Below are 56419 nucleotides of genomic sequence, written 5' to 3'. Positions count from 1 at the left end.
GCGCATTGCCGCTGGGCATCCTGCTGGCCCTGGGGCGGCGCTCGAAGATGCCGGCGGTGAAGGTGGTGTGCGTGACCTTCATCGAGTTCTGGCGCGGCGTGCCACTGATCACCGTGCTGTTCATGTCATCGGTGATGCTGCCGTTGTTCCTGCCTGAGGGCATGAGCTTCGACAAGCTGCTGCGGGCGATGATCGGCGTGATCCTGTTCCAGTCGGCATACATCGCCGAGGTGGTGCGTGGTGGCCTGCAGGCCATCCCCAAGGGCCAGTACGAAGCTGCCGCTGCCATGGGCCTGGGCTACTGGCGGGCGATGGGCCTGGTGATTCTGCCGCAGGCGCTCAAGCTGGTGATCCCCGGCATCGTCAACACCTTCATTGCCCTGTTCAAGGACACCAGCCTGGTGATCATCATCGGCCTGTTCGACCTGCTGAACAGCGTCAAGCAAGCCGCCGCCGACCCGGCCTGGCTGGGCATGGCTACCGAGGGCTACGTGTTCGCCGCCCTGGTGTTCTGGATTTTCTGTTTCGGTATGTCCCGCTACTCCATGCACCTGGAGCGCAAGCTGGACACTGGCCACAAGCGTTAGGAGTTTCGAAATGAGTGAAGCGATCAAGCAGCCTGCCGGCCCCGAAGGCATCATCCAGATGCAGGGCGTGAACAAGTGGTACGGCCAGTTCCATGTGCTCAAGGACATCAACCTGAACGTGCGCCAGGGCGAGCGCATCGTGCTGTGCGGGCCGTCCGGCTCGGGCAAGTCCACCACCATCCGTTGCCTCAACCGCCTGGAAGAGCACCAGCAGGGGCGCATCGTGGTCGATGGTGTGGAGCTGACCAACGACCTCAAGCAGATCGAGGCCATCCGCCGCGAAGTGGGCATGGTGTTCCAGCACTTCAACCTGTTCCCGCACCTGAGCATCCTGGAAAACTGCACCCTGGCGCCGATGTGGGTGCGCAAGATGCCGCGGCGCAAGGCCGAGGAAATCGCCATGCACTACCTGGAGCGGGTGCGTATTCCGGAGCAGGCGCACAAGTACCCGGGGCAGTTGTCCGGTGGCCAGCAGCAGCGTGTGGCGATTGCCCGCGCGTTGTGCATGAAGCCGAAGATCATGCTGTTCGACGAACCGACCTCGGCGCTGGACCCGGAAATGGTCAAGGAGGTGCTCGATACCATGGTGGGCCTGGCCGAGGATGGCATGACCATGCTCTGCGTGACCCACGAGATGGGCTTTGCCCGGACCGTGGCGAACCGGGTGATCTTCATGGACAAGGGCGAGATCGTCGAGCAGGCGGCGCCGGATGACTTCTTCGACCGGCCACGCAGTGACCGGACCAAGTTGTTCCTGAGCCAGATCCTGCATTGATGCAAAAGGGGCCGCTTTGCGGCCCATCGCCGGCAAGCCAGCTCCCACAGGTATCACATCAGCCTCAAGCCCTGTGCAATACCTGTGGGAGCTGGCTTGCCGGCGATGGGCTGCAAAGCAGCCCCAGATCGAAGCCTTACTTCTCTTCCTTGGCGACTGCCGGCGCCGGTGGCGGCCGCAGCCCCACCTCGGCGATCAGTTTCAACTGCTGCCCATTGCGCATCACCTCGATGGTGATCTTCTCGTTGGGCTTGATCCGCGCCACCTGGTTCATCGACTTGCGCCCGTCACCGGCCGGCTCGCCGTTGATGCTCAGGATCACGTCACCCAGCTGCAACCCGGCCTTTGCCGCCGGCCCTTCGCGGAAGATACCCGCCACCACGATGCCCGGGCGGTCCTTCATGCCGTACGATTCGGCCAGCTCCTGGCTCAGCGGCTGTACTTCGATACCCAGCCAGCCACGGATCACCTGGCCGTGCTCGATGATCGACTTCATCACCTCCAGTGCCAGTTTCACCGGGATGGCGAAGCCGATGCCCTGCGAACCGCCGGATTTGGAGAAGATCGCCGTGTTGATGCCGATCAGGTTGCCGTTGGCATCCACCAGCGCACCGCCGGAGTTGCCCGGGTTGATCGCGGCGTCGGTCTGGATGAAGTCTTCGTAGTTGTTCAAGCCCAGCTGGTTGCGGCCGGTGGCGCTGATGATGCCCATGGTCACGGTCTGGCCGACCCCGAACGGGTTACCGATGGCCAGCGACACGTCGCCGATGTGAATGTTGTCGGAGCGGCCGATGGTGATCGCCGGCAGGCTCTTCAGGTCGATCTTCAGCACCGCCAGGTCGGTTTCCGGGTCGCTGCCGATGACCCGGGCCAGGGTTTCGCGGCCATCCTTCAGGGCCACGACGATCTGGTCGGCACCGCTGGTGACGTGGTTGTTGGTCAGCAGGTAGCCCTCGGGGCTCATGATCACCGCCGAGCCCAGGCTCGACTCCCAGCGGCGCTGCTTGGGCAGGTTGTCGCCGAAGAAACGGCGGAACTGCGGGTCTTCGAACAACGGATGGGCGCTCTTGTTCACCACCTTGGTGGTGTACAGGTTGACCACCGTCGGGGCGGCCAGGGTCACGGCGTCGGCGTAGGATACCGGGCCCTGCATGATCCGCGAGGTCTGCGGCGCCTGTTGCAGGTTGACGTCCTGACTGGGCAGGCCGACCCATTCCGGGAAGCGCTGGATGATCAGCATGGCGATCAGTACGCCGGTAAGCAGGGGCCAGCCAAAATAACGCAAAGCCTTGAACATGAATGAATCCTGGAAAGAGCCGGGGGACGGTGACCGTGCGGTGGGGCATGAGCGCGCGCGATCATACACCGGTTCCCCCAGTGCCGGCGACGGCCCATAATGGCCGGCATTATACGGGCGTTGCATGGGCGTTGTGCCCGAGAAAAACGCAGATTTCGAGGAGATTTTCATGGCCGTCGCTCTGAACACCCTGGTCGAGGAAGCCGAGCGTTACCTGGGCAGCGCGAAGATCCAGGATTATTGCCCCAACGGCCTGCAGGTCGAAGGCCGGCCGCAGGTCAGCCGCATCGTCAGCGGCGTTACCGCCAGCCAGGCGTTGCTGGATGCTGCAGTCGAGGCCGAGGCCGACCTGGTGCTGGTGCACCATGGCTACTTCTGGAAGGGTGAGAACCCGTGCGTCACCGGTATCCGGCAGCGCCGGCTGAAGACCCTGTTGAACAACGACATCAGCCTGCTGGCGTTCCATCTGCCGCTGGATGTGCATCCGGACGTCGGCAACAACGTGCAACTGGCGCGGCAACTGGACATTACTGTCGAAGGGCCGCTGGACCCGGAGAACCCCAAGGTGGTCGGCATGGTCGGCTCGCTGGCCGAGCCGATGACCGCGCGCGACTTCGCCCGCCGGGTGCGGGAGGTGCTGGGGCGTGAGCCTTTGCTGGTCGAAGGTGAGCAGATGATCCGCCGGGTCGGCTGGTGCACCGGGGGCGGGCAGGGCTACATCGACACGGCGATCGCGGCCGGGGTGGACCTGTACCTGACCGGCGAGGCGTCGGAGCAGACCTACCATAGTGCCCGCGAGAATGGCGTCAGCTTCATTGCCGCCGGGCACCATGCCACCGAGCGGTATGGGGTACAGGCGCTGGGTGATTACCTGGCGCGGCGCTTTGCCGTGGAGCACCTGTTCATCGATTGCCCGAACCCGATCTGATATCGGCGTCGCCTTCTTCGCGGGCGCGCCCGCTCCCACAAGGACTCCGCTGCACCTGTGGGAGCGGGCGTGCCCGCGAAGGGCCGCAGAGCGGCCCCAATTCCAGCCCAAACCCCCAGTCATATCGTTAGACTTTTTCGATCTAGCCAGCCTCCTAAATAGAAGCAGCCGCTGTGATAAAGTGGCTCGCTCGAACACGGCCCGCAGGCCGTCCATAAGATCGTTTTTCGTGAGTAGCCATGGTCGACAAACTGACGCACTTGAAACAGCTGGAGGCGGAGAGCATCCACATCATCCGCGAGGTGGCCGCCGAGTTCGACAACCCGGTGATGCTGTACTCGATCGGCAAGGATTCCGCCGTGATGCTGCACCTGGCGCGCAAGGCCTTCTTCCCGGGCAAGCTGCCGTTCCCGGTGATGCACGTCGACACCCAGTGGAAATTCCAGGAGATGTACAGCTTCCGCGACAAGATGGTCGAGGAAATGGGCCTGGAGCTGATCACCCACGTCAACCCCGAGGGTGTGGCGCAGGGCATCAACCCGTTCACCCATGGCAGCTCCAAGCACACCGACATCATGAAGACCCAGGGCCTGAAACAGGCGCTGGACAAGCATGGTTTCGACGCCGCCTTCGGTGGTGCGCGCCGCGACGAAGAGAAATCGCGGGCCAAGGAGCGCGTGTACTCGTTCCGTGACAGCAAGCACCGCTGGGACCCGAAGAACCAGCGCCCGGAACTGTGGAACGTGTACAACGGCAAGGTCAACAAGGGCGAGTCGATCCGCGTCTTCCCGCTGTCGAACTGGACCGAGCTGGACATCTGGCAGTACATCTACCTCGAAGGCATCCCGATCGTGCCGCTGTACTTCGCTGCCGAGCGCGAAGTCATCGAGAAGAACGGCACCCTGATCATGATCGACGACGAACGCATCCTCGAACATCTCACCGATGAAGAGAAAGCGCGCATCGTCAAGAAGAAGGTGCGTTTCCGTACCCTCGGCTGCTACCCGTTGACGGGTGCTGTCGAGTCGGAAGCCGAGACCCTGACGGACATCATCCAGGAAATGCTCCTGACCCGTACGTCCGAACGCCAGGGCCGTGTCATCGACCACGATGGCGCCGGTTCCATGGAAGACAAGAAACGCCAAGGCTACTTCTAATTTCAGGGTTACTCCATGTCGCACCAATCTGATCTGATCAGCGAGGACATCCTCGCCTACCTGGCCCAGCACGAGCGCAAGGAACTGCTGCGCTTCCTGACCTGCGGCAACGTCGACGACGGCAAGAGCACCCTGATCGGGCGCCTGCTGCACGACTCGAAGATGATCTACGAGGACCACCTCGAGGCCATCACCCGTGATTCGAAGAAAGTCGGCACCACCGGCGAGGAAGTCGACCTGGCACTGCTGGTCGACGGCCTGCAGGCCGAGCGCGAGCAGGGCATCACCATCGATGTCGCCTACCGCTACTTCTCCACCGCCAAGCGCAAGTTCATCATTGCCGACACCCCGGGCCACGAGCAGTACACCCGCAACATGGCTACCGGCGCGTCCACCTGCGACCTGGCGATCATCCTGGTCGACGCCCGCTACGGCGTGCAGACCCAGACCCGCCGCCACAGCTACATTGCCTCGTTGCTGGGCATCAAGCACATCGTCGTCGCGGTCAACAAGATGGACCTCAAGGGCTTCGATCAGGACGTCTTCGAGTCGATCAAGGCCGACTACCTGAAGTTCGCCGAAGCCATCAACCTGACCCCGAGCAGCCTGCACTTCGTGCCGATGTCGGCGCTCAAGGGTGACAACGTGGTCAACCACAGCGAGCGTTCGCCGTGGTACGCCGGCCCGACGCTGATGGAAATCCTCGAAACCGTCGAAGTGTCGGCCGACCGCAACTTCACCGACCTGCGCTTCCCGGTGCAGTACGTCAACCGTCCGAACCTGAACTTCCGTGGCTTCGCCGGTACCATCGCCAGCGGCGTGGTGCACAAGGGCGACGAAATCGTCGTGCTGCCGTCGGGCAAGAGCAGCCGCGTCAAGTCCATCGTCACCTACGAAGGCGAACTGGAAAACGCAGGCCCTGGCCAGGCCGTGACCCTGACCATGGAAGACGAGATCGACATCTCCCGTGGCGACCTGCTGGTGCATGCCGACAACGTCCCGCCGGTCACCGACCAGTTCGACGCCATGCTGGTGTGGATGGCCGAGGAGCCGATGCTCCCGGGCAAGAAATACGACATCAAGCGCGCCACCAGCTACGTGCCGGGCTCGATTGCCAGCATCACCCACAAGGTCGATGTGAACACCCTGGAGCAGGGCGCTGCCAGCGCGCTGCAGCTGAACGAGATCGGCCGCGTCAAGGTGTCCCTGGACGCCTCGATCGCCCTGGACGGTTACGACAGCAACCGCACCACCGGTGCGTTCATCGTCATCGACCGCCTGACCAACGGCACCGTCGGCGCCGGCATGATCATCGCCCCGCCAGTCCTGCCGCACGGCAGCACCGGCCATCATGGCAAGCTGTGCCATGTGGCCACCGAAGAGCGCGCCCTGCGCTTCGGCCAGCAGCCTGCGACCGTGCTGTTCAGCGGCCTGTCCGGCGCAGGCAAGAGCACCCTGGCCTACGCCGTGGAGCGCAAGCTGTTCGACATGGGCCGTGCGGTGTACGTGCTCGACGGCCAGAACCTGCGCCACGACCTGAACAAGGGCCTGCCACAGGACCGCGCCGGCCGTACCGAAAACTGGCGCCGCGCCGCCCATGTGGCGCGCCAGTTCAACGAAGCCGGCCTGCTGACCCTGGCCGCGTTCGTGGCCCCGGATGCCGAAGGCCGCGAACAGGCCAAGGCGTTGATCGGCAAGGAGCGCCTGGTGACCGTTTACGTCCAGGCCTCGCCGCTGGCCTGCCGTGAGCGTGACCCGCAAGGCTTGTACGCTGCTGGTGGCGACAACATCCCGGGCGAAAGCTTCCCGTACGATGTGCCGCTGGACGCCGACCTTGTGATCGACACCCAGGCCACCAGCGTGGACGAGGGTGTGAAACAGGTGCTGGACGTGCTGCGTCAGCGTGGTGCGATCTAAGCGCTAGCCTGCAAGAAAAACCCCGCTTCGGCGGGGTTTTTTGTTTCTATGCCCGCCATACATGCGCGGGTCTCCTGTGGGAGCGGCCTTGTGTCGCGAAAGGGCTGCACAGCAGCCCCCGGGTCTCAGCACTGATGCACAAATTGCTGGGGCTGCTGCGCAGCCCTTTCGCGACACAAGGCCGCTCCCACAAAGGATTGCGTGAGCTTTGAATTTTGAGCAAGGCAGTTGTTCCCGCATGGACTGTGCATGTCGTTCAGATGTGTTTTTCCGATACCGGTATCACCCGCCGCTCCTTAACCGCCTTATAGGAAAAACTCGAGTAGATCTCCTTCACCCCCGGCAACCGCTGCAGCACTTCCCGGGTGAATTCGCCAAACGACTCCAGATCCCGCGCCAGAATCTCCAGCAAGAAGTCGTAACGCCCGGAGATGTTGTGACAGGCGACAATCTCGGGAATTTCCATCAGCCGCTGCTCGAACGCCAGCGCCATGTCCTTGGTGTGCGAGTCCATCATGATGCTGACGAACGCGGTCACGCCAAACCCCAGCGACTTGGGCGAGAGGATGGCCTGGTAGCCGGTGATGTAGCCGTTGTCCTCCAGCAACTTGACCCGTCGCCAGCACGGCGAGGTGGTCAGCGCTACCTGGTCGGCAAGTTCGGCAACGGTGAGGCGGGCGTTGTCCTGCAGGGCCGCGAGCAGGGCGCGGTCGGTGCGGTCGAGGCTTGAAGGCATGTTTTGCCCTCCTGGTCCGGTAATTATTGTTTTTGTTCCAACAAGCACACGGATGCGTGGGCCATTTTGGAAAAAATCGGGCGGCTCGGTGGCATAAGCTTATAGCAAACCACAAGAGGCTGTTGCCATGCGCGACTCCCATAACAACACCGGTTTTTCCACGCGGGCCATTCACCATGGCTACGACCCGCTTTCCCACGGTGGCGCCCTGGTGCCGCCGGTGTACCAGACCGCTACCTATGCCTTCCCCACAGTCGAATACGGCGCTGCGTGCTTTGCCGGGGAGGAGCCGGGGCATTTCTACAGCCGCATCTCCAACCCTACCCTGGCCCTGCTGGAACAGCGCATGGCCTCGCTGGAGGGCGGTGAGGCGGGGTTGGCATTGGCGTCGGGCATGGGGGCCATCACCTCGACGATCTGGACCCTGCTGCGCCCCGGCGATGAGCTGATCGTCGGGCGTACTTTGTACGGCTGCACCTTTGCTTTCCTGCACCATGGCATTGGCGAATTCGGGGTGAAGATCCGCCATGTCGACCTGAACGACGCCAAGGCTCTGAAAGCGGCGATCAACAGCAAAACGCGGATGATCTACTTCGAAACGCCGGCCAACCCCAACATGCAGCTGGTGGATATCGCCGCGGTGGCCGAGGCGGTGCGCGGGCATGATGTGCATGTGGTGGTCGACAACACCTACTGCACGCCCTACCTGCAGCGGCCGCTGGAGCTGGGGGCGGACCTGGTGGTGCATTCGGCGACCAAGTACCTCAGTGGCCACGGTGATATCACTGCCGGGCTGGTGGTGGGGCGCAAGGCGCTCGTCGACCGCATTCGCCTGGAAGGGCTGAAGGACATGACCGGGGCGGTGCTGTCGCCCCACGATGCGGCGCTGCTGATGCGCGGGATCAAGACCCTAGCGCTGCGCATGGACCGCCATTGCGCCAATGCCCTGCAGGTAGCGGAGTTTCTGGCCCGGCAGCCGCAGGTGGAGCTGATTCACTACCCGGGGTTGCCGTCGTTTGCCCAGTACGAGCTGGCGCAGCGGCAGATGCGTTTGCCGGGCGGGATGATCGCCTTCGAGCTCAAGGGGGGTATCGAGGCCGGGCGCAGGTTCATGAATGCCCTGCAACTGTTTGCCCGTGCGGTGAGCCTGGGCGATGCCGAGTCGCTGGCGCAGCATCCGGCGAGCATGACGCACTCAAGCTATACCGCGAAGGAACGGGCGCATCACGGGATATCGGAGGGGCTGGTGCGCCTGTCGGTGGGGCTGGAGGATGTGGAGGACCTGCTGGCGGATGTCGAGCGGGCTCTGAACGCTTGTAGATAAATTGTCGGAGTTCTCTCTTCGTGGCAAAAAAATGTTACAGCATTACAGGATGCCGACATCAAGTTAGTACGGTGAGGCAAGTCGCATGCAGTGGCGTGGGCGCCCGAAGAGAGAACCAAAACGGTATATCGCTATTATTTTATAATATGCGAATCCTGATAATCAGGCCGCCACTGTTGCAGCCGAGATTCTGATGGTCAGGTGTGGTTCCTAGATTTCTTATAAAACAAAGACGCGGCAACAAGTGAGAAGCCAGCGGATAGGAAATAAATAAGAATGGTCATATTCATCGATATTGTGTTGTCGGTGTAAGCGGAAGAAACAAGTACACCTAGCGCTGCTGTTGCGAAAGTTGGGGTGAATTCAAGTAGTAGTCTAAGAGCCATGGGTGGTTTGCCATGGAGTAGCTTGTTTGCTATTGTTCCTGCAATCATTAACAATGCTGAAAGTGCGGTAAGAACTATTAGCAGTACTACGTACATCGATAGTGCGGGTATGCCAGAGGTATCATACGGGTCATTAGGATTTTCGAGCGCAGAATCCGAAGCTCTAAATAATAGTGTTGTCGCAATTACATTCAAGGCTGAGGCCATGGTCGTGCAAATGGTTTTCAAAATTTTCATAATCCACCTTGAGTCAGGCGCTCAAGATAATCTAAAGTGAAAGCCAATTCAATGGTATTGCTCATGCAGTGCTTCAGGTTCGTGTATTTCCGCTAGTTTGCTATGTTTAGTGGGAGTTCGCCTTCAATTAAAATTTCGTAGTCCTGTGCATTTGCAACGCGTCCAACTTCACGAAGCAGCGTCGTGGCCTTTTCGTCAAATCCGCCACGGTGGCTGCTCGCATTTGCATCATATTTATCTGAATAGGCGCGAATTACGCCAGTGAAAATGAGGTTTCCGTCACTATCCTTGTTCAGATCACCAATCACTCTTAGGGTAATGGAGCCTAGGTAGATGCGCGATATATTGCTATCCATGCCAGTGTTATAGGGAAAGGTGACATCAATTCGGCTAGTGCCTACGCTTGCTCCGGCGAACGCTGCCTGTAGTTGAGGGACTTTTTGCAATTCGGGCGCGATGCCGACATTATTTATGTTGACTTTAGCCTGCTGCCCTTTCCCTAAAAGCCAGTGCGCAATTGCTCTGAACGGAGTAAACCAGCCTCCAGAAAACTCAATGGGCTGAGCTAAGGGAGCAGTATTAAGACTCGCTTTGGTGTCCTCAAATGCTTTATTCCAAGCATCTGGAATGCTGATGCTCGAATTGGCCAGCATTATTGCGTCAGCAGCTGATCCAGCTTTAAGTTCACGAATCAGGAAATCGTCAAGCTTAAAGGCGATGGGGCGGGTATGCTGCATTTTTGGAAGATGCAGATTTAGCATTTCTCTCCAGTGGCCTTGTGCATAGCCAGCGCTACGTTCTTCAATGGCACGACCTATCATGGCTGCGGGAAATGGTGCTTGTAAGCCATTCGGGCGGCTTGTGCCGTAATCGTTTGGGTAGATATATAAGGCTGGAAGCTCAATGCTCATACGTCATCTCTAAGGAGTGTTGAAGTTTTCGGTGCAGAAGCGCTGCGAGCGCACTTTGCTGCACTGGCGGGAATATGAGGGTGTTTCAATATTCGTAGGCCATAAGCCATTATGATTATTTGAATAGTTTGCCCGATAACGATTTTTTTGTATGTCAGGAGAGCCGCCAATCAGGGTGTAGGATCATGCCTGGCGATCTGTAAGATCTTGCTGTTTGGGCGCATCAAATCAGGCTGAGCGATATAGTGAGCAACCTGATTCGCTATTCGGGATAGCCGTCGATTGCTCTATACAAACTGGCGCATCCGGCGAGCATGACGCACTCCAGCTATACCGCGAAGGAGCGGGCGCATCACGGGATATCGGAGGGGCTGGTGCGCCTGTCGGCGGGGCTGGAGGATGTGGAGGACCTGCTGGCGGATGTCGAGCGGGCATTGCGGCACCTGTAGGAGCGGCCTTGTGTCGCGAAAGGGGCGCGTAGCGGCCCCAGGATTTCAGCCAGCCTGCAAGATCGCCGGGGCTGCTGCGCAGCCCTTTCGCGACACAAGGCCGCTCCTACAAGGGATCGCGCCCGGGCAGGAAGACATGCCCACAAAAAAGGCCTCTTGCGAGGCCTTTTTCATGTTCGGCAGATCAGCGCTTGAGCCCGTAGCTCTCGTCAAGCATGCCCGGCGAGTTCGGCGCTTTCGGCGCGTAGTCGCGCGGTACTTCGGCAGTGTCCTTCGGCGGGGTCAGGCGGTCACGTGGGCCCTGGCTGCCTTCGGAATGCAGGGCGGCCAGCAGGCGCTGACGGGTCACGTCGTCGAGGGCCAGGGTATTGGCGCCGTCGGCCAGGTGATCCTGGACGTCCTGATAGCTCTGGGTCAGTTTCTTGACCAGCACGGCAGTGCTGTTGAAGTGGGTGACCACTTCGTTCTGGTAGCTGTCGAAACGCTTCTGGATGTCATCCAGCTGACGCTGGGTGCTGCTCGGCGCGGCATTGGGCAGCAGGCGAGCGACGACGAAACCAACCACCACGCCGATGACCAGGGCCAGGGTCGGCAACAACCAAACAAGGAGCGAGAGTTCCACGAGTCCTTCCTCTATAAACGGCTTTGCTTTACGTTAACGGCTCAGACCTGCGCTGTATACCGCGAGCGATCGCAAATCAGAACAGAATTCCTCACCTAGACGAATCGACCCCTCCCGAGGTCACGGAGTAGTGCCTTGCTTGTCCGCGAAACCCCCTTGTTCATCGATGGCCCCAGCGGCCAGCTGGAAGCCTTGTACCTGGACGTGGCCAATGCACGTGGCGCGGTGCTGATCTGCCACCCCAACCCGGTCCAGGGTGGCACCATGCTCAACAAGGTGGTCTCGACCCTGCAACGCACCGCCCGTGATGCCGGCTACGTGACCTTGCGGTTCAACTACCGTGGCGTCGGGCAGAGCGCCGGCACCCATGACATGGGCGCTGGCGAGGTGGCCGATGCCGAGGCCGCTGCGGCCTGGCTGCGCGAGAAGCATCTGGGCCTGCCGCTGGTGCTGATGGGCTTCTCGTTCGGTGGTTTCGTCGCCACCAGCCTGGCCGGCCGCCTGGAGGCCACTGGAGTAGAGCTGCAGCAGCTGTTCATGATCGCCCCGGCGGTCATGCGCCTGACGGCGGATTTCCCGCCGCCACAACGCTGCCCGATCACCGTGGTGCAGCCGGACGCCGACGAAGTCGTCGCGCCGCGGCTGGTTTACGAATGGTCCGACAGCCTGTCGCGCCCCCATGAGCTGCTGAAAGTGGCAGAATGCGGACACTTCTTCCATGGCAAGCTGACCGATCTGAAGGATCTGCTGCTGCCGCGCCTTTCGAACTGAGCCAAGCCTGAATAAGCGAACACCCATGACCACGCGCATTCTTACCGGTATCACCACCACCGGCACTCCGCACCTGGGCAACTACGCCGGCGCCATCCGCCCGGCGATCCGTGCCAGCCAGCAGCCCGGTGTCGACTCGTTCTACTTCCTGGCCGACTACCACGCCCTGATCAAGTGCGACGACCCGCTGCGCATCCAGCGTTCGCGTCTGGAAATCGCCGCCACCTGGCTGGCCGGTGGCCTCGATCCGGACAAGGTGACCTTCTACCGCCAGTCCGATATCCCGGAAATCCCCGAGCTGACCTGGCTGCTGACCTGCGTCAGCGCCAAGGGCCTGCTCAACCGCGCGCACGCCTACAAGGCCTCGGTGGACAAGAACCTGGAAAACGGCGAAGACCCGGATGCCGGCGTGACCATGGGCCTGTACAGCTACCCGGTGCTGATGGCCGCGGACATCCTGATGTTCAACGCCAACAAGGTGCCGGTCGGCCGTGACCAGATCCAGCACGTGGAAATGGCCCGCGACATCGGCCAACGCTTCAACCACCTGTTCGGCCAGGGCAAGGACTTCTTCGCCCTGCCGGAAGCGGTGATCGAGGAGAGCGTGGCGACCTTGCCGGGCCTGGACGGGCGCAAGATGTCCAAGAGCTACGACAACACCATCCCGCTGTTCACCAGCGCCAAGGAGATGAAAGACGCCATCTCGCGCATCGTCACCGACTCGCGTGCGCCTGGCGAAGCGAAAGACCCGGACAACGCTCACCTGTTCACCCTGTTCCAGGCCTTCTCGACGCCGGCGCAGTGCGCCGAGTTCCGTGAAGAGCTGCTGCAGGGCCTGGGCTGGGGCGAGGCCAAGCAGCGCCTGTTCCAGCTGCTGGACGGCCAGTTGGCCGAGAAGCGCGAGTACTACCACCAGCTGATCGCCCGCCCGGCGGACCTGGAAGACATCCTGCTGGCCGGTGCCGCCAAGGCTCGCAAGATCGCCACGCCATTCCTCGAGCAGCTGCGCGAGGCCGTTGGCCTGCGTTCGTTCCGCAGCAGCGTGCAGGCCAGCACCGAAGTGAAGAAGAAGGCCGCCAAGAGCGCGCGTTTCGTCAGCTTCCGCGATGAAGATGGCAGCTTCCGCTTCCGCCTGCTGGCCGCTGACGGCGAACAACTGCTGCTGTCGCGCAGCTTTGCCGACGGCAAGAGCGCCGGCGCCGTGAGCAAGCAGCTGCAGCAAGGTGGCGAGGCGGATGTGCGCGTCGAAGGCCTGGGCTTCGGCCTGTGGCTGAACGGCGAACAGGTTGCCGACGGGCCGCAGTTCGACAGCGCCGAAGCCCGTGATTCGGCCATTGAAAGCCTGCGTGCAGCGCTTGCTCCTCAACCGGACTGAAGATGGTGAAACTGTGGGAGCGGGCGTGCCCGCGAAACAGGCGCCGCGTTGCATGGCACCGGCTTTGCCGGTGTTCGCGGGCACGCCCGCTCCCACAGACTGATTGCCATTAAGCGGGCCTGTCGCTACAGTGACGGCCCGTTTTTTGTTGCCTCGCTAACGAATCATGACGCCCCTAGAACGATATCAAGCAGATCTGAAACGTCCCGACTTCTTCCATGACGCGGCGCAGGAAACTGCGGTGCGTCACCTGCAGCGCCTGTATGACGACCTGGTGCACGCGCAGAACAACAAGCCGGGCGTGTTCGGCAAGCTGTTCGGCAAGAAGGAGCAGACCCCGGTCAAGGGCCTGTACTTCTGGGGTGGGGTAGGGCGCGGCAAGACCTACCTGGTCGATACCTTCTTCGAGGCGCTGCCGTTCAAGCAGAAGATGCGCACGCACTTCCACCGCTTCATGAAGCGTGTGCACGAGGAAATGAAAACCCTCAAGGGCGAGAAGAACCCGCTGACCATCATTGCCAAGCGCTTCAGCGAAGAAGCCAAGGTCATCTGTTTCGACGAGTTCTTCGTATCGGACATTACCGATGCGATGATCCTCGGCACCCTGATGGAAGAGTTGTTCAAGAACGGCGTATCGCTGGTGGCTACTTCCAACATCGTGCCGGACGGCCTGTACAAGGACGGCCTGCAGCGCGCGCGCTTCCTGCCCGCCATCGCCATGATCAAGCAGTACACCGAGGTGGTGAACGTCGACAGCGGGGTCGACTACCGCCTGCGTCACCTGGAGCAGGCCGAGCTGTACCACTACCCGCTCGATGAGGCGGCGCACCAGAGCCTGCGCGCCAGCTTCAAGGCGCTGACCCCTGAATGCACCCAGGCGGTCGAGAACGACGTGCTGATGATCGAGAATCGCCCGATCAATGCCCTGCTTACCTGTGACGACGTGGCCTGGTTCGACTTCCGCGCCCTGTGCGACGGCCCCCGCAGCCAGAACGACTACATCGAACTGGGCAAGATCTTCCATGCCGTGCTGTTGAGCAATGTGGAGCAGATGGGTGTCACCACCGACGACATCGCCCGCCGCTTCATCAACATGGTGGACGAGTTCTACGACCGCAACGTCAAGCTGATCATCTCGGCCGAGGTGGAGCTGAAGGACCTGTATACCGGTGGGCGCCTGGCCTTCGAGTTCCAGCGTACCCTGAGCCGCTTGCTGGAGATGCAGTCGCACGAGTTTCTGGCGCGGGCGCACAAGCCCTGAGAATCCGGGGCCGCTTTGCGGCCCTTTCGCGACACAAGGCCGCTCCTACAGGATTACGCGATGCCCTGTAGGAGCGGCCTTGTGTCGCGATGGGCTGCAAGGCAGCCCCATTGGCCTCAAGCCTCCTGCATGAACTGCTGCCGATACTGGTTCGGCGACAACTCGGTGTGCTGACGGAACAGCCGCGCAAAGAAACTGGCATCGTCATATCCGACCTCATAGCTGATGGTCTTGATGCTCTTGCGCGTACTCGACAACAACCCCTTGGCCGTCTCGATCCGTAGCCGTTGCAGGTAGTGCAGCGGCTTGTCACCCGTCGCGCCCTGGAAGCGGCGCATGAAATTGCGAATGCTCATGCCGTGGTTGCGGGCCACGTCCTCGAAGCGGAACTTGTCGGCGAAGTGTTCCTCCAGCCAGTGCTGGATCTGCAGGATGATCAGGTCCTGGTGCAGCTTCTGCCCGCCAAAGCCCATGCGCCCGGGGGTGTAGTTGCGCTGCACCTCGTAGAGGATGTCGCGGGACACGGCGCGGGCCACGTTGGCGCCACAGAAGCGTTCGATCAGGTAGATGTACAGGTCGCAGGCCGAGGTGGTGCCGCCGGCGCAGTACAGGTTGTCGGCGTCGGTCAGGTGCTTGTCCTGGTTCAGCCGGATCTTCGGGAAGCGTTCGGCAAAGCTGTTGAAGAAGCGCCAGTAGGTGGTCGCTTCCTTGCCGTCGAGCAGGCCGGACTCGGCCAGCCAGAACACACCACTGGCCTCGGCGCACAGCACAGCGCCACGGGCATGCTGTTCACGTAGCCACGGCAGCACCTGTGGATAACGTTGCAGCAGGTTGTCGAAGTCGTCCCAGAAGGCCGGGAGGATGATCACATCGGCGTCGTCCAGGCCGCCTTCGACCGGCAGCTGCACATTGCTGAAGCTGTCCACGGGCTGGCCGTCCGGGCTCACCAGGCGGATCTCGAACATGGGCTGAAGGCCCAGGCCCAGCTGCTTGCTGTAGCGCAAGCTGGCGAGGTGGAAGAAATCCTTGGCCTGCATCAAGGTCGAAGCGAACACCTTGTCAATGGCCAGGATGCTGACGCGCCGCAGCGACGCGGAGGGTTGGGTAAACATCATTGTCATTGTTCTTATAGGGTAGAGTGGTCAATCACCGGCTGGATCGTCTTATTTTTTGGCGATTGTGTCTAGCCTGCTACACCGCGCTGGTTTCTTCGCGGGCTTGCCCGCTCCCACAGGTACCCCGCAGGCCTGAGGGGCAGTGAGGTCCTGTGGGAGCGGGCAAGCCCGCGAAGAACACAACACAGGGTCCGGCTCAAGGCGCCGGGTTCGGTTGCTCCTGGTGAATCGCCTCGATCGCCGCCAGCAGTTCATCACTCAGGCTCAGCTCGAGGCTGGCAAGGTTGCTGTCCAGCTGCTCGAGGCTGGTCGCGCCAATGATGTTGCTGGTCACGAACGGCTGCCGGGTGACGAATGCCAGGGCCATCTGCGCCGGGTCCAGGCCGTGCTCGCGGGCCAGCTGCACATAGCGGCTGCAGGCCGCCACGGTCTGTGGATTGGAGTAGCGGGCAAAGCGGCTGAACAGGGTCAGGCGTGCGTTTTCCGGGCGTGCGCCGTTCTCGTATTTGCCGGAAAGCATGCCGAACGCCAGCGGCGAATAGGCCAGCAGGCCGCACTGCTCGCGGATGGCCACTTCCGCCAGGCCCACCTCGAAGCTGCGGTTGAGCAGGTTGTACGGGTTCTGGATCGACACCGCTCGCGGCCAGCCGCGGCTTTCGGCCAGTTGCAGGAACTTCATGGTGCCCCACGGCGTTTCGTTGGACAGGCCGACGTGGCGGATCTTGCCCGCGCGCACCTGCTCGTCGAGCACTTCGAGGGTTTCTTCCAGCGGGGTGAAGTGGTCCTGTGGCAGGTGCTGGTAGCCCAGCTTGCCGAAGAAGTTGGTGCTGCGCTCGGGCCAGTGCAGCTGGTACAGGTCGATGCGGTCGGTCTGCAGGCGCTTGAGGCTCTCGTCCAGCGCGGCGACGATGTGCTGGCGGTTGTGCTTGAGCTGGCCGTCGCGGATGTGGCTGATGCCGTTGCCGGGGCCGGCGACCTTGCTGGCCAGCACCCAGTCGTCGCGATCGCCATTGGCGCGGAACCAGTTGCCGATGATGCGCTCGGTGGCGGCGTAGGTTTCGGGGCGGGGCGGCACCGGGTACATCTCGGCGGTGTCGATGAAGTTGACCCCGGCGGCCTTGGCCCGGGCAATCTGCTCGAAGGCCTCGGCCTGGACGTTCTGCTCGCCCCAGGTCATGGTGCCCAGGCACAGGGCGCTGACATTGAGGTCGGTACGGCCGAGCTGGCGGTATTCCATCGGGTAGACACTCCTTGACAAAGAAGCCCATCAAAGCAGGTTGAAATTTTTCGCGCAATCTGGATAATTCGGCCCCTCTCCGTGTGGCGGAAGTGATGCACCACCACGCAGGAAGAACCCCGTCGAACATTGGCGTGCCTGACCCGAGCCCCCAAAAGCGTCAGCGTTCGGCTGCGCGCTTGCCCTTGGCAAGCTGTGCACTATCCAGTAAGATTCGCCGTCTATTTTTCGCTGGGCGGCCTCTGAGGCTTTAGAGAATGAAAACTTTTACTGCTAAACCGGAAACAGTAAAGCGCGAGTGGTTCGTAGTCGACGCCGCTGGCCAGACCCTGGGTCGTCTGGCTACCGAAATCGCTAGCCGTCTGCGTGGCAAACACAAACCAGAATACACCCCTCACGTTGACACCGGCGACTACATCGTCGTCATCAACGCCGAGCAGGTTCGTGTGACTGGTGCCAAGTCTTCCGACAAGATGTACTACTCCCACTCCGGTTTCCCGGGCGGTATCAAGGAAATCAACTTCGAGAAGTTGATCGCCAAGGCCCCTGAGCGTGTTATCGAAACTGCGGTCAAAGGCATGCTGCCGAAGAACCCGCTGGGTCGCGACATGTACCGCAAGCTGAAAGTGTACGCGGGTGCTGCTCACCCACACACTGCTCAGCAGCCTCAAGAACTGAAGATCTAACGGGATAGTTCATTATGTCGGCGACTCAAAACTACGGCACTGGCCGTCGCAAGACCGCAACCGCTCGCGTATTCCTGCGTCCGGGTACTGGTAACATTTCCATCAACAACCGTTCTCTGGACGTGTTCTTCGGTCGCGAAACCGCTCGCATGGTTGTTCGTCAGCCGCTCGAGCTGACCGAAACCGTCGAGAAGTTCGACATCTACGTCACCGTTTCCGGTGGTGGTGTCAGCGGTCAAGCCGGTGCGATCCGTCACGGTATCACCCGCGCTCTGATGGAATACGACGAAACCCTGCGTGGCGCTCTGCGTCGTGCTGGCTACGTCACCCGCGACGCTCGTGAAGTTGAGCGTAAGAAAGTGGGTCTGCGTAAAGCGCGTAAGCGTCCTCAGTACTCCAAGCGTTAATACCGCTTCGGCAGTCGAAAAAAGCCCGGTTCCTTGGAACCGGGCTTTTTTTATGTCTTGAACTAACCTGTCAGCATGTCGGTGACGACTTGCCGCATAGACGCAGATCAAGCAAAGCGAGGGTTGTAGCCCGTTCCCCGGGTAATCACCTTGTCAGTGTGTGGATTTGTTTCTTACCATGGCGGCCAATTTTTAGTGCCACAGACATTACCTAAGTACAGGCCAGGTCCAACTGGTCAAGCAAGCTGATGGGAGAGGACTGAATGAGCAATGACGGCGTCAACGCAGGCCGGCGCCGCTTCCTCGTAGCCGCGACATCTGTAGTCGGGGCAGCGGGGGCAGTGGGGGCTGCGGTACCGTTCGTGGGGTCATGGTTTCCCAGTGCCAAGGCGAAAGCCGCGGGTGCACCGGTGAAGGTCAATATCGCCAAGGTCGAGGCCGGGCAGCAGATGGTGGCCGAGTGGCGTGGCCAGCCGGTGTTCATCGTGCGGCGAACGGACGAGATCCTCGGTAACCTGAAAAAGGTCGTCGGTGACCTGGCTGACCCCGAGTCCAAGGCCTCGGTACAGCCCACCTACGTCGACCCGCAGGTTCGTTCGATCAAGCCGGAAATACTCATCCTTGTCGGCCTGTGCACTCACCTGGGCTGCTCGCCCACCTTCCGTCCGGAAGTCGCACCCGCCGACCTTGGCCCGAAATGGGTCGGTGGCTATTTCTGCCCGTGCCACGGCTCCCACTACGACCTGGCCGGCCGCGTCTACAAGTCGCAGCCGGCACCTCTCAACCTGCCCGTGCCACCGCACTCTTACGAGTCGGACGAGATCGTCGTCATCGGCGTTGACCAGGAGAACGCATGATGAGCAAGTTCATGGACTGGATTGATGCTCGCTTCCCCGCCACCAAGATGTGGGAAGACCACCTGAGCAAGTATTACGCGCCCAAGAACTTCAACTTCCTGTACTTCTTCGGCTCCCTGGCGCTGCTGGTGCTGGTCAACCAGATCGTCACCGGTGTGTGGCTGACCATGAGCTTCACGCCCTCGGCGGAAGAGGCGTTCGCCTCTGTCGAGTACATCATGCGTGATGTGGAATACGGCTGGATCCTGCGCTACCTGCACTCCACCGGTGCATCGGCGTTCTTCATCGTGGTCTACCTGCACATGTTCCGCGGCCTGCTCTATGGCTCCTACCAGAAGCCGCGTGAACTGGTGTGGCTGTTCGGCATGCTGATCTACCTGGCGCTGATGGCCGAAGCCTTCATGGGCTACCTGCTGCCGTGGGGCCAGATGTCGTACTGGGGTGCCCAGGTGATCATCTCGCTGTTCGGTGCCATTCCGGTAATCGGTGGCGACCTCACCCAGTGGATCCGCGGTGACTACCTGATCTCGGGTATCACCCTGAACCGCTTCTTCGCCCTGCACGTGGTCGCCCTGCCGATCGTGATTCTCGGCCTGGTGGTGCTGCACATCCTCGCCCTTCACGAAGTGGGTTCGAACAACCCCGATGGCGTCGACATCAAGAAGAAAAAGGACGAGAACGGTATCCCGCTGGATGGTATCCCGTTCCACCCGTACTACACCGTCAAGGACATTGTCGGCGTGGTGGTGTTCCTGTTCGTGTTCTGCGCCGTGGTGTTCTTCTTCCCGGAAATGGGCGGTTACTTCCTGGAGAAACCTAACTTCGAGCAGGCGAACGCCTTCAAGACCCCCGAGCACATTGCGCCTGTGTGGTACTTCACGCCGTTCTACGCGATCCTGCGTGCGGTGCCTGACAAACTGATGGGCGTCATCGCCATGGGTGCGGCCATTGCCGTGTTGTTCGTGCTGCCCTGGCTCGACCGCAGCCCGGTGCGCTCCATGCGCTACAAGGGCTGGATCAGCAAGCTCTTCCTGCTGGTGTTCTGCGTGGCCTTCGTCATCCTCGGCGTGCTGGGCGTACTGGCGCCGACACCTGGGCGTACCTTGCTGTCGCAGGTGTGCACGGTGTTGTACTTCGCCTACTTCCTGCTGATGCCGTTCTACACAAGGCTCGAGAAGACCAAACCGGTTCCGGAAAGGGTGACTGGCTGATGAAAAAGTTGATTGCAGTATTTTTGCTGGCAGTGATGCCTGCCTTTTCCTTCGCGGCCGAAACGGGCCTGGAGCTGGACAAGGTCGACATCGACCTGGGCGACAAGGCCGCCATGCAGGACGGTGCGCGTACCTTTGCCAACTATTGCATGGGTTGCCACAGTGCCAAGTTCCAGCGTTACGAGCGGGTGGCCGATGACCTCGGCATCCCCCACGAGCTGATGCTCGAGAAGCTGGTGTTCACCGGTGCCAAGATCGGTGACCACATGCAGATCGGCATGAAGCCCAGTGACGCCAAGACCTGGTTCGGCGCCGCACCGCCAGACCTGACCCTGGTGGCGCGGGTGCGTGGCACCGACTGGCTGTTCACCTACCTGCGCAGCTTCTATGAGGACCCGTCGCGGCCTTATGGGGTGAACAACAAGGTGTTCCCGAACGTCGGCATGCCAAACGTGCTGGTTGGTCTGCAGGGCAACCAGTACGTCGGCTGCAAACAGGTGCAGACCGTGACCGATGGCAAGAAGCAATTCGACCCGTTGACCGGCGCCCCGATCACCCATGAAGCCTGCGACCAGCTGACCATTACGCCGAATTCCGGTACCCTGACGACCGAGCAGTTCGACGAGAAGGTCAAGAACCTGGTGACCTTCCTGGCCTATTCGGCCAACCCGGTCAAACTGGAAAGCCAGCGCATCGGTACCTACGTGTTGCTGTACCTGGCTTTCTTCTTCGTATTCGCCTACTTGCTCAAGCGTGAATACTGGAAGGACGTGCACTGATCACGCAGTAGTTTCTGGTTGTTGAACGCGCCCGTGGTGGCCTGGCAGATCTGCCAGGTCACCACGGGCGCGTTTTCATTTACAGTTTCACAAGCATCCCGTGCGAGGAGGCGCTACATGGGCGCAACCAACAGGTTAGCCTGCTATTCCGACCCCGCTGATTACTATTCTCATCGGGTACGCCTTGTGCTGGCCGAGAAGGGTATCAGCGTGCAGGTCATCGATGTCGACCCCGGCCGCCTGCCGCCCAAGCTGGCCGAGGTGAACCCTTACGGCAGCGTGCCGACCCTGGTCGACCGTGACCTGGCGCTGTATGAATCGACCGTGGTGATGGAGTACCTCGAGGAGCGTTATCCGCATCCGCCGCTGATGCCGGTGTACCCGGTTGCGCGGGGCAACAGCCGCTTGCTGATGCATCGCATCCAGCGTGACTGGTGCTCCCTGGCCGATACCGTGCTTGACCCGCGCAGCAGCGAGGCTGCCCGAGCCGAAGCGCGCAAGGCGTTGCGTGAGAGCCTGACCGGGGTCTCGCCGTTGTTCGGCGAGTTCGCCTGCTTCATGAGTGAGGAGCAAAGCCTGGTCGATTGTTGTCTACTGCCCATACTCTGGCGTCTGCCGGTGTTGGGTATCGAGTTGCCGCGGCAAGCCAAGCCGCTGCTGGATTACATGGAGCGGCAGTTCGCCCGCGAGCCTTTCCAGGCGAGCCTGTCCTCTGTAGAACGTGAAATGCGCAAGCTTTAAGGAGCCGTTGATGAACTCCAGTCGCCCCTATCTGGTTCGAGCACTGTACGAGTGGATCGTCGACAACGATTGCACGCCCCATATGCTGGTCAATGCCGAATTCCCGGCGGTGCAGGTACCGCAAGGTTTCGCCAGTGATGGCCAGATCGTGTTGAACATCTCGCCAAGTGCCGTGCGCAGCCTGCACATGGACAACGACGCGGTCAGCTTCGAGGGCCGCTTCGGTGGCGTGGCTCACTCGCTGTTCGTGCCGGTTGGCGCCATTCTGGGTATCTATGCCCGCGAAAATGGCCAGGGTATGGTCTTCGAGCTGGAGCCGCCCGTGATGGATGACGATGAGCCGGAAGATGATGATGTGCAGCCGGACGACAATGGCCCGCCAGAAGGTGGTGGCCAGCCGCCACGCCCGACTGGCCGACCAAGCCTGAAAGTGGTCAAGTAACAAAAAAGGCGATCCAACCGGATCGCCTTTTTTGTTACTGCCAGCCCTGGCTTACAGGTCGCTGATGGTGCGTACCTGGTCCTTGTTGATGCGGGTACGCTTGCCGTCGAGTTGCTGGAACTCGTAGAAGCCGGCATCGCGGTCGAATTCCGGTACGTCGACGGCCTGGATTTCACGGCCATCGTTGAGGGTGATCAGGCTTGGTGTGGAGCAGCCGGCCAGGGTGGCGAAAGTGCCGAACAGCAGGGCAGGCAGCAGAAGCTTTTTCATGCGGTGTTTCCTGGATTTCTGAAAAGACAAGGTGTTGTGCTTGCCTGTACCGGCCTCTTCGCGGGCTTGCCCGCTCCCACAGGGATACGCTAAACCCTGTGGGAGCGGGCAAGCCCGCGAAGAGGCCGGTACAGGCTGATGAATCAGTCGATGTACTCGAACAGCTTGACGATCTTCTGCACACCCGAAACGCCCTGTACCACGGCAGTGGCCGAGTTGGCCTCCTGCTGGGTCACCAGGCCGAGCAGGTAGACGATGCCATTCTCGGTAATCACCTTGATGCGCGAGCTGGGCACGGCATTGTCGGTCAGCATCTGGGTCTTGATCTTGGTGGTCAGCCAGGCGTCGTTGTTGCGCGCCAGGATGGAGGAGGGCTGCATCACCTGCAGCTCGTTGTGCACTTTCTTGACCCGCTGTACCTGGCTGGCAGTCTGCTCGGCAAGGCTCTTGAGGTCGGCGCGCGGGGTCTGGCCGGCCAGCAGGACGATGCCGTTGTAGCTGCTGACAACGATGTGCGAACCTTTGTCCAGGTCAGGGCTGGCCTTGGCGATGTTGACCGAGGCCTTGGTTTCGATCAGCGAGTCGTCGATCTTGCTGCCGATGGTGCGCGTGCCGCGATCGTCTTCGATCGGCGAATTGCGGGTAGAGGTCAGTACCGAGCTGCAACCGGTGACGCTCAGGCACAGGGTCAGGGCCATAAGGCCGAGGCGCATAGGGGTCATTCTTCACTCCCGAACAGTTGGCTGTCGATCAGATCACACAGGCAGTGGATCGCCAGCAGGTGGACTTCCTGGATGCGCGCGGTAACCGTCGAAGGTACGCGGATTTCCACGTCTTCGGGCAGCAGCAACGAAGCCATGCCGCCGCCATCGCGACCCGTCAATGCTACGACAATCATTTCGCGGTCATGTGCGGCCTGGATCGCCTGGATCACGTTGGCCGAGTTGCCGCTGGTGGAGATCGCCAGCAGAACGTCACCGGGCTGGCCCAGCGCGCGGATCTGCTTGGAAAAGACTTCGTTGTAGCTGTAGTCGTTGGCGATCGAGGTCAGGGTCGAGCTGTCGGTGGTCAGCGCGATGGCCGGCAGGCTCGGGCGTTCGCGCTCGAAGCGGTTGAGCAGCTCCGAGGAAAAGTGCTGGGCATCGCCGGCCGAGCCGCCGTTGCCGCAGGCGAGCATCTTGCCCTCGTTGAGCAGTGCATTGACCATGACCAGGCTGGCCTGCTCGATGTGCGGTGCCAGGATGTCCATTGCCTGTTGCTTGGTATCGATGCTGGCCTGGAACAGCCGGCGAATTCGGGATTGCATGTCCATCTGGTGACCTTAAGTGGGGCGGTGGCCTTTGCTACGCGCAACAACGACCAGCCCGCGAAACATAGAGCAAAAAAATCGGAGTGGGTTCAGCATTCGAAGGCGTTTTTCAGCCATTGAAGCGGTCTGCCTGCATGGTGGCTGCCCTGCAGGGCGACTACGTCGAAGCGGCAGGGGTGGTTGCCCCAGTGGGGCTCCTTCTGCAGGAACAGGCTGGCGGCGAGCACCAACCGTTTCTGCTTGCGCCCGTCGATACTGCCGAGGGCGCCACCGAAGCCCGCGTGCAACCGGTAGCGGACTTCGACGAATACTACTGTATCGGCGTCGAGCATGACCAGATCAAGCTCACCGCCTTTGCATCGCCAGTTGCGCGCCAGCAGTTGCAGGCCCTGCCCTTGAAGGTATTCAAGGGCCTGGGTTTCCGCTGCCTGCCCGGCGCTGGTGGGCGACGCTGCTGCCATCAGCGAGCGGTGTCAGGCAGGCGCTGGACCTGGCCGCCGACGAACTCGGCCCAAGGCAGCTGGCGCTCGACACGCTGGTTGGCGTTCATGCTCAGGCTGCCCGAAAGGCCCAGTACGCGGTTGTCCGGCAGCGCTTTCAGCTGGCCCAGGCGCGGCGCCAGGCTGTAGGCGTCGACGCCCATGGCATACAGGCGGCCCAGGCTGCCGGCGGCTTGCGGCCATTGCTGCACGACCTGCTGGCGCAGGCTGTTGCTGGTATCGAGCAGCCACGGGGTTTCGCAGAAGCGGATACCGTTCATGTCGTTGTACTGGTTGACGTCACCACTGGCGCTGTACAGGTTCGAGGTGGCGTAGACCGGTACGTCACCGGCGTACTGGAAGTTCAGGGTCGGCTTGATCTGCTGGGCCTGTTGCGGGGTCGAGGCGAGGAAGATGAAGTCGATGTCCTGGCGGCGCGACGGCTGCGCGGCGATGCTGCCGCCTACCGTGCTCTGCAGGCTCTTGGCGCGGCCTTCGCTCTGGCGCAGCTGGAACAGGTCGGCAATCTGCTGGGCCAGTGCGACCGGCTGGGCGATGCGCTCGGCGGCGAGCAGGGTGCCACCGTTGCCTTCCCAGTCCTGGCGGAAGGCGGCAAGCACGCGGTCGCCCCATTCGCCGCTCGGCACCAGGGCCACGGCGCGGACCATGCCATCGGCGCGGGCGCGGCGGGCCACTTCACGGGCTTCGTCTTCGGCAGCCAGGCCGAACTGGAACAGCTGCGGCGGCGCCTTCTGGCCGGCGTCGGCGTAGTTCAGGGCCAGGGTGGTGATCGGCAGTTGTGGCTTGGCAGCCAGTTGCTTGACCAGCGGTTTTTCCAGTGGGCCGATGACCAGCTGTACGCCTGCGGCCTGGGCCTGGCGATAGAAGTCGTCGAGCGAACCGATGCGCGAGCTGTCGAATACCTGCACGGCTGGCGCCTGCTGGCCCGCTTGCTGGGCCTGGAAGTGCGCAGCCATGAAGCCGTCACGCAGGGCGCGGGCAACACCGGCCAGTGGGCCTTCCTGAGGCAGCAGCAGGGCAATCTTGGTCAGCGGCTGGCTGGCCAGTTCCTTGAGCTTGGTCAGTGCCAGCGGCAGTTGCTGGGCAGCCGGGTGGTCCGGGTGCTGTTTGACCCAGGCGTCGATAGCCGCTTGCTGCTGTTCCAGGGTGCCGGCGCTTTTTACCGCGAAGGCCAGGCTGGTCCAGCCGGCCAGGGTCTGGTCGTTGCCAGGCTGCTGCAGTTGCTCTGCCGGCAGCGAGGCGACCAGTGCCCAGATGGCGTCATTGTTGGCGCTGGCGGCCTGGCCGCTGAGCAGCGGGGTCAGCAGCACGCGCTGTTGCGCGGCGGCGAGGGCCTGGCCATCGGCTTCGAGGGCGGCCGCGTGCACGCTGTAGGTGCGCGCTTGCTGTTCTTCCGGCAGTTCGGCGACGCGCTGCAGGCTCGGGTGGGCCAGGGCGGTCAGGGCGGCCTTGGGCTGGTTGCGGCTCATGGCCAGCTCGGCACCGAGGGTGCTGGCGAACACTTGCTGCGCCGGCTTGAGGGTGTCCAGCGGCACCTGCTCGAGGATGCGTGCGGCGCGTGGGAAATCCTTCTGCTTGTAGGCCAGGTCGGCTGCGCTCAGGCGCAGCAGGGCGGCGTCTTCCGCGGACTTGCTGGAAGCAGCCTTCTCGAGCAGTTGCTCGATGCTGGCGTCCGGGGTGCGTGGCAGTTCGCCCAGGCTGGATGAGGGCGAGCTGGCGCAGGCTGCCAGCAAGGCAGCAAGGCAGAGGGCTGTGAACAGCCGCAGGCAAGCGATCATGTAAAGGTCCTGTTACTCGATCAAGGTGGCCGGCAATTGTACCCAAGCGCTGGCCGGGGCGCGATGTTGCCGTGTCGATCCTTCACTATAGGAGGCCTGCCATCGGTCGTCGGCGAAGTTCTTTGCGCCCTGTTGCAGGCGCTCGGGCTACAATGGCGCCTTTGATCCGAACGACAGGTGTGCGCAGTGACTGATGTGGCAGGGGCTTCGAAATCCACCGTGGGGACGCTGTATGTGGTCGCGACCCCCATCGGCAACCTCGACGACATGAGCGCCCGGGCGCTGAAGGTGCTGGCGGACGTGGCCCTGATCGCGGCGGAAGATACCCGTCATTCGATCCGCCTGCTGCAGCACTTCGGCATCGACACGCCGCTGGCGGCCTGCCATGAGCACAACGAGCGTGACGAGGGCGGGCGTTTTCTCACCAAGCTGCTGGCGGGCGAGAATGTGGCGTTGGTCTCCGATGCCGGCACGCCGCTGATTTCCGATCCGGGGTACCACCTGGTGCGCCAGGCGCGGGCTGCGGGTGTGAACGTGGTGCCGGTGCCGGGTGCCTGCGCTCTGATCGCCGCGCTGTCGGCGGCCGGCCTGCCTTCGGACCGCTTCATCTTCGAAGGCTTCCTGCCGGCCAAGGCAGCGGGGCGCCGGGCGCGCCTGGAGCAGGTAAAGGAAGAGCCGCGCACGCTGATCTTCTATGAGGCCCCGCACCGTATCCTGGAATGCCTAGAGGACATGGAGGCGGTGTTCGGTGGCGAGCGCCCGGCGCTTTTGGCGCGCGAGCTGACCAAGACCTTCGAGACCCTCAAGGGCCTGCCCCTGGCCGAGCTGCGCGCGTTCGTTGCCGGCGACAGCAACCAGCAGCGCGGTGAGTGCGTGGTGCTGGTCGGTGGCTGGAGTGCGCCGGAGGGCGAGCAGGCGATCAGTGCCGAGGCGCAGCGGGTGCTCGACCTGCTGCTGGCCGAGTTGCCACTCAAGCGGGCGGCGGCACTGGCCGCGGAAATTACCGGGGTGCGCAAGAACCTGCTGTATCAACTGGCCCTGGAAAAACAGAAAGCCGAGTAGTGGCAAATTGATATAGATGTCGGTATTGCTTGTTCTCGGGCGCGCGTGCCGTTAATCTTGGCGGCGGAGAGTCGATCGGACAGTCGCTGCCTGCTTTTGTTCCGCAACAGCAGGGGGAGGAAAGTCCGGGCTCCATAGGGCAGAGTGCCAGGTAACGCCTGGGAGGCGCGAGCCTACGGAAAGTGCCACAGAAAATAACCGCCTAAGCACTTCGGTGCCGGTAAGGGTGAAAAGGTGCGGTAAGAGCGCACCGCACGGCTGGCAACAGTTCGTGGCTAGGTAAACCCCACTCGGAGCAAGACCAAATAGGGTTCCATCAGGCGTGGCCCGCGTCGGAACCGGGTAGGTTGCTAGAGGCGTCCAGCGATGGCCGTCGTAGAGGAATGACTGTCCTCGACAAAACCCGGCTTACAGATCGACTCTCCACCTTTCCCTCCCTGCTTTATTCGATAGCAGATGCCCTCTGGTAATACCGAAAAAATCTTACTCTTAATAAATCACTTTAACTTCGAACTCCATTCGCCTGCGTGGGTTTGATTTTTCTCGTGTTTTTTTCTCCTCGGTAGTCCTTCCGCATTCCTTTATTGCGCTAAATCTCGGTCCTGTAAGGCTTTTCCTTCCGAACGTGCCTTGACGGTGCTGCGGGCGGATTCCTATAGTGTGCGCAAGTGGCAGAAAGTGGGATGAAGTGGGTTTTCTGGCACAAAAAAGCTAACATTGTGGGGAATCGCAGCCGTGTTCCGCGGAGCCAACGCCGTCAGCCTCGATGCCAAGGGCCGTCTCGCCATGCCGAGTCGGTACCGTGACGAGCTCGATTCGCGTTGCAATGGTCAACTGATCGTGACCATCGACGCCGTTGACCCCTGCTTGTGTGTTTATCCCCTCGATGAGTGGGAACAGATAGAAGCCAAGTTGCGTGCCTTGCCATCGTTGCGTGAGGAAAACCGCCGCCTGCAGCGTTTGCTGATCGGTAATGCGGTTGACCTGGAGCTCGATGGCAGCGGGCGTTTCCTGGTACCGCCCCGTCTGCGTGAGTACGCCAAGCTCGACAAGAAGGCGATGCTGGTGGGGCAACTGAACAAATTCCAGCTGTGGGATGAAGATGCCTGGAACGCGGTTTCGGCAGCCGACCTTGCAGCTATTCAACAACCGGGCGCCATGCCCGACGAATTGCGTGACCTGATCCTGTGACCATAGATAGCGGCTTCAACCACATTACCGTCCTGCTCGACGAAGCTGTCGAGGCATTGGCCCTGCGCGCCGACGGTTGCTATCTGGACGGCACTTTCGGCCGTGGCGGGCACAGCCGGCTGATTCTCAGCAAGCTCGGGCCGCAAGGGCGGCTGCTGGGTTTCGACAAAGATCCACAGGCGATTGCCACGGGGCAAGCGCTGGCGGCCGAAGACGGCCGCTTTGTCATTGTGCAGCGCAGCTTTGCCGAGCTGGGCGCGGAAGTGGCCGAGCGCGGCCTGGATGGCAAGGTCAGCGGCGTATTGCTGGACCTGGGCGTTTCCTCGCCGCAGCTGGATGACCCCGAGCGTGGCTTCAGCTTCCTCAATGATGGCCCGCTGGACATGCGCATGAACCCGGACCAGGGCATCAGCGCCGCCGAGTTCATCGCCACTGCGCCGGTGGAAGAGATCGCCCGCGTATTCAAGGAATACGGCGAGGAGCGCTTTGCCGGGCGCATGGCGCGTGCTGTGGTGGAGCGCCGCGAAAAGCAGCCGTTCACCCGTACCGCCGACCTGGCGGAAGTGCTCAAGGTGGCCAACCCGGCATGGGAAAAGGGCAAGAACCCGGCTACCCGTGCCTTCCAGGGCCTGCGCATTCACGTCAACAACGAACTGGGCGACCTTGAGACCGGTCTTGAGGCAGCGCTCGAAGCGCTGGAAGTTGGCGGGCGCCTGGCAGTCATCAGTTTCCACTCGCTGGAAGACCGTATCGTCAAGCTGTTCATGCGCAAGCTGGTCAAGGGCGAGGCTGACAACCTGCCACGCAACCTGCCGGTTCAGCACAAGGCCTTCGAGCCGAAAATCAAGCTCATCGGCAAGGCCCAGTTCGCCTCCGAAGCCGAGCTCAAGGCCAACCCGCGGGCGCGCAGCGCCGTGATGCGGGTGGCGGAGAAGCTGCGGTGAGCAGGCTGTTTGCCAAACCCTTGCCAGGCGGAAGCTTCCTGATGCTTCTGCTGTTCGTTGCCGTGCTGATTTCGGCCATCGCCGTGTCCTACAGCGCGCACTGGAACCGTCAGTTGCTCAACACCCTGTACGGCGAGTTGAACGAACGCGACAAGGCCCAGGCCGAGTGGGGCCGGCTGATCCTCGAGCAAAGCACCTGGACCGCCGCCAGCCGCATCGAAAACCTGGCTTCCGAGCAACTGAAGATGCGCGTACCTTCGGCTGACGAAGTACGGATGGTGGCGCCATGATGAAGCTCGAAGGCGCACTCTACCCATGGCGCTTCCGCGTGGTGATCGGCTTGCTGGCGCTGATGGTCGGTGCCATCTGCTGGCGCATCATCGACCTGCAGGTGGTCGACCGTGACTTCCTCAAGGGCCAGGGCGATGCGCGCAGCCTGCGTCACATCCCTATCCCGGCTCACCGCGGCCTGATCACCGACCGTAACGGTGAACCGCTGGCGGTCAGTACCCCGGTCACCACCCTGTGGGCCAACCCCAAGGAAATGCAGGCCTCCAAGGACCGCTGGCCACAGCTGGCGGCAGCGCTGGGGCAAAACCCGCAGCAGCTGACCGAGCGCCTGACCCAGCAGGCCAGCAAAGAGTTCATCTATCTGGTCCGCGGCCTTACCCCGGAGCAGGGCCAGCATGTACTCGACCTGAAAGTGCCGGGTGTGTACGGCCTGGAAGAATTCCGCCGCTTCTACCCGGCCGGTGATGTCACCGCGCACATGGTCGGCTTCACCGACCTCGACGACCACGGTCGCGAAGGGGTGGAACTGGCCTATGACGAGTGGCTGGCCGGCGTACCCGGCAAGCGGCAGGTGATCAAGGACCGGCGCGGCCGGCTGATCAAGGACATCCAGGTAACCAAGAACGCCAAGGCCGGGAAGACCTTGGCGTTGTCGATAGACCTGCGCCTGCAGTACCTGGCCACCCGCGAGCTGCGCAACGCCATTGCCGAACAGGACGCCAAGGCCGGCAGCCTGGTGATCATGGACGTCAAGACCGGTGAGGTCCTGGCCATGGTCAACCAGCCGACCTACAACCCCAACAACCGCCGCAGCATGTTCCCGGCCGCCATGCGTAACCGCGCGATCATCGACGTGTTCGAGCCGGGCTCCACGGTCAAGCCGATCTCCATGAGCGCGGCACTGGAAAGTGGCCGCTGGAAGCCGACCGACAAGGTCGAGGTGTACCCGGGCAGCCTGCAGATCGGCCGCTACACCATCAAGGACGTGTCCAGGAGCGAGGGCCCGATCCTCGACCTGACCGGCATCCTGATCAACTCCAGTAACGTTGGCATGAGCAAGATCGCCTTCGACATCGGCGGCGAGGCCATCTACCGGGTCATGTCCCAGGTCGGCCTGGGTCAGTACACCGGCCTTGGCTTCCCCGGCGAACGCGTCGGCAACCTGCCCAACCACCGCGAGTGGCGCAAGGCAGAGACCGCGACCCTGTCCTATGGCTATGGCGTGTCGGTCACCGCCCTGCAGCTGGTGCATGCCTACGCGGCGCTGGCCAACGACGGCAAGATGGTGCCGCTGTCGATCCTCAAGGTCGACAAGGCCCCGGAAGCCGTGCAGGCCATTCCGAAGGAAACCGCCGAAACCGTCCAGGGCATGCTGCAGCAGGTGATCGAAGCACCGCGCGGCGTGTTCCGCGCACAGGTGCCGTTCTACCACGTGGCCGGCAAGTCCGGTACCGCGCGTAAAGCCACCGTGGGCTCCAAGGGCTACACCGAAAACGCCTACCGCTCGCTGTTCGCCGGCTTCGGGCCGATGAGCGACCCGCGCTACGCCATCGTCGTGGTCATCGACGAACCGGGCAAGGGCGGCTACTTCGGTGGCCTGGTATCGGCGCCGGTGTTCAGCAAGGTCATGTCCGGCACCCTGCGCCTGATGAACGTGCCGCCAGACAACCTGCCGCCACCAGCAGCACCCGTCGAACAATCGCAAGTCAATGCAGCAGCAACCGCCAAGGGAGGGCGTGGATGATGACAATGCCATTGAGCAAGCTTTTCGCTCACGCCAGCCGTGACCCGCTGATCCGTGAACTGACCCTGGACAGCCGCAATGTGCGCCCGGGCGATCTGTTCCTGGCCGTGCCGGGCGCCAAGGTCGATGGCCGCGCGCATATCGCCGATGCCCTGGCGCGTGGCGCTGCCGCCGTGGCCTATGAAGAGCAGGGCGCGAACGTCCTGCCAATCACCGACGCGCCGCTCATCCCGGTCAAGGGCCTGATCGCCCAGCTTTCGGATATCGCAGGGCGCTTCTATGGCGAACCGAGCCGCCAGCTGAACCTGGTGGGCGTGACCGGTACCAACGGCAAGACCAGCGTCACCCAGCTGGTGGCCCAGGCGCTGGACTTGCTTGGTCAGCGTTGCGGCCTGATCGGCACCCTGGGTACCGGCTTCTATGGTGAGCTGCAGAGTGGCCGCCTGACCACGCCCGACCCGATCGCCGTGCAGTCGACCCTCAACGATCTCAAGAAAGGTGGCGCCAAGGCCGTGGCCATGGAGGTTTCCTCCCACGCCCTGGAGCAGGGCCGGGTCGCCGCGCTGGAATTCGATATCGCGGTCATGACCAACCTGTCCCGCGACCACCTGGACTACCACGGCAGCATGGAGGCCTACGAGGCCGCCAAGGCCAAGCTGTTCGCCTGGCCGAGCCTGCGCTGCCAGGTGGTCAACCTGGATGACGATTTCGGCCGTCGCCTGGCCGCCGATTTTGCGCGCCGCCCGAGTGTCGACCATATCGAGACCCGGTTGCTCAGCTACAGCCTGGAGAAGCCGGAGGCCTCGCTGTTCTGCCGCGAAGCCGTGTTCAATGACGATGGCGTGCGCGCCACCCTGGTCACCGCCCAGGGCGAACGTACCCTGCGCAGCCAGTTGCTGGGCCGCTTCAACCTGAGCAACATGCTAGCCGCCGTGGCGACCCTGTTGGCGCTGGACTATGCGCTGGACGAAATCCTCGAGGTCACCCCACAGCTGCAGGGGCCGATCGGCCGCATGCAGCGCCTGGGCGGGGGCGACAAGCCGCTGGTGGTGGTCGACTACGCACACACCCCGGACGCCCTGGAGAAAGTGCTCGAAGCCCTGCGCCCGCACGCGCACGGCAAGCTGCTGTGCCTGTTCGGCTGCGGCGGCGACCGAGACCGCGGCAAGCGTCCGCTGATGGCCGAAGTGGCCGAACGCCTGGCCGACCGAGTGCTGGTCACCGACGACAACCCGCGTACTGAAGACCCGCTGCGCATTTTCGATGACATCCGTCCCGGTTTCGCCAGTCCTGCCGAGGTCGAGTTCGTTGCCGGTCGTGGCGAAGCCATCGCACACCTGATCGCCACTGCCGCTGCCGACGATGTGATCGTGCTGGCCGGCAAGGGGCACGAGGATTACCAGGAGATCAATGGCGAGCGCCATGATTTCTCCGATTTGATCGAGGCCGAAAAGGCACTTGCAGCCTGGGAGGCTCCACATGCTTAAGCCGATGTCACTCAGCCAGCTGACCACAGCACTGAGTGGTCAACAAGTCGGTGCCGACGCCACCTTCACCGGCGTCAGCATCGACAGCCGCAGTGTTGGCGCCGGGCAACTGTTCGTCGCCCTGGCCGGCCCGCGCTTCGATGGCCACGACTACCTGGCCGATGTGAAGGCCAAGGGCGCTGTCGCGGCCCTGGTCGAGCGTGAAGTGGCCGATGTCGACCTGCCGCAGCTGCTGGTCGCCGATTGCCGCCTGGCCCTCGGCCAGCTTGGCGCGCTGAACCGTGCTGCCTTCGACAAGCCGGTGGTGGCCATCACCGGTTCCAGCGGCAAGACCACGGTCAAGGAGATGCTCGCCAGCATCCTGCGCACCCGTGGCCTGGTGCACGCCACCCGCGGCAACCTGAACAACGACCTCGGCGCGCCGCTGACCCTGCTGGAGATCGCCCCCGAGCACAGTGCCGCGGTAATCGAACTGGGCGCCTCGCGCATTGGCGAGATCCGCTACACCGTCGGCCTGACCCGGCCCCAGGTGGTCATCATCAACAACGCTGGTACCGCCCACGTTGGCGAGTTCGGCGGCCCGGAAAAGATCGTCGAAGCCAAGGGCGAGATCCTCGAAGGCCTGGGCGAGGGCGGTATCGCCATCCTCAACCTGGACGACAAGGCCTTTGATATCTGGAAGGCACGCGCCGGCGCGCACAAGGTCTTCAGCTTCGCCCGCAGCAATGCAAAGGCCGATTTCCATGCCACGGACATCGGTCGTGATGCCCGTGGTTGCCCGTCGTTCAAGCTGCACGGCGCTGGTGATGTGGTAGACGTGCAACTCAATGTGCTCGGTGAGCACAACGTCAGCAATGCCCTGGCCGCCGCCGCCGCTGCCCATGCCGTTGGTCTGAGCCTGAGCGGCATCGCCGCCGGCCTGGCTGCCGTGCAGCCGGTCAAGGGCCGTACCGTGGCGCAGATCGCGCCGAACGGTGTGCGCGTGATCGACGACAGTTACAACGCAAATCCCACCTCCATGTGCGCGGCCATTGATATACTCGCCGGCTTTTCCGGACGCACCGTCCTGGTGCTTGGAGATATCGGCGAACTGGGGCAATGGGCGGAAGAAGGCCACCGTCAGGTGGGTGACTACGCGCGTGGCAAGGTCGACGCCCTGTACGCAGTGGGTTCCAACATGACACACGCGGTCAAGGCGTTCGGCGCCAATGGCCGCCATTTCGCTACTCAAGCTGAGCTGATCGACGCGGTTGGCGCCGAGAATGCCAGCGACACCACTATCTTGATCAAGGGCTCGCGCAGCGCTGCGATGGAAAACGTCGTGGCGGCATTGTGCGGTGCCAGCGGGGAGAAACATTAATGCTGCTGCTGTTGGCCGAGTATCTGCAACAGTTCCACAAAGGCTTCGCGGTCTTCCAGTACCTGTCCCTGCGCGGGATTCTGGGTGTGCTGACCGCGTTGTCCCTGGCGCTGTGGCTGGGGCCGTGGATGATCCGTACCCTGCAAATCCGCCAGATCGGCCAGGCCGTGCGTAACGACGGCCCGCAATCGCACCTGTCCAAGTCCGGCACCCCGACCATGGGTGGGGCGCTGATCCTGTCCGCGATCGCCGTCAGCACCTTGCTGTGGGCCGACCTGACCAACCGCTACGTGTGGGTGGTGCTGATCGTTACCCTGGCATTCGGTGCCATCGGCTGGGTCGATGACTACCGCAAGGTGATCGAAAAGAACTCGCGTGGCCTGCCAAGCCGCTGGAAGTACTTCTGGCAGTCGGTGTTCGGCCTGGCTGCAGCCATCTTCCTGTACAAGACCGCGCCGACCAGCGTCGAAACCACGCTGATCCTGCCGTTCATCAAGGATGTCACCATTCCACTGGGCATCGGCTTCGTCGTGCTGACCTACTTCGTCATTGTCGGTTCGAGCAACGCGGTCAACCTCACCGACGGCCTCGACGGCCTGGCGATCATGCCGACGGTGATGGTCGGCGGTGCCCTGGGCATCTTCTGCTACCTGTCGGGCAACGTGAAGTTCGCCGAATACCTGCTGATCCCCTACGTGCCGGGCTCGGGCGAGCTGATCGTGTTCTGCGGCGCGCTGATCGGTGCCGGCCTGGGCTTCCTGTGGTTCAACACCTACCCGGCGCAGGTATTCATGGGTGACGTCGGCGCGCTGGCGCTGGGCGCCGCGCTGGGCACCATCGCCGTGATCGTCCGCCAGGAAATCGTGCTGTTCATCATGGGCGGCGTGTTCGTCATGGAAACCCTGTCGGTGGTGATCCAGGTTGCCTCCTTCAAGCTGACCGGCAAGCGCGTGTTCCGCATGGCGCCGATCCACCACCACTTTGAACTCAAGGGCTGGCCAGAGCCACGGGTGATCGTCCGCTTCTGGATCATCACCGTGATCCTGGTGCTGGTCGGCCTTGCAACCCTGAAACTGAGGTAGATGAGCGTGTCCCTGATCGCTTCCGACCAATTCCGCATCGTTGTCGGCCTCGGCAAGAGCGGCATGTCCCTGGTTCGCTTCCTGGCGAGCCGGGGCATTGCCTTTGCGGTCGCCGACACCCGCGAGCAACCGCCGGAACTGGACACCCTGCGCCGTGATTACCCGCAGGTGGAAGTGCGCTGTGGTGAACTGGACGTGGACTTCCTGTGCCGCGCCAACGAGCTGTACGTCAGCCCCGGCCTGGCCCTGGCCACCCCGGCCCTGCAGCAGGCGGCCGCGCGTGGCGTGAAGCTGTCCGGTGACATCGAACTGTTCGCCCGCCACGCCAAGGCTCCGATCATTGCCATCAGCGGCTCCAACGCCAAGAGCACCGTCACCACCCTGGTTGGCGAAATGGCCGCCAAGGCGGGCAAGCGCGTGGCGGTGGGCGGCAACCTCGGTACCCCGGCGCTGGACCTGCTGGCCGATGACGTCGAGCTGTACGTGCTGGAACTGTCCAGCTTCCAGCTGGAAACCACCGACCAGCTCAACGCCGAAGTGGCCACCGTGCTGAACATCAGCGAAGACCACATGGACCGCTACAGCGGCCTGCCGGCCTACCACCTGGCCAAGCACCGGATCTTCCGTGGTGCCCGCCAGGTCGTGGTCAACCGCCAGGACGCCCTGAGCCGGCCGCTGCCGGTGGAAGGCCGCCCATGCTGGACCTTCGGCCTCAACCAGCCGGACTTCAAGGCCTTCGGCCTGCGCGAAGTGGACGGCGAGAAATACCTGGCGTTCGAGTTCCAGGCGCTGATGCCGGCGCGTGAGCTGAAGATTCGTGGCGCCCACAACCAGAGCAACGCCCTGGCGGCACTGGCCCTGGGGCATGCTGCCGGCCTGCCGTTCGAACCGATGCTCGAGGCACTGCGCGAGTTCGGCGGCCTGGCCCACCGTTGCCAGTGGGTGCGCGAGCGTAACGGCGTTAACTGGTACGACGATTCCAAGGCCACCAACGTTGGTGCTGCCCTGGCCGCCATCGAAGGCCTGGGTGCCGACATCGAAGGCAAGCTGGTGCTGATCGCCGGTGGCGATGGCAAGGGCGCCGACTTCGCCGCGCTGCGCGAGCCGGTCAAGCGCTTCTGCCGTGCCGTGGTACTGCTTGGCCGTGATGCCGAGCGCCTGGCCGAAGCCCTGGGCGATGGCGTGCAACTGGTCCGCGTGAAGACCCTCGACGACGCCGTGCAGCAATGCGCCGAACTGGCCCAGGCGGGTGATGCCGTGCTGCTGTCGCCGGCGTGCGCCAGCCTCGACATGTTCAAGAACTTCGAAGAACGCGGGCGCCTGTTCGCCCAGGCAGCGGGAGGCCTTGCATGATCTTCGGCATCCTCAAGCCCTATCCGTCGCCGCTGATCAGCGGCCGTGGCATCGACCTGGACTTCGCGATGCTTGCCGGCTGCCTGGCATTGCTGGGCCTGGGCCTGGTGATGATCACCTCGGCGTCCTCGGAAGTGGCTGCGGTGCAGTCGGGCAACCCGCTTTACCACATGTTCCGCCACCTGGTGTACGTGTTCCTCGGCCTGGTCGCCTGTGGCGCCACCATGCTGGTACCGATCGCCACCTGGCAGCGCATGGGCTTCATGATGCTGCTGGGTGCCTTCGGCCTGCTGGTACTGGTGCTGGTGCCGGGTATCGGCCGCGAAGTGAACGGCTCCATGCGCTGGATCGGCTTCAGCTTCTTCAACGTGCAGCCTTCGGAAATTGCCAAGGTGTTCGTGGTCGTCTACCTGGCCGGCTACCTGGTGCGCCGGCAGACCGAGGTACGCGAAACCTGGATGGGCTTCTTCAAGCCGTTCATCGTGCTGCTGCCCATGGCTGCCCTGCTGCTGATGGAGCCGGACTTCGGTGCCACCGTGGTGATGATGGGCGCGGCGGCGGCCATGCTGTTCCTCGGCGGGGTGGGGCTGTTCCGCTTCAGCCTGATGGTGGTGTTGGCGGTGGTCGCGGTGTTCGTCCTGGTACAGGCGCAGCCTTACCGGATGGCGCGCCTGATTACCTTTACCGACCCGTGGTCCGACCAGTTCGGCTCGGGCTACCAGCTGACCCAGGCGCTGATTGCCTTCGGCCGTGGCGAGTGGCTGGGCGTTGGCCTGGGCAACAGCGTGCAGAAGCAGTTCTACCTGCCTGAAGCGCACACCGACTTCGTGTTCTCGGTACTGGCCGAAGAACTCGGCGTGGTCGGCTCGCTGCTGACTATCGCGCTGTTCGTATTCGTGACTGTACGTGCCCTGTATATCGGCCTGTGGGCGGAAAAAGCCAAGCAGTTCTTTGCCGCTTATGTTGCCTTCGGCCTGGCCTTCCTGTGGATCGGCCAGTTCCTGATCAACATCGGTGTGAACGTCGGTCTGCTGCCGACCAAGGGCCTGACCCTGCCGTTCCTAAGCTACGGGGGCAGCTCGCTGGTGATCTGCTGTGCCTGCGTGGGCCTGTTGCTGCGTATCGAGTGGGAAAGCCGCACGCACCTGGGCAGTGAGGAGCACGAATTCAGCGAAAGCGATTTTGCCGAGGAGACCAATCATGGCCGCTGACGGCAAGAACGTACTGATCATGGCGGGCGGCACCGGGGGCCACGTGTTCCCGGCCCTGGCCTGCGCCCGTGAATTCCAGGCGCGCGGCTACAGCGTGCACTGGCTGGGCACCCCGCGCGGTATCGAGAATGAACTGGTGCCCCAGGCCGGCCTGCCGCTGCACCTGATCCAGGTCAGTGGCCTGCGCGGCAAGAGCAAGCTGTCGTTGCTCAAGGCACCGTTCACCCTGGTCAAGGCCGTGTTGCAGGCGCGGCGTATCGTGCGTGAGCTCAAGCCGGTATGCGTGGTCGGCTTCGGTGGTTATGTGACTGGCCCCGGCGGCGTGGCCGCACGCCTGTGCGGCGTACCGCTGGTGATCCACGAGCAGAACGCCCGCGCCGGTACCACCAACCGCTTGCTGCTGCCGTTGGCTGCGCGTGTGTGCGAAGCCTTCCCGGCCACCTTCGCCGCCAGCGACAAACTGCGCACCACCGGCAACCCGGTGCGCCCGGAACTGTTCATGGACGCCCTGCGCGCGCCCCTGGCCGAGCGCCGTGCGCGCCTGCTGGTGATGGGCGGCAGCCTGGGTTCGGAACCATTGAACAAATTGTTGCCTAAGGCCCTGTCCGAAGTGCCCGCCGCGCTGCGGCCAGAGGTATTCCACCAGGCCGGCAAGCAACACGCGCCGGCCACCGCCGAGCGTTATCACGAGGCGGGCGTCGAGGCTCAGGTAGAGCCCTTCATCAAGGACATGGCCCAAGCCTATGGCTGGGCCGACATTGTGGTGTGCCGGGCCGGCGCCCTGACCGTCAGCGAGCTGGCGGCAGCGGGCCTGCCTTCGATGCTGGTGCCATTGCCCCACGCGATCGACGACCACCAGACCCACAACGCCCAATATCTGGCCCGGGAAGGCGCTGCCTTCCTGATGCCACAAGCGACAACTGGCGCAGCGCAGCTCGCTGAACGCCTGAACGAGGTGCTGATGCAACCCGAGAAACTCAACGTCATGGCAGGCACCGCACGGCGCCTGGCCAAACCTGCCGCAACCAGCACCGTGGTCGATATCTGCCTGGAGGTGGCCCATGGTTGAGAGCCAGAAAGCCATGCCCCAGCCGAAGATGGGCCGTATCCGCCGTATCCACTTCGTCGGTATCGGCGGCGTGGGCATGTGCGGCATTGCCGAAGTGTTGCTGAACCTGGGCTATGAAGTGTCCGGTTCCGACCTGAAGGCCTCGCCGGTCACCGAGCGCCTGGAATCGTTCGGCGCCGAGATCTTCGTCGGCCACCGCGCCGAGAACGCCGCCACCGCTGATGTGCTGGTGGTGTCCAGCGCCATCAATCCGGCCAACCCGGAAGTCGCCACCGCCCTCGAGCGGCGCATTCCGGTGGTGCCGCGTGCCGAGATGCTCGCCGAGCTGATGCGCTATCGCCATGGCGTGGCCGTTGCCGGCACCCACGGCAAGACCACCACCACCAGCCTGCTGGCCTCGGTGTTCGCCGCTGGCGGCCTGGACCCGACCTTCGTCATCGGTGGCCGCCTGACCGCGGCCGGCACCAATGCCCAGTTGGGTACCAGCCGCTACCTGATTGCCGAAGCGGACGAGAGCGATGCCAGCTTCCTGCACCTGCAGCCGATGGTTGCCGTGGTCACCAACATCGACGCCGACCACATGGCGACCTACGAAGGTGACTTCAACAAACTGAAGAAAACCTTCGTCGAGTTCCTGCACAACCTGCCGTTCTACGGCCTGGCCGTGATGTGCCTGGACGACCCGGTAGTGCGCGAGATCCTGCCACAGGTCAAGCGCCCGACCGTGACCTATGGCTTCAGCGACGAGGCCGACATCCGCGCCATCAATGTGCGCCAGATGGGCATGCAGACCCACTTCACCGTGCTGCGTCGCGACCGCGAGCCGCTGGAGGTTTCGGTGAACATGCCCGGCAACCACAACGTGCTCAACGCCTTGGCCACCATCGCCATCGCCACCGACGAAGGCATCACCGACGAAGCCATCGTCCAGGGCCTGTCCGGCTTCCAGGGCGTCGGCCGCCGCTTCCAGGTGTACGGCGAGCTGCCGGTCGAAGGCGGCAGCGTGATGCTGGTCGACGACTACGGCCACCACCCGACCGAAGTGGCTGCAGTGATCCAGGCCGTGCGCGGCGGTTGGCCAAGCCGTCGTCTGGTGATCGTCTACCAGCCGCACCGCTACAGCCGTACCCGCGACCTGTACGACGATTTCGTCCAGGTGCTGGGCGATGCCAACGTGCTGCTGCTGATGGAGGTCTACCCGGCCGGCGAAGAGCCGATCCCCGGCGCCGACAGCCGCCAGCTGTGCCACAGCATCCGCCAGCGCGGCAAGCTGGACCCGATCTACATCGAGCGTGGCGTCGACCTGGCGCCGCTGGTCAAGCCACTGCTGCGCGCTGGCGACATCCTGATCTGCCAGGGTGCCGGTGATGTCGGCGGCCTGGCCCCTCAATTGATGAAAAGCCCGCTGTTCGCTGGCGCCAAGCAGGAGAAGTCGAAATGACCAGCGCCTACGACAAACTGCACTCGACCCTGGACGTCAAGGCGTTCGGCCGCGTCGCGGTGCTTTACGGCGGCAAGAGCGCCGAGCGCGAAGTGTCGCTCAAGTCCGGTGCCGCAGTGATCGACGCGCTGACCACCGCCGGTGTCGACGTGGTCGCCATCGACGTGGGTGACGACCTGCTCGAGCGCCTGCAAAGCGAGAAGATCGACCGCGCCTTCATCATCCTCCACGGCCGTGGCGGTGAAGACGGCAGCATGCAAGGCCTGCTCGAGTGCCTGGGCATCCCCTACACCGGTAGTGGCATCCTTGCCTCGGCACTGGCCATGGACAAGCTGCGCACCAAGCAGGTGTGGCAGAGCCTGGGTATTCCGACCCCGCGCCACGCGGTGCTGGCGAGCGAAAGCGATTGTTTGCAGGCCAGTACGGAACTGGGCTTCCCGCTTATCGTCAAACCCGCCCATGAAGGTTCCAGCATCGGCATGGCCAAGGTGAACAGCGCCCAGGAACTGGTCGCCGCCTGGCAGGATGCCGCCCGATACGATTCCCAGGTACTGGTGGAGCAGTGGATCCACGGGCCGGAGTTCACCGTTGCGGTATTGCGCGGCCAGGTGCTGCCGCCGATCGCCCTGGGTACGCCGCACGTGTTCTACGACTACGACGCCAAGTACATCGCCAACGATACCCAGTACCGCATTCCGTGCGGCCTGGACAGCGTCAAGGAACAAGAACTGATCGACCTGACCGCACGTGCCTGCGATGCCATCGGCATCGAAGGCTGGGGGCGGCTGGACGTGATGCAGGACGAGCAGGGCCGGTTCTGGCTGCTCGAAGTCAACACCGCACCCGGCATGACCGACCATAGCCTGGTGCCCATGGCGGCCCGCGCGGCCGGCCTGGACTTCCAGCAACTGGTGCTGGCGATCCTGGCCGAAAGCGTGGCGACGCGAGGTTAACAACCATGCAAGGCGCAATGATACGTCAGCAGCAACCCGTTACCGGCCGTAGCAAGCCGGTGCCGCGTGGTGCCAGCCGGCTGGTGGCCGACGAGCCCGTATCGGCGCGCCTGCCGCGGCCAAGCCTGGGTGGTCTCAAGCGCCTGCTGTGGCCGGTGCTGCTGGTGGTGGCCGGGTTTGGCGCCTACGAGGGCGCCATTCGCCTGATGCCGTACGCCGACCGGCCGATCACCAAGATCGACGTGCAGGGCGACCTCAGCTACATCAGCCAGCAGTCGGTGCAGCAGCGTATCGCGCCCTACGTGGCAGCGAGCTTCTTCAGTGTCGACCTGCCGGCGATGCGCGCAGAGCTCGAGCAGATGCCGTGGATCGCCCACGCCGAAGTGCGCCGGGTGTGGCCCGACGAGGTGGTGATCCGCCTGGAAGAACAGTTGCCGGTGGCGCGCTGGGGTGACGAAGCCTTGCTCAACAACCAGGGCCAGGCCTTCACTCCGCGCGAACTGGCCAACTACGAGCACCTGCCGCAGCTGGCCGGGCCGCAGCGTGCTCAGCAACAAGTGATGCAGCAGTATCAGGTATTGAGCCAGATGCTGCGCCCCCTGGGCTTTTCCATCGCTCGCCTGGAGCTGCGCGAGCGAGGCAGCTGGTTCCTGACCACGGGCGCAAGCAGCGCCGGGCCGGGCATCGAGCTGCTGCTGGGGCGCGACCATCTGGTGGAGAAGATGCGCCGTTTCATTGCCATTTACGACAAGACACTCAAAGACCAGATCAGCACTATCGCCCGCATTGATCTGCGTTACTCCAACGGACTTGCCGTTGGTTGGCGGGAACCGATTGCACCGACGACGGCCCAACCCGCCGTTGCGAAGAATTAGAGAGAGGCAGGACCATGGCAAACGCGCATAGCGGCAAAATGATCGTCGGGCTGGACATCGGCACCTCCAAGGTGGTGGCGCTGGTGGGTGAAGTGGGCGAGGACGGCACCCTGGAAATCGTCGGGATCGGTACCCATCCGTCCCGCGGCCTGAAAAAAGGCGTGGTGGTGAACATCGAGTCCACCGTGCAGTCGATCCAGCGCGCCGTGGAAGAAGCGCAGCTGATGGCCGGCTGCCGCATCCACTCGGCCTTCGTCGGCGTGGCCGGCAACCACATCCGCAGCCTGAACTCCCACGGCATCGTCGCCATCCGCGACCGCGAGGTCAGCCTGGCCGACCTGGAGCGCGTACTCGACGCCGCCCAGGCCGTTGCCATCCCGGCTGACCAGCGCGTGCTGCACACCCTGCCGCAGGACTACGTGATCGACAACCAGGAAGGCGTGCGCGAGCCGCTGGGCATGTCTGGCGTACGTCTGGAAGCCAAGGTCCACGTGGTCACCTGCGCGGTCAACGCGGCGCAGAACATCGAAAAATGCGTACGCCGCTGCGGCCTGGAAATCGACGACATCATCCTCGAGCAGCTGGCCTCGGCCTACTCGGTGCTGACCGACGATGAAAAAGAGCTGGGCGTGTGCCTGGTGGACATCGGTGGTGGCACCACCGACATCGCCATCTTCACCGAGGGCGCGATCCGTCACACCGCGGTGATCCCGATTGCCGGCGACCAGGTGACCAACGACATCGCCATGGCCCTGCGTACCCCGACCCAGTACGCCGAAGAAATCAAGATCCGCTACGCCTGCGCCCTGGCCAAACTGGCTGGCGCCGGCGAGACCATCAAGGTGCCAAGCGTGGGTGATCGCCCACCGCGCGAGCTGTCGCGCCAGGCCCTGGCCGAGGTGGTGGAGCCACGTTACGACGAGCTCTTCACCCTGATCCAGGCCGAACTGCGCCGCAGCGGCTACGAGGACCTGGTGCCGGCCGGCATCGTCCTCACCGGTGGCACCGCCAAGATGGAAGGCGCCGTGGAACTGGCCGAGGAAATCTTCCACATGCCGGTACGCCTGGGCGTGCCGCACAGCGTTCGGGGGCTCAGCGACGTGGTTCGCAACCCGATCTATTCCACCGGCGTGGGCTTGCTCACCTACGGCCTGCAGAAGCAGACCGAAGACCTGCCCCTGACCGGTAACAGCAGCAACAACAGCTATGGCGATGAACCGAAGGCTCCAGTGCTTGAACGCTTCAAGCGCTGGGTCCAGGGCAATTTCTAAGTTTCAAAGCAGTAGTGGTAGGCGCGACAACTAGAGAACTGTAAGGAGAGGGAAAATGTTCGAGCTCGTAGACAACGTCCCGCAAAGCCCGGTCATCAAAGTGATCGGTGTTGGCGGTGGTGGCGGCAACGCCGTCAACCACATGGTCAAGAGCAGCATCGAAGGCGTGGAATTCATCTGCGCCAACACCGATGCTCAGGCGCTGAAGAACATCGGCGCGCGCACCATCCTGCAATTGGGCACTGGCGTGACCAAGGGCCTGGGTGCCGGTGCCAATCCGGAAGTCGGCCGCCAGGCCGCGCTGGAAGACCGTGAGCGCATCGCTGAAGTGCTGCAGGGCACCAACATGGTGTTCATCACCACTGGCATGGGCGGCGGTACCGGTACCGGTGCAGCGCCGATCATCGCCGAAGTGGCCAAGGAAATGGGCATTCTCACCGTTGCCGTGGTGACCCGTCCGTTCCCGTTCGAAGGCCGCAAGCGCATGCAGATCGCCGATGAAGGCATCCGCATGCTGGCCGAAAGCGTCGACTCGTTGATCACCATCCCCAACGAGAAGCTGCTGACCATCCTGGGCAAGGATGCCAGCCTGCTGTCCGCCTTCGCCAAGGCCGACGACGTACTGGCCGGTGCCGTGCGCGGTATCTCCGATATCATCAAGCGCCCGGGCATGATCAACGTCGACTTCGCCGACGTGCGTACCGTGATGGGTGAAATGGGCATGGCCATGATGGGTACTGGCTGCGCCAGCGGCCCGAACCGTGCGCGTGAAGCCACCGAGGCAGCGATCCGCAACCCGCTGCTGGAAGACGTCAACCTGCAGGGCGCCCGCGGCATCCTGGTGAACATCACCGCAGGCCCTGACCTGTCGCTGGGCGAGTACTCCGACGTGGGTAGCATCATCGAAGCCTTCGCCTCCGACCACGCCATGGTCAAGGTCGGCACCGTGATCGACCCGGACATGCGTGACGAGCTGCACGTGACCGTAGTGGCCACCGGCCTGGGCGCGCGCATCGAGAAGCCTGTGAAGGTGGTCGACAACACCCTGCAGACTGCCCAGCAGGCATATGAGGCTTCCAACCCGGCTCCGGTTCGCCAGGAGCAGCCTGCGGTCAACTACCGTGACCTGGAGCGCCCGACCGTAATGCGCAACCAGGCCCATGCAGGTGCTGCTGCAGCCGCTAAACTGAACCCTCAGGATGACCTGGACTACCTCGATATCCCGGCATTCCTGCGTCGTCAGGCTGATTAATGGAATTTATCAGGGGTATAAAGGTGATTGGTATTCATCAAAGGTTGGGTCTGTTATCATCCCCAGCCTTTGTTGATACCTGTTCGCAATTTGCGCTGAAGCGGCCAATGCCATGATTAAACAACGCACCCTGAAGAATACCATCCGTGCCACAGGTGTCGGTCTGCACTCCGGGGAGAAGGTTTACCTGACCCTCAAGCCTGCACCTGTTGACACCGGCATCGTCTTCCGCCGCGCCGACCTCGACCCTGTGGTCGAAATCCCGGCGCGCGCGGCCAACGTCGGCGAGACAACCATGTCGACGACGCTGGTCAACGGTGACGTCAAGGTCGATACGGTCGAGCACCTGCTCTCCGCCATGGCGGGCCTGGGCATCGATAACGCCTACGTCGAGCTCTCCGCCTCGGAAGTGCCGATCATGGATGGCAGCGCCGGACCCTTTGTATTTCTGATTCAGTCTGCCGGCCTGGAAGAACAGGACGCAGCCAAGAAGTTCATCCGCATCCTGCGTGAGGTAACCGTGGAAGAGGGCGACAAGCGCGCCACTTTCCTGCCTTTCGACGGTTTCAAGGTGAGCTTCGAGATCGACTTCGATCATCCGGTCCTCAAGGGCCAGACCCAGAGTGCGGTCGTCGACTTCTCCAGCACCTCGTTCGTGAAGGAAGTCAGCCGCGCCCGTACCTTCGGTTTCATGCGTGACATCGAGTACCTGCGCAAGCACAACCTTGCGCTGGGTGGCAGTGTCGAGAACGCCATCGTGGTCGACGAGACCGGTGTGCTCAACGAAGACGGCCTTCGTTCCGATGACGAATTCGTCAAGCACAAGATCCTCGACGCCATTGGCGACCTTTATCTGCTGGGCAACAGCCTGATCGGCGAGTTCAAGGGCTACAAGTCCGGCCACGCGCTGAACAACCAGCTGTTGCGCAAGCTGATTGCCGAAACCGATGCCTGGGAAGTGGTCACCTTCGAAGATGCCAGCACGGCACCGATCTCGTACATGCGCCCTGTTGCGGCCGTGTAAGTTCGAACACTCTCTAGTTCATTAAGGCCACCTTCGGGTGGCCTTTTTTATGGCTGACGCATTTTGCCCGGCAGGTCCGGCCATTCGCGGGCACGCCCGCTCCCACAGGTCCTGCGCCGCTCCAGAGGCAGTGGGCACCCTGTGGGAGCGGGCGTGCCCGCGAATGGACTGCGCAGCAGTCCCGAAGGTGTCAGCGCTTGTCCTGGGCGTGAGCTGCCAGCCTTTCCAGTGCTGCGCGCAGCTTGGGGTCAGTGATGCCCTCGGCGGTATCGCGCAGGCTCTCGGCTGCGTTATTGGACAGTTCTGCAGCATGGCCACCACGCTTGGCTGGCACCAGCGGGGGCTGGACCTTGTACTGGATGCGCCTGAGGTTGGCGAACGCCTCCATGGCCTGTAATGCCGACATCAGGCGTTTCTGCTGATAGCGCAGGCGGGTTGCCCAGTGGCCGTCGGTTACCACCAGCAACAATGTGCCATCGCGCCACGACGCCACATGGCAGTGCTCGCGGGCGGCTGGTTGCAGCTGGCTTTCCAGCAGGCGCTGCAGGTGCTCCAGGCGTTCGGCCTGGTTCAGCAGCAGGCGCAGCGGGCGGACCTGGCGGAGCAGGGCCGAGGGCGGCTGGGCGGGGGAGGGTTTGTAGGCCATGGGTATGTGCATGAGGTTACAAGATCGGCAGTTTAACACCTCTTGTAGCCTGCACTGGCCTCTTCGCGGGCTTGCCCGCTCCCACAGGATCACCACAGGTCTCAAGTGTTGCGAAATACCTGTGGGAGCGGGCAAGCCCGCGAAGAGGCCCGTGCAGGCAACCAAGGACAAGACTCATTCTCGATACGTTTCATCTTCCCGAACCTTGAACTCAGGGAAAATGCCCCTATCTAAAACAAGCCCCCGCCAAAACGCTGTAAAAGCATCGTGGAAATCCACCACTTTCCTCACCATCGTTTCCGGGTAGAATGCTCGTTCGCATGCGGCCTCAGGGCTGCACGGGCGACTCATGGGGCCGCCCTCCATCCCTACGTGTGGAAGATCCTGCCGATATGTTTGCGCCTTTGTTAAAGAAACTTTTTGGAAGCAAGAACGAGCGTGAAGTCAAACGCATGCTCAAGACGGTGAACATCGTCAATGCTCTCGAAGAGAAGATGGTGGCCCTCTCCGACGAGCAACTGCGGGGCAAGACCGCAGAGTTCAAGGAGCGCCTGGCCAAAGGCGAGACACTGGACCAGTTGCTGCCTGAAGCCTTCGCCGTGGCCCGTGAGGCCGGCAAGCGCGTGATGGGCATGCGCCACTTCGACGTGCAGCTGATCGGTGGCATGACCCTGCACGAGGGCATGATCGCAGAAATGCGTACCGGTGAAGGCAAGACCTTGGTCGGTACCCTGGCCGTGTACCTCAACGCATTGTCTGGCAAGGGCGTGCACGTGGTCACCGTCAACGACTACCTGGCCCGCCGCGACGCCAACTGGATGCGCCCGCTGTACGAGTTCCTCGGCCTGTCGGTCGGCATCGTCTCGGCCTTCCAGCCGCCGGAAGAAAAGCGCGCCGCCTACGCGTCCGACATCACCTACGGCACCAACAACGAATTCGGTTTCGACTACCTGCGCGACAACATGGCGTTCAGCCAGGACGAGAAGTTCCAGCGTGAACTGAACTTCGCCGTGATCGACGAAGTCGACTCCATCCTCATCGACGAAGCGCGTACCCCGCTGATCATCTCCGGTCAGGCCGAGGACAGCTCCAAGCTGTACATCGAGATCAACCGTCTGATCCCGCGCCTTACCCAGCACATCGAAGAGGTCGAAGGCCAGGTCACCCAGGAAGGCCACTTCACCATCGACGAGAAGAGCCGTCAGGTCGAGCTGAACGAAGCCGGTCACCAGTTCATCGAAGAGATGCTCACCCAGTCCGGCCTGCTGGCCGAGGGCGAGAGCCTGTACTCGGCGCATAACCTGAGCCTGCTGACCCACGTCTACGCCGGCCTGCGCGCGCACAAGCTGTTCCACCGCAACATCGAATACATCGTCCAGGACGGCCAGGTCCTGCTGATCGACGAGCACACCGGCCGTACCATGCCGGGCCGTCGTCTGTCCGAAGGCCTGCACCAGGCCATCGAAGCCAAAGAGAACCTGAACATCCAGGCCGAGAGCCAGACCCTGGCTTCGACCACCTTCCAGAACTACTTCCGCCTCTACACCAAGCTGTCCGGCATGACCGGTACCGCCGACACCGAAGCGTTCGAGTTCCAGTCGATCTACGGGCTCAACGTGATGGTCATTCCGCCGAACAAGCCGTTGGCGCGTAAAGACTTCAACGACCTGGTGTACCTGACCGCCGACGAGAAATACGCCGCGATCATCGCCGACATCAAGGAAAGCATGAAGCAGGGCCGCCCGGTGCTGGTGGGTACTGCGACCATCGAAACCTCCGAGCACATGTCCAACCTCCTGAAGAAGGAAGGTATCGACCACAAGGTGCTCAACGCCAAGTACCACGAGAAGGAAGCCGAGATCATTGCGCAAGCCGGTGCGCCAGGTGCCCTGACCATCGCCACCAACATGGCCGGCCGTGGTACCGACATCCTGCTGGGCGGTAACTGGGAAGCCGAAGTGGCTGCCCTGGAAAACCCGACCGCCGAGCAGATCGCCCAGATCAAGGCCGACTGGCAGAAGCGTCACCAGCAGGTGATCGAGACGGGTGGCCTGCACGTGATCGCTTCCGAGCGCCACGAATCGCGCCGTATCGACAACCAGCTGCGTGGCCGTTCCGGCCGTCAGGGCGACCCGGGCTCCAGCCGCTTCTACCTGTCGCTGGAAGACAGCCTGATGCGTATCTTCGCCTCTGACCGGGTGAAGAACTTCATGAAGGCGCTGGGCATGCAGTCCGGCGAGGCCATCGAGCACCGCATGGTCACCAACGCCATCGAGAAGGCCCAGCGCAAGGTCGAAGGCCGCAACTTCGACATCCGCAAGCAGTTGCTGGAATACGACGACGTGGCCAACGAGCAGCGCAAGGTGATCTACCACATGCGCAACAGCCTGCTGGCCGCCGAGAACATTGGCGACACCATCGTCGAATTCCGCAAGGAAGTACTGGACGCTACCATCAGCCAGCACATTCCGCCGCAATCGCTGCCAGAGCAGTGGGACGTGGCCGGTCTGGAAGCTTCGCTTGCCAGCGATTTCGCCATGAAGCTGCCGATCCAGCAGTGGCTCGACGAGGACGATCACCTCTACGAAGAGACCCTGCGCGAGAAGCTGCTGAACGAAATCACCACCGCGTACACCGAGAAGGAAGACCAGGCCGGTATCGAAGCCCTGCGTACCTTCGAGAAGCAGATCCTGCTGCGCGTGCTGGATGACCTGTGGAAAGACCACCTGTCGACCATGGACCACCTGCGTCACGGTATCCACCTGCGTGGTTATGCGCAGAAGAACCCGAAGCAGGAGTACAAGCGCGAATCCTTCAGCCTGTTCCAGGAGCTGCTCGAGTCGATCAAGCGCGACACCATCCGTGTGCTGTCGCACGTTCAGGTACGCCGCGAAGACCCGGTCGAAGAGGAAGCCCGCCTGCGCCGCGAGGCCGAGGAACTGGCCAGCCGCATGCAGTTCCAGCATGCCGCTGCCCCGGGCCTGGAAAGCGAGCAACTGAACGAGGAGGGCGCCGAAGTGGCCGTCGCCTCGGCACCGGTGCGCAACGAGCAGAAGCTGGGCCGCAACGAGCCGTGCTGGTGTGGTTCGGGCAAGAAGTTCAAGCATTGCCACGGGCAGATCGAGTGATCTGACCTGAATTGGGGCCGCGGTGCGGCCCTATCGCGACACAAGGCCGCTCCCACAGGGATGGCGCACAGCCGCAACGCTGCGCCGTCCTATGTGGGAGCGGCCTTGTGTCGCGATGGGGCGCGAAGCGGCCCCGTTTTTCGATATCAACCGTATTTTCTAGGAGCGCTCTAATGGCTGTTGGTCTTGGTCCTTTGCCCACCCTGCACCCGGTTCCGGGTTTTGAACTCGGCATCGCTTCTGCCGGCATCAAGCGCCCGGGGCGCAAGGATGTGGTGGTCATGCGCTGCGCCGAAGGCTCCAGCGTGGCTGGCGTGTTCACCCTCAACGCCTTCTGCGCAGCGCCGGTGATCCTGTCCAAGCAGCGTGTGCAGGGCACCGTGCGCTACCTGCTGACCAACACCGGTAACGCCAACGCCGGCACCGGCGCGCCAGGCCTGGCCGCCGCCGAGCGCACCTGCGCCAAGCTGGCCGAACTGGCTGGCGTACCGGCCGAGTCGGTACTGCCGTTCTCCACCGGCGTAATCGGCGAGCCGCTGCCGGTCGAGAAGATCGAAGGCGCGCTGCAGGCCGCCCTCGACAACCTGTCGGAAAACCACTGGGCCGAAGCCGCCACCGGCATCATGACCACCGACACCCTGCCCAAGGGTGCCAGCCGCCAGTTCCAGCACGATGGCGTGACCGTTACCGTCACCGGCATCAGCAAGGGTGCAGGCATGATTCGCCCGAACATGGCTACCATGCTCGGCTACATCGCCACCGACGCCAAGGTTGCCCCAGCGGTACTCAAGGACCTGATGCTGGACGGCGCCAACAAGTCGTTCAACCGCATCACCATCGATGGCGACACCTCGACCAACGACTGCTGCATGCTGATCGCCACCGGCAAGGCCAACCTGCCGGAAGTCACCGAAGCCAACGGCGCATTGTTCGAAGCGCTGAAGAAGGCGGTGTTCGAAGTGTGCATGGAAGTGGCCCAGGCCATCGTCCGTGACGGCGAAGGCGCCACCAAGTTCGTTACCGTGCAGGTCAACGGCGGTGGCAACCACCAGGAGTGCCTGGACGTCGGCTACGCCGTGGCCCACTCGCCACTGATCAAGACCGCGCTGTTCGCTTCCGACCCCAACTGGGGCCGTATCCTCGCCGCCGTTGGCCGTGCCGGCGTACCGGAGCTGGATGTGAGCCTGATCGATGTGTACCTGGACAGCGTGTGCATTGCCAGCAAAGGCGGCCGCAGCCCGAGCTACACCGAAGACCAGGGCGCCAAGGTAATGGCCCAGGAAGAGATCACCATCCGCATCGAGTTGGGCCGTGGCCAGTGCAGCGAAACCATCTGGACCACCGACCTGTCCCACGAGTACGTGAAGATCAACGCCGAGTACCGTACCTGATGTAATTGGGGCCGCGTTGCGGCCCATCGCGACACAAGGCCGCTCCCACAAGGACCTGCGTACACCGCCCCATGTGGGAGCGGCCTTGTGTCGCGAAAGGGCTGCAAAGCAGCCCCAAAATTCCCAAACGATGGAGCCGAACCATGAGCTATCACCTGATCATCGGCGACAAGCTGTATTCCTCCTGGTCGCTGCGTGGCGCCCTGGCCCTCGAGCTGGCTGGCGTGCCTTACGAAGAAACACTGATCAAACTCAACCAGCCTGACACCCGTCAGCGCATCCTCGCCTTCTCTGCCACCGGCAAGGTACCGCTGCTCAAGACCGAGCACGGTGTCATCGCCGACTCGCTGGCCATTGCCGAATACCTCAACGAACGCCACCCCGACGCCCAGCTGTGGCCTGCCGACGTGGCGGCTCGGGCCCAGGCCCGTTCGGCCTGCGCGCAGATGCACAGCGGCTTCTTCGCCCTGCGCGGTGCCATGCCGTTCGACCTGTCGCGCGACCAGGCGCTGGACAGCGTGCCGCTGGAGGTTCAAATCGATATCGACCGTATCGTTGCACTGTGGTCCGAATGCCGCCTGGTGGCCAAGGACAGCGGCCCGTTCCTGTTCGGCAAGCCAAGCCTGGCCGATGCCTTCTTCGCCCCGGTGGCCGTACGCCTGCGCACCTACCGCGTGGAAGTGCCTGCGGAGGCGGCGGCCTATATCGAAACCATTTACCATTGGCCGGCCTTCCAGGCCTGGCAGCAGGCTGGCCTGGCGGAGCGTGAAGGGTGAAACGGATTCATGTTGTAGCCGCTGTCATTCGTGGTACTGACGGCCGCATTCTGATCGCACGGCGTGCCGATACCCAGCACCAGGGCGGCCTGTGGGAATTCCCGGGCGGCAAGGTGGAAGAGGGTGAGGGCGTCGAGGCGGCGCTGGCCCGCGAGCTGCGCGAGGAGCTGGGCATCGAGGTAAGCCGTTCGCGTGCGCTGATCAAGGTCAGCCACGACTACCCGGACAAGCAGGTGCTGCTGGACGTGCGCGAGGTCGAGGCGTTCACCGGCGAGCCGCATGGCGCCGAGGGCCAGCCGCTGGAATGGGTTGCCCCACGTGATTTGCCCCAGTACGAATTCCCCGAGGCCAATAAACCGATCGTTGCAGCCGCGCGCCTGCCGGACCAGTACCTGATCACCCCCGATGGCCTGGAAGTGCCGCAGATGCTCAAGGGCATCCAGAAGGCGGTGGCCAGCGGCATTCGCCTGATCCAGTTGCGTGCCCCGGACATGTACGACCCCAAGTACCGCGATGTGGCGGTGGATGCGGTCGGCCTGTGCGCGGGCAAGGCGCAGTTGATGCTCAAGGGGCCGCTGGAGTGGCTGGGTGACTTCCCAGCCGCGGGTTGGCACCTGACGGCTGCACAACTGCGCAAGTATGCCGCCAACGGCCGGCCGTTCCCCAAGGAGCGCTGGCTGGCGGCGTCCTGCCACAGTGCCGAAGAGCTGGCGCTGGCGGAGCAGATGGGCGTGGACTTCGTCACCTTGTCGCCGGTGCAGGCAACCCTGACACACCCTGAGGCGGTGCCGCTGGGGTGGGACGAGGCACAGCGGTTGATTGCCGGGTTCAACAAGCCGGTCTACCTGCTGGGTGGGGTAGGCCCGGGTGAGCGCGAGCAGGCCTGGGAAGCGGGGGCACAGGGTGTGGCCGGGATCCGGGCGTTCTGGCCTGAGATCTGAGTCGCCTGTAATTGGGGCCGCTTTGCGGCCCATCGCCGGCAAGCCAGCTCCCACAGAGGCAGCACAGACCGGGCTCTGTGGGAGCTGGCTTGCCGGCGATGGGCTGCGCAGCAGCCCCAAAAATATCAGCCCAGCGGCTTTTCAGCAGGTTGCCACAAAACCTCAGCCACCCCCTGCCGCCGCCCAATGATCCGCGCCGCCACAAACAGCAGATCCGAAAGCCGGTTGATATACGCCAACCCAACCCCCGCCAACGGCTCCAGCGCATTCAACTGCTGGCACCGCCGCTCCGCACTGCGCGCCAGGCTCCGGCACACATGCGCCTGTGCCACCAGCGCCGAGCCACTGGGCAAGATGAAGTTCTTCAACGGCCCCAGCTCTTCATTCCACACATCGATCGCTGCTTCCAGGCGTTCCACTTCCGCCAGGTTCAACGCCTGATAACTGGGCATCGCCAGCTCACCGCCCAAGTCGAACAGGCGGTGCTGACACGGCGCCAATACTGCGCTCACTTCATCCAACCCTTGTTCGGCCAGCCCCGCCAGCAGCAAACCCAGTTGGCTGTTCAGGCTGTCCACCTCGCCAATCGCTTCGATCCGTGGGTGGTCCTTGGGCACCCGACGCCCGTCGCCCAGGCCGGTTTCGCCTTTGTCGCCGGTGCGGGTGTAGATCTTCGACAGGCGGTAGCCCATGTCATTTCTCCGTTTTGGCCGGCGCCACCGCTGCCGGCTGGCCGAGGGGCAGGCGCAGGGTGAAGCAGGTACCCTGGCCGGGCGTGGATTGCACTTCCATCTGCCCCTTGTGGTTGTTGGTGATGATGAAGTACGAGACCGACAGGCCCAGCCCGGTGCCCTGGCCGATTTCCTTGGTGGTGAAGAACGGCTCGAAGGTGCGTTTGCGCACCCCCTCGGGCATGCCGACGCCGTTGTCCTCGACCTGGATTTCCGCCCATGGCGGGCTCAAGCGGGTGCGCAGGGTGATGCGCCCGGGCTCGCTCGGCTGCGGCCGCTGGTGGATGGCCTGGGCGGCGTTTTTCAGCAGGTTGAGCAGCACCTGCTCCAATTCGTTGGCGGTGCACGGCACCTGCCCCAGTTCGGGGTCGAACTGGCGCACGATGGCCTGGCCCTTGAAGTCGAAGCCGATGGCCAGGTCGAAGTCGTTGCCGGCAATCTCCACCGCCTGATCGATCAGCGCCGGCAGGTCGCACGGCGCCAACTGGCGGTTGCTGCGGCGGCTGAAACTGAGCATGTGGGTGACGATCTTCGCCGCCCGCGCTCCGGCCTGCTGGATGCCGTCGAGCAATAGCGGCACTTCGCGACTCTCCAGGTAACGGTTGACCGTGGGCAGGTCGATGCCCAGTTCCTCGGCCTGCTCCTGGTTGCGCGGCAACTCGGGTGACAGGCGCCGGCGGATGTTCTGCACGTTATGCAGGATCGCGCCTAGCGGGTTGTTGATCTCGTGGGCCATGCCGGCGGCCAGGCCACCGACCGAAAGCATCTTCTCCGATTGCACCATCATTTCCTCAAGCGACAGGCGCTGGGTGATGTCGTCGATACGGATGACCACGCCACGGCCGCCGCCACCGGTCAGCGGGTAGAAGGTCAGGGCGTAGTGGCGCAGGTCGTCGCCTTTGGGCCAGGTGACCCGCTCGATCTTCGCCACCCGATGCTTTTCCACGGTTTCCTTCAGCTGTGGCAGGAACGGTTTGAGCGGTTCGAAGGCGATGAAGATCGGCTGGTTCAGCGCTTCGTCCAGTGGCGTGCCGGAAAGCACCGTGGCTTCGTGATTCCACTGGGTCACGTAGAGCTGTTCGTCGAGGGCGATCAGCGCCGAAGGCATCGAGTCGATGATGCTGTTGAGGTAATTCTGGAAGCCGGTGAGTTTCTTCTCGATCTTGCTGCGCACCTGGACTTCCAGCTCCAGCTTGCGGTTGGTATGGCGGGTTTCCTCGGCCAGGCCCTGGGCCTGGTCATAGGCCTCCTGGAACTCGTCGCGGGTGCGCTTGAGCTGCTGTTCGCGGGCCTCGATGCGCGAAAGCATGGTGTTGAACGCTTCGGCCAGGCTGCCGATTTCGTCGTCGTTGCCGCGATGCGCACGCAGGGCATAGCTTTCTTCGCGGGTGACCTGACGGCTGAGCTCTTCGAGCTGGTTGATCGGCTGGGTGATCAGGCGTTTGATCTGCCGGGCGATGACGATCCACAGCAGGATGCTGAACACCAGGATGCCCAGGCTGGCGCTGAGGGTGCCGGTGTAGAAAGCCGTGGGCAGTTCGCTGCTGGCCACCAGCAGCAGATGCGCGGGCGGGTTGGCGTCACGTGGCATGCGGATCAGCTGGGTGCTGCGAAACTCCATCAGGCGCCAGCCGTCGATGTCGCGAAAACGCCTGGGCAACGCCAGCGGCTCGCCGTGCTGCAGTTGCGCCAGTATGCGGCCATCGCCACCGTAGACGGCGGCGGCGCGCAACGGCGTGTAGCTGTCCAGTTCCTTGAGCAGGGCGCTGGCGGTGTCCGGGCTGTCGCCGGCGCGGGCCGCCAGCTGCGGGTTGGCCACCAGCCGGCCGATGGTGTGCAGCGCCTGTGGCGCCATGCTTTCCTGGGTGATCCAGTAGGCGGCGCTGATGAAGGTGAGGTTGGCCACCAGCAGGATGGTCACCAGCAACACCAGCAGGGCCGCCAGCAGCTTCTGCCCGACCGGGAGGTTTTCCAGGCGTTGGCGCAAGGTCATGGGCTAGGCAATGTCCATATCCGGTTGAAAGGGCCGCGTCAGTCGCAGGGCAAACCACGCACGCGCAGGTTATCGACCAGGTGCTGCAGCAGGCGTTCCAGCTGTGGCAGCTGCAAGCCATGACGGCCAGCGGCGCGGCAGGCGTGGCCAAGCAGGTAGTGCACCTCGGTGCGCCGGCCAGCGCGTACATCCTGGTACATGGAAGAGTAGTTGGCTGCGGTGGCAAGGATCACCCGCTGTACTTCTTCGTTCAGCCCGTCTGCCGCTTCTGGCTGGCCACAACGGCGCAGCAGCTGGGCCAGCTCGACGCACAGGGCGTCCACTTCGCCCAGGTGCCCCAGCAGCCCGCCGTTCTGGCAGTCGTGCAGCACGGTCAGCGGGTTGATGGCGCAATTGAGCGCCAGCTTGCGCCACAGGCGGGTGAGGATATCCACCGTCCACTCGGCGGGGATGCCGGCCTCGTGCAGGTCATCGAACCAGATCGGGATCGTCGGGTTGCGTGGGTCGCCCAGCCAGTTGAAGCCGTGGCCGGCAAAGCGTACCTGCCAGTCACCCTCGCGGAACGCCCCTTCGGTACTGGAGGCGAAGATGCAGCGCGCGTGGGGCACCAGGTCGGCGACTTCGTCCTGGCTGCCCAGACCGTTCTGCAGCAGCACCACCTCGGCGCCCTCGGCCAGGCGCGCTGCCACGCCGGCAATGGCCGGGGCAGCGTCGTAGGCCTTGCAGGCCACCAGCAGACGGTGGATCGGGCCGTGTGCCTGCGCGGTTTCGGCGGGGATGGCGTAGTGGCGGGGCTGGTCCTGTTCGGCCAGGGTAAGGCCGCCGGCCTGCTGGTAGGCCTGCAGCCGTTGCCCGTCACGCAGGATCAGGCGTACTGCCTTGCCCGCGCGCGCCAGGCGGCAAGCCCACAGGCTGCCCAGGCTACCGGCGCCGAGAATATGCCAGGTGCTGCTCATATGCGTTTCGCAACCCGTTATAATGAGCCCGCATTTTAACCGTCAAACCCAGCGCGCTCCATCTTCAGCCTGAGCGCGCTTTTATTTTGGGAGAACAACCATGCCTTCGTTCGACGTGGTATCGGAACTGGACAAGCACGAAGTGCAGAACGCGGTCGACAACGCCATCAAGGACCTGGACC

The 56419-nt window shown here is 63.0% G+C and carries 54 protein-coding genes, 1 other RNA gene and 1 pseudogene (2 of these 56 running past the window's edge); 40 read left to right on the top strand and 16 right to left on the bottom strand.

All coding sequences use genetic code 11. From position 1 onward, the window contains the following. Both CAG34_RS20935 and CAG34_RS20930 read left to right on the top strand, forming a co-directional pair. A protein-coding gene (locus tag CAG34_RS20935) for an amino acid ABC transporter permease (RefSeq protein ID WP_025340571.1) crosses the window boundary here: on the top strand, positions 1–587 show its 3' portion. The gene continues 511 nt to the left of window position 1, outside the view; the window shows 587 of its 1098 coding nt (coding positions 512–1098); its start codon lies beyond the left edge, outside the window; it ends in the stop codon at positions 585–587. 10 nt (positions 588–597) lie between these two features. Beyond that, a complete protein-coding gene (locus CAG34_RS20930; protein WP_003251792.1) occupies positions 598–1362 on the top strand; it encodes an amino acid ABC transporter ATP-binding protein in 765 nt (254 codons plus the stop codon). Positions 1363–1498: 136 nt separating this feature from the next. On the opposite strand, the gene algW is transcribed toward CAG34_RS20930, so the two are convergent. After that, positions 1499–2659, bottom strand: a complete 1161-nt coding sequence (gene algW / locus CAG34_RS20925) for a Do family serine endopeptidase AlgW (RefSeq protein WP_025340570.1) — start codon at positions 2657–2659, stop codon at positions 1499–1501. Between the two features lie 169 nt (positions 2660–2828). Here algW and CAG34_RS20920 point away from each other — a divergent pair, with 169 nt between their 5' ends. From CAG34_RS20920 to cysN, 3 genes are all read left to right on the top strand, one after another. Then, positions 2829–3587, top strand: a complete 759-nt coding sequence (locus tag CAG34_RS20920; protein WP_075046277.1) for a Nif3-like dinuclear metal center hexameric protein — start codon at positions 2829–2831, stop codon at positions 3585–3587. A gap of 239 nt (positions 3588–3826) precedes the next feature. Then, complete coding sequence (gene cysD / locus CAG34_RS20915; protein ID WP_013974136.1) at positions 3827–4744, top strand: sulfate adenylyltransferase subunit CysD; 918 nt, start codon at positions 3827–3829, stop codon at positions 4742–4744. Positions 4745–4759: 15 nt separating this feature from the next. Then, the gene (gene cysN / locus CAG34_RS20910) at positions 4760–6661 is read left to right on the top strand and encodes a sulfate adenylyltransferase subunit CysN (protein WP_085592155.1); all 1902 of its coding nucleotides are present in this window, start codon (positions 4760–4762) and stop codon (positions 6659–6661) included. Between the two features lie 256 nt (positions 6662–6917). Here cysN and CAG34_RS20905 read toward each other — a convergent pair whose 3' ends face one another. Then, positions 6918–7397 carry an Lrp/AsnC family transcriptional regulator gene (locus CAG34_RS20905; RefSeq protein ID WP_016498026.1) on the bottom strand — a complete coding sequence of 160 codons (480 nt, stop codon included), beginning with the start codon at positions 7395–7397 and terminating at the stop codon, positions 6918–6920. Positions 7398–7524: 127 nt separating this feature from the next. Here CAG34_RS20905 and CAG34_RS20900 point away from each other — a divergent pair, with 127 nt between their 5' ends. After that, the gene (locus tag CAG34_RS20900) at positions 7525–8721 is read left to right on the top strand and encodes a methionine gamma-lyase (RefSeq protein ID WP_085592153.1); all 1197 of its coding nucleotides are present in this window, start codon (positions 7525–7527) and stop codon (positions 8719–8721) included. Between the two features lie 197 nt (positions 8722–8918). Here CAG34_RS20900 and CAG34_RS28500 read toward each other — a convergent pair whose 3' ends face one another. Then, positions 8919–9344 carry a hypothetical protein gene (locus tag CAG34_RS28500; RefSeq protein ID WP_143516521.1) on the bottom strand — a complete coding sequence of 142 codons (426 nt, stop codon included), beginning with the start codon at positions 9342–9344 and terminating at the stop codon, positions 8919–8921. Positions 9345–9436: 92 nt separating this feature from the next. Beyond that, entirely contained in the window at positions 9437–10255 is an 819-nt protein-coding gene (locus CAG34_RS20895) for a lipid II-degrading bacteriocin (RefSeq protein WP_085592151.1), read from the bottom strand. Between the two features lie 302 nt (positions 10256–10557). Here CAG34_RS20895 and CAG34_RS20890 point away from each other — a divergent pair. After that, positions 10558–10704, top strand: a pseudogene (locus CAG34_RS20890) (PLP-dependent transferase); the annotation flags it as partial. Between the two features lie 184 nt (positions 10705–10888). Here the strand turns inward: CAG34_RS20890 and CAG34_RS20885 are convergent. Continuing rightward, complete coding sequence (locus CAG34_RS20885) at positions 10889–11326, bottom strand: YhcB family protein (protein ID WP_025340565.1); 438 nt, start codon at positions 11324–11326, stop codon at positions 10889–10891. Between the two features lie 135 nt (positions 11327–11461). Between CAG34_RS20885 and CAG34_RS20880 the strand changes: the two genes are divergently transcribed. The 3 genes from CAG34_RS20880 to zapE all read left to right on the top strand — a co-directional run bounded on the left by CAG34_RS20880 (position 11462) and on the right by zapE (position 14733). Next, the gene (locus CAG34_RS20880) at positions 11462–12097 is read left to right on the top strand and encodes an alpha/beta hydrolase (RefSeq protein WP_085592149.1); all 636 of its coding nucleotides are present in this window, start codon (positions 11462–11464) and stop codon (positions 12095–12097) included. Between the two features lie 25 nt (positions 12098–12122). Continuing rightward, positions 12123–13472, top strand: coding sequence for a tryptophan--tRNA ligase (locus tag CAG34_RS20875; RefSeq protein ID WP_025340563.1), 1350 nt, complete (start codon positions 12123–12125; stop codon positions 13470–13472). A gap of 166 nt (positions 13473–13638) precedes the next feature. Then, on the top strand, positions 13639–14733 hold the full coding sequence (gene zapE, locus CAG34_RS20870; RefSeq protein ID WP_025340562.1) for a cell division protein ZapE: 1095 nt from the start codon (positions 13639–13641) through the stop codon (positions 14731–14733). A gap of 116 nt (positions 14734–14849) precedes the next feature. Here zapE and CAG34_RS20865 read toward each other — a convergent pair whose 3' ends face one another. Both CAG34_RS20865 and CAG34_RS20860 read right to left on the bottom strand, forming a co-directional pair. Further along, entirely contained in the window at positions 14850–15770 is a 921-nt protein-coding gene (locus tag CAG34_RS20865) for a GlxA family transcriptional regulator (RefSeq protein WP_075047039.1), read from the bottom strand. A 274-nt stretch (positions 15771–16044) separates the two neighbouring features. Next, a complete protein-coding gene (locus CAG34_RS20860) occupies positions 16045–17085 on the bottom strand; it encodes an NADP(H)-dependent aldo-keto reductase (protein WP_023662822.1) in 1041 nt (346 codons plus the stop codon). Between the two features lie 257 nt (positions 17086–17342). On the opposite strand from CAG34_RS20860, the gene rplM reads away from it, so the two are divergent. The 7 genes from rplM to CAG34_RS20825 all read left to right on the top strand — a co-directional run bounded on the left by rplM (position 17343) and on the right by CAG34_RS20825 (position 22208). Continuing rightward, a complete protein-coding gene (rplM, locus tag CAG34_RS20855; RefSeq protein WP_003260798.1) occupies positions 17343–17771 on the top strand; it encodes a 50S ribosomal protein L13 in 429 nt (142 codons plus the stop codon). A 14-nt stretch (positions 17772–17785) separates the two neighbouring features. Continuing rightward, complete coding sequence (rpsI, locus tag CAG34_RS20850; RefSeq protein ID WP_003260797.1) at positions 17786–18178, top strand: 30S ribosomal protein S9; 393 nt, start codon at positions 17786–17788, stop codon at positions 18176–18178. A 263-nt stretch (positions 18179–18441) separates the two neighbouring features. Further along, on the top strand, positions 18442–19035 hold the full coding sequence (gene petA, locus CAG34_RS20845) for a ubiquinol-cytochrome c reductase iron-sulfur subunit (RefSeq protein WP_015271723.1): 594 nt from the start codon (positions 18442–18444) through the stop codon (positions 19033–19035). After that, positions 19035–20246, top strand: coding sequence for a cytochrome bc complex cytochrome b subunit (locus CAG34_RS20840; RefSeq protein ID WP_025340560.1), 1212 nt, complete (start codon positions 19035–19037; stop codon positions 20244–20246). The genes petA and CAG34_RS20840 overlap by 1 nt, the downstream gene beginning before the upstream one ends. Then, on the top strand, positions 20246–21025 hold the full coding sequence (locus tag CAG34_RS20835; RefSeq protein ID WP_085592147.1) for a cytochrome c1: 780 nt from the start codon (positions 20246–20248) through the stop codon (positions 21023–21025). The genes CAG34_RS20840 and CAG34_RS20835 overlap by 1 nt, the downstream gene beginning before the upstream one ends. A 117-nt stretch (positions 21026–21142) precedes the next feature. Further along, complete coding sequence (locus tag CAG34_RS20830) at positions 21143–21766, top strand: glutathione S-transferase N-terminal domain-containing protein (protein WP_085592145.1); 624 nt, start codon at positions 21143–21145, stop codon at positions 21764–21766. A gap of 10 nt (positions 21767–21776) precedes the next feature. Then, on the top strand, positions 21777–22208 hold the full coding sequence (locus tag CAG34_RS20825; RefSeq protein WP_085592143.1) for a ClpXP protease specificity-enhancing factor: 432 nt from the start codon (positions 21777–21779) through the stop codon (positions 22206–22208). 51 nt (positions 22209–22259) lie between these two features. On the opposite strand, the gene CAG34_RS20820 is transcribed toward CAG34_RS20825, so the two are convergent. The 5 genes from CAG34_RS20820 to CAG34_RS20800 all read right to left on the bottom strand — a co-directional run bounded on the left by CAG34_RS20820 (position 22260) and on the right by CAG34_RS20800 (position 26065). Beyond that, positions 22260–22478 carry a YgdI/YgdR family lipoprotein gene (locus tag CAG34_RS20820; RefSeq protein WP_025340556.1) on the bottom strand — a complete coding sequence of 73 codons (219 nt, stop codon included), beginning with the start codon at positions 22476–22478 and terminating at the stop codon, positions 22260–22262. Between the two features lie 143 nt (positions 22479–22621). Continuing rightward, the gene (locus CAG34_RS20815; RefSeq protein ID WP_015271720.1) at positions 22622–23200 is read right to left on the bottom strand and encodes a BON domain-containing protein; all 579 of its coding nucleotides are present in this window, start codon (positions 23198–23200) and stop codon (positions 22622–22624) included. Continuing rightward, complete coding sequence (locus CAG34_RS20810) at positions 23197–23790, bottom strand: phosphoheptose isomerase (protein ID WP_012274070.1); 594 nt, start codon at positions 23788–23790, stop codon at positions 23197–23199. The genes CAG34_RS20815 and CAG34_RS20810 overlap by 4 nt, the downstream gene beginning before the upstream one ends. Before the next feature lie 86 nt (positions 23791–23876). After that, a complete protein-coding gene (locus tag CAG34_RS20805) occupies positions 23877–24248 on the bottom strand; it encodes a YraN family protein (RefSeq protein ID WP_013974121.1) in 372 nt (123 codons plus the stop codon). Next, positions 24248–26065: a penicillin-binding protein activator gene (locus CAG34_RS20800; RefSeq protein ID WP_085592141.1), complete on the bottom strand. Its 1818-nt coding sequence runs from the start codon at positions 26063–26065 to the stop codon at positions 24248–24250. Before CAG34_RS20800 ends, CAG34_RS20805 begins: the two co-directional genes overlap by 1 nt. A gap of 186 nt (positions 26066–26251) precedes the next feature. Here CAG34_RS20800 and rsmI point away from each other — a divergent pair, with 186 nt between their 5' ends. The 18 genes from rsmI to lpxC all read left to right on the top strand — a co-directional run bounded on the left by rsmI (position 26252) and on the right by lpxC (position 45675). Beyond that, entirely contained in the window at positions 26252–27127 is an 876-nt protein-coding gene (rsmI, locus tag CAG34_RS20795; RefSeq protein ID WP_043935900.1) for a 16S rRNA (cytidine(1402)-2'-O)-methyltransferase, read from the top strand. Between the two features lie 67 nt (positions 27128–27194). Beyond that, positions 27195–27554: RNase P RNA component class A (gene rnpB, locus CAG34_RS20790), an RNA gene on the top strand. Positions 27555–27862: 308 nt separating this feature from the next. Then, entirely contained in the window at positions 27863–28318 is a 456-nt protein-coding gene (mraZ, locus tag CAG34_RS20785; RefSeq protein WP_004575120.1) for a division/cell wall cluster transcriptional repressor MraZ, read from the top strand. Continuing rightward, positions 28315–29262, top strand: coding sequence for a 16S rRNA (cytosine(1402)-N(4))-methyltransferase RsmH (gene rsmH / locus CAG34_RS20780; RefSeq protein ID WP_025340553.1), 948 nt, complete (start codon positions 28315–28317; stop codon positions 29260–29262). Before mraZ ends, rsmH begins: the two co-directional genes overlap by 4 nt. Further along, positions 29259–29552: a cell division protein FtsL gene (gene ftsL / locus CAG34_RS20775; RefSeq protein ID WP_025340552.1), complete on the top strand. Its 294-nt coding sequence runs from the start codon at positions 29259–29261 to the stop codon at positions 29550–29552. Before rsmH ends, ftsL begins: the two co-directional genes overlap by 4 nt. Continuing rightward, on the top strand, positions 29552–31297 hold the full coding sequence (locus CAG34_RS20770) for a penicillin-binding protein 2 (protein WP_178080893.1): 1746 nt from the start codon (positions 29552–29554) through the stop codon (positions 31295–31297). The genes ftsL and CAG34_RS20770 overlap by 1 nt, the downstream gene beginning before the upstream one ends. Beyond that, positions 31297–32784: a UDP-N-acetylmuramoyl-L-alanyl-D-glutamate--2,6-diaminopimelate ligase gene (locus CAG34_RS20765; RefSeq protein ID WP_085592191.1), complete on the top strand. Its 1488-nt coding sequence runs from the start codon at positions 31297–31299 to the stop codon at positions 32782–32784. The genes CAG34_RS20770 and CAG34_RS20765 overlap by 1 nt, the downstream gene beginning before the upstream one ends. Then, complete coding sequence (gene murF / locus CAG34_RS20760; protein WP_085592136.1) at positions 32777–34144, top strand: UDP-N-acetylmuramoyl-tripeptide--D-alanyl-D-alanine ligase; 1368 nt, start codon at positions 32777–32779, stop codon at positions 34142–34144. Before CAG34_RS20765 ends, murF begins: the two co-directional genes overlap by 8 nt. Then, positions 34144–35226 (top strand): phospho-N-acetylmuramoyl-pentapeptide-transferase, encoded by a 1083-nt coding sequence (gene mraY / locus CAG34_RS20755; protein WP_025340548.1) that lies wholly within the window; start codon positions 34144–34146, stop codon positions 35224–35226. Before murF ends, mraY begins: the two co-directional genes overlap by 1 nt. Before the next feature lie 6 nt (positions 35227–35232). After that, positions 35233–36579, top strand: a complete 1347-nt coding sequence (murD, locus tag CAG34_RS20750; protein WP_039613069.1) for a UDP-N-acetylmuramoyl-L-alanine--D-glutamate ligase — start codon at positions 35233–35235, stop codon at positions 36577–36579. After that, positions 36576–37790 carry a putative lipid II flippase FtsW gene (gene ftsW / locus CAG34_RS20745; RefSeq protein WP_025340546.1) on the top strand — a complete coding sequence of 405 codons (1215 nt, stop codon included), beginning with the start codon at positions 36576–36578 and terminating at the stop codon, positions 37788–37790. The genes murD and ftsW overlap by 4 nt, the downstream gene beginning before the upstream one ends. Next, positions 37780–38859 carry an undecaprenyldiphospho-muramoylpentapeptide beta-N-acetylglucosaminyltransferase gene (murG, locus tag CAG34_RS20740; protein WP_085592134.1) on the top strand — a complete coding sequence of 360 codons (1080 nt, stop codon included), beginning with the start codon at positions 37780–37782 and terminating at the stop codon, positions 38857–38859. Before ftsW ends, murG begins: the two co-directional genes overlap by 11 nt. Beyond that, a complete protein-coding gene (gene murC / locus CAG34_RS20735; protein WP_013974110.1) occupies positions 38852–40300 on the top strand; it encodes a UDP-N-acetylmuramate--L-alanine ligase in 1449 nt (482 codons plus the stop codon). The genes murG and murC overlap by 8 nt, the downstream gene beginning before the upstream one ends. Continuing rightward, positions 40297–41253, top strand: a complete 957-nt coding sequence (locus tag CAG34_RS20730) for a D-alanine--D-alanine ligase (RefSeq protein WP_085592132.1) — start codon at positions 40297–40299, stop codon at positions 41251–41253. The genes murC and CAG34_RS20730 overlap by 4 nt, the downstream gene beginning before the upstream one ends. Before the next feature lie 5 nt (positions 41254–41258). Next, a complete protein-coding gene (locus CAG34_RS20725) occupies positions 41259–42128 on the top strand; it encodes a cell division protein FtsQ/DivIB (protein WP_085592130.1) in 870 nt (289 codons plus the stop codon). A 14-nt stretch (positions 42129–42142) separates the two neighbouring features. Further along, complete coding sequence (gene ftsA / locus CAG34_RS20720; protein WP_015271706.1) at positions 42143–43399, top strand: cell division protein FtsA; 1257 nt, start codon at positions 42143–42145, stop codon at positions 43397–43399. 55 nt (positions 43400–43454) lie between these two features. Then, positions 43455–44651: a cell division protein FtsZ gene (gene ftsZ, locus CAG34_RS20715; protein WP_003251871.1), complete on the top strand. Its 1197-nt coding sequence runs from the start codon at positions 43455–43457 to the stop codon at positions 44649–44651. Between the two features lie 112 nt (positions 44652–44763). After that, entirely contained in the window at positions 44764–45675 is a 912-nt protein-coding gene (lpxC, locus tag CAG34_RS20710) for a UDP-3-O-acyl-N-acetylglucosamine deacetylase (RefSeq protein WP_003260771.1), read from the top strand. A 190-nt stretch (positions 45676–45865) separates the two neighbouring features. Here lpxC and CAG34_RS20705 read toward each other — a convergent pair whose 3' ends face one another. Then, positions 45866–46321, bottom strand: coding sequence for a DUF721 domain-containing protein (locus CAG34_RS20705; protein ID WP_085592128.1), 456 nt, complete (start codon positions 46319–46321; stop codon positions 45866–45868). A 392-nt stretch (positions 46322–46713) separates the two neighbouring features. Between CAG34_RS20705 and secA the strand changes: the two genes are divergently transcribed. The 4 genes from secA (at position 46714) to CAG34_RS20680 (ending at position 52557) form a co-directional block, all read left to right on the top strand. After that, entirely contained in the window at positions 46714–49449 is a 2736-nt protein-coding gene (gene secA, locus CAG34_RS20695) for a preprotein translocase subunit SecA (RefSeq protein WP_075046258.1), read from the top strand. Positions 49450–49622: 173 nt separating this feature from the next. Then, entirely contained in the window at positions 49623–50840 is a 1218-nt protein-coding gene (argJ, locus tag CAG34_RS20690; RefSeq protein WP_085592123.1) for a bifunctional glutamate N-acetyltransferase/amino-acid acetyltransferase ArgJ, read from the top strand. Positions 50841–50983: 143 nt separating this feature from the next. Next, entirely contained in the window at positions 50984–51616 is a 633-nt protein-coding gene (locus tag CAG34_RS20685; protein ID WP_025340541.1) for a glutathione S-transferase family protein, read from the top strand. After that, the gene (locus CAG34_RS20680) at positions 51613–52557 is read left to right on the top strand and encodes a Nudix family hydrolase (RefSeq protein ID WP_025340540.1); all 945 of its coding nucleotides are present in this window, start codon (positions 51613–51615) and stop codon (positions 52555–52557) included. Before CAG34_RS20685 ends, CAG34_RS20680 begins: the two co-directional genes overlap by 4 nt. Before the next feature lie 125 nt (positions 52558–52682). On the opposite strand, the gene CAG34_RS20675 is transcribed toward CAG34_RS20680, so the two are convergent. Genes CAG34_RS20675 through CAG34_RS20665 form a run of 3 tightly spaced genes read right to left on the bottom strand, consistent with a single transcriptional unit; the run spans position 52683 to position 56237 of the window. After that, positions 52683–53249 (bottom strand): cob(I)yrinic acid a,c-diamide adenosyltransferase, encoded by a 567-nt coding sequence (locus tag CAG34_RS20675; protein WP_085592121.1) that lies wholly within the window; start codon positions 53247–53249, stop codon positions 52683–52685. A gap of 1 nt (position 53250) precedes the next feature. Next, positions 53251–55281: an ATP-binding protein gene (locus tag CAG34_RS20670; RefSeq protein ID WP_085592119.1), complete on the bottom strand. Its 2031-nt coding sequence runs from the start codon at positions 55279–55281 to the stop codon at positions 53251–53253. Between the two features lie 38 nt (positions 55282–55319). After that, a complete protein-coding gene (locus CAG34_RS20665) occupies positions 55320–56237 on the bottom strand; it encodes a putative 2-dehydropantoate 2-reductase (RefSeq protein WP_085592117.1) in 918 nt (305 codons plus the stop codon). Between the two features lie 100 nt (positions 56238–56337). On the opposite strand from CAG34_RS20665, the gene CAG34_RS20660 reads away from it, so the two are divergent. Further along, on the top strand, positions 56338–56419 hold the beginning of the coding sequence (locus tag CAG34_RS20660) for a YajQ family cyclic di-GMP-binding protein (protein ID WP_016713577.1). Its footprint extends 404 nt past the window's final position; the window shows 82 of its 486 coding nt (coding positions 1–82); its start codon is at positions 56338–56340; its stop codon lies off the right edge, out of view.

Origin of the sequence: Pseudomonas sp. B14(2017), assembly GCF_002113255.1 — a bacterium.
GTDB lineage: Bacteria > Pseudomonadota > Gammaproteobacteria > Pseudomonadales > Pseudomonadaceae > Aquipseudomonas > Aquipseudomonas putida_Z.
Note: the sequence above shows the minus strand (reverse complement) of the source record. Positions and strands in the feature narration are given on the sequence as shown.

Excerpts from the sequence above, each read along its gene's own strand:
- CAG34_RS20800 (WP_085592141.1), bottom strand. The coding sequence starts at position 26,065 with ATGATCGCTTGCCTGCGGCTGTTCACAGCCCTCTGCCTTGCTGCCTTG.
- cysD (WP_013974136.1), top strand. The coding sequence starts at position 3,827 with ATGGTCGACAAACTGACGCACTTGAAACAGCTGGAGGCGGAGAGCATC.
- CAG34_RS20730 (WP_085592132.1), top strand. The coding sequence starts at position 40,297 with ATGACCAGCGCCTACGACAAACTGCACTCGACCCTGGACGTCAAGGCG.
- secA (WP_075046258.1), top strand. The coding sequence starts at position 46,714 with ATGTTTGCGCCTTTGTTAAAGAAACTTTTTGGAAGCAAGAACGAGCGT.
- CAG34_RS20905 (WP_016498026.1), bottom strand. The coding sequence starts at position 7,397 with ATGCCTTCAAGCCTCGACCGCACCGACCGCGCCCTGCTCGCGGCCCTG.
- CAG34_RS20900 (WP_085592153.1), top strand. The coding sequence starts at position 7,525 with ATGCGCGACTCCCATAACAACACCGGTTTTTCCACGCGGGCCATTCAC.
- CAG34_RS20830 (WP_085592145.1), top strand. The coding sequence starts at position 21,143 with ATGGGCGCAACCAACAGGTTAGCCTGCTATTCCGACCCCGCTGATTAC.
- CAG34_RS20820 (WP_025340556.1), bottom strand. The coding sequence starts at position 22,478 with ATGAAAAAGCTTCTGCTGCCTGCCCTGCTGTTCGGCACTTTCGCCACC.
- algW (WP_025340570.1), bottom strand. The coding sequence starts at position 2,659 with ATGTTCAAGGCTTTGCGTTATTTTGGCTGGCCCCTGCTTACCGGCGTA.
- CAG34_RS20920 (WP_075046277.1), top strand. The coding sequence starts at position 2,829 with ATGGCCGTCGCTCTGAACACCCTGGTCGAGGAAGCCGAGCGTTACCTG.
- CAG34_RS20805 (WP_013974121.1), bottom strand. The coding sequence starts at position 24,248 with ATGGCAGCAGCGTCGCCCACCAGCGCCGGGCAGGCAGCGGAAACCCAG.
- CAG34_RS20860 (WP_023662822.1), bottom strand. The coding sequence starts at position 17,085 with ATGGAATACCGCCAGCTCGGCCGTACCGACCTCAATGTCAGCGCCCTG.
- rpsI (WP_003260797.1), top strand. The coding sequence starts at position 17,786 with ATGTCGGCGACTCAAAACTACGGCACTGGCCGTCGCAAGACCGCAACC.
- ftsA (WP_015271706.1), top strand. The coding sequence starts at position 42,143 with ATGGCAAACGCGCATAGCGGCAAAATGATCGTCGGGCTGGACATCGGC.
- CAG34_RS20840 (WP_025340560.1), top strand. The coding sequence starts at position 19,035 with ATGAGCAAGTTCATGGACTGGATTGATGCTCGCTTCCCCGCCACCAAG.
- CAG34_RS20705 (WP_085592128.1), bottom strand. The coding sequence starts at position 46,321 with ATGGCCTACAAACCCTCCCCCGCCCAGCCGCCCTCGGCCCTGCTCCGC.
- petA (WP_015271723.1), top strand. The coding sequence starts at position 18,442 with ATGAGCAATGACGGCGTCAACGCAGGCCGGCGCCGCTTCCTCGTAGCC.
- CAG34_RS20675 (WP_085592121.1), bottom strand. The coding sequence starts at position 53,249 with ATGGGCTACCGCCTGTCGAAGATCTACACCCGCACCGGCGACAAAGGC.
- CAG34_RS28500 (WP_143516521.1), bottom strand. The coding sequence starts at position 9,344 with ATGAAAATTTTGAAAACCATTTGCACGACCATGGCCTCAGCCTTGAAT.
- CAG34_RS20765 (WP_085592191.1), top strand. The coding sequence starts at position 31,297 with ATGACAATGCCATTGAGCAAGCTTTTCGCTCACGCCAGCCGTGACCCG.
- CAG34_RS20725 (WP_085592130.1), top strand. The coding sequence starts at position 41,259 with ATGCAAGGCGCAATGATACGTCAGCAGCAACCCGTTACCGGCCGTAGC.
- mraY (WP_025340548.1), top strand. The coding sequence starts at position 34,144 with ATGCTGCTGCTGTTGGCCGAGTATCTGCAACAGTTCCACAAAGGCTTC.
- CAG34_RS20825 (WP_085592143.1), top strand. The coding sequence starts at position 21,777 with ATGAACTCCAGTCGCCCCTATCTGGTTCGAGCACTGTACGAGTGGATC.
- CAG34_RS20865 (WP_075047039.1), bottom strand. The coding sequence starts at position 15,770 with ATGCAGGCCAAGGATTTCTTCCACCTCGCCAGCTTGCGCTACAGCAAG.
- rplM (WP_003260798.1), top strand. The coding sequence starts at position 17,343 with ATGAAAACTTTTACTGCTAAACCGGAAACAGTAAAGCGCGAGTGGTTC.
- ftsZ (WP_003251871.1), top strand. The coding sequence starts at position 43,455 with ATGTTCGAGCTCGTAGACAACGTCCCGCAAAGCCCGGTCATCAAAGTG.
- CAG34_RS20875 (WP_025340563.1), top strand. The coding sequence starts at position 12,123 with ATGACCACGCGCATTCTTACCGGTATCACCACCACCGGCACTCCGCAC.
- CAG34_RS20810 (WP_012274070.1), bottom strand. The coding sequence starts at position 23,790 with ATGGACATGCAATCCCGAATTCGCCGGCTGTTCCAGGCCAGCATCGAT.
- CAG34_RS20835 (WP_085592147.1), top strand. The coding sequence starts at position 20,246 with ATGAAAAAGTTGATTGCAGTATTTTTGCTGGCAGTGATGCCTGCCTTT.
- CAG34_RS20815 (WP_015271720.1), bottom strand. The coding sequence starts at position 23,200 with ATGACCCCTATGCGCCTCGGCCTTATGGCCCTGACCCTGTGCCTGAGC.
- murG (WP_085592134.1), top strand. The coding sequence starts at position 37,780 with ATGGCCGCTGACGGCAAGAACGTACTGATCATGGCGGGCGGCACCGGG.
- lpxC (WP_003260771.1), top strand. The coding sequence starts at position 44,764 with ATGATTAAACAACGCACCCTGAAGAATACCATCCGTGCCACAGGTGTC.
- CAG34_RS20685 (WP_025340541.1), top strand. The coding sequence starts at position 50,984 with ATGAGCTATCACCTGATCATCGGCGACAAGCTGTATTCCTCCTGGTCG.
- CAG34_RS20770 (WP_178080893.1), top strand. The coding sequence starts at position 29,552 with ATGAAGCTCGAAGGCGCACTCTACCCATGGCGCTTCCGCGTGGTGATC.
- murC (WP_013974110.1), top strand. The coding sequence starts at position 38,852 with ATGGTTGAGAGCCAGAAAGCCATGCCCCAGCCGAAGATGGGCCGTATC.
- zapE (WP_025340562.1), top strand. The coding sequence starts at position 13,639 with ATGACGCCCCTAGAACGATATCAAGCAGATCTGAAACGTCCCGACTTC.
- CAG34_RS20665 (WP_085592117.1), bottom strand. The coding sequence starts at position 56,237 with ATGAGCAGCACCTGGCATATTCTCGGCGCCGGTAGCCTGGGCAGCCTG.
- CAG34_RS20670 (WP_085592119.1), bottom strand. The coding sequence starts at position 55,281 with ATGACCTTGCGCCAACGCCTGGAAAACCTCCCGGTCGGGCAGAAGCTG.
- CAG34_RS20895 (WP_085592151.1), bottom strand. The coding sequence starts at position 10,255 with ATGAGCATTGAGCTTCCAGCCTTATATATCTACCCAAACGATTACGGC.
- ftsW (WP_025340546.1), top strand. The coding sequence starts at position 36,576 with ATGATCTTCGGCATCCTCAAGCCCTATCCGTCGCCGCTGATCAGCGGC.
- CAG34_RS20930 (WP_003251792.1), top strand. The coding sequence starts at position 598 with ATGAGTGAAGCGATCAAGCAGCCTGCCGGCCCCGAAGGCATCATCCAG.
- murF (WP_085592136.1), top strand. The coding sequence starts at position 32,777 with ATGCTTAAGCCGATGTCACTCAGCCAGCTGACCACAGCACTGAGTGGT.
- argJ (WP_085592123.1), top strand. The coding sequence starts at position 49,623 with ATGGCTGTTGGTCTTGGTCCTTTGCCCACCCTGCACCCGGTTCCGGGT.
- cysN (WP_085592155.1), top strand. The coding sequence starts at position 4,760 with ATGTCGCACCAATCTGATCTGATCAGCGAGGACATCCTCGCCTACCTG.